35 protein-coding genes, 2 tRNA genes and 1 pseudogene are annotated in these 41,877 nt (G+C 43.5%); 27 read left to right on the forward strand and 11 right to left on the reverse strand.

What is annotated here, in order from left to right; translation table 11 throughout:
• On the reverse strand, positions 1-1,101 hold a 1,101-nt coding region (locus ABYU67_RS07945; protein ID WP_372844498.1), incomplete at its 3' end, for a homocysteine S-methyltransferase family protein.
• A 764-nt stretch (positions 1,102-1,865) separates the two neighbouring features.
• On the opposite strand from ABYU67_RS07945, the gene ABYU67_RS07950 reads away from it, so the two are divergent.
• Both ABYU67_RS07950 and ABYU67_RS07955 read left to right on the forward strand, forming a co-directional pair.
• Complete coding sequence (locus ABYU67_RS07950; protein ID WP_372844464.1) at positions 1,866-2,420, forward strand: fasciclin domain-containing protein; 555 nt, start codon at positions 1,866-1,868, stop codon at positions 2,418-2,420.
• A gap of 294 nt (positions 2,421-2,714) precedes the next feature.
• Positions 2,715-3,320 carry a fasciclin domain-containing protein gene (locus tag ABYU67_RS07955; protein ID WP_372844465.1) on the forward strand — a complete coding sequence of 202 codons (606 nt, stop codon included), beginning with the start codon at positions 2,715-2,717 and terminating at the stop codon, positions 3,318-3,320.
• Positions 3,321-3,443: 123 nt separating this feature from the next.
• Here the strand turns inward: ABYU67_RS07955 and ABYU67_RS07960 are convergent, their stop codons facing one another.
• The gene (locus ABYU67_RS07960; RefSeq protein ID WP_372844466.1) at positions 3,444-4,991 is read right to left on the reverse strand and encodes an alanine/glycine:cation symporter family protein; all 1,548 of its coding nucleotides are present in this window, start codon (positions 4,989-4,991) and stop codon (positions 3,444-3,446) included.
• Positions 4,992-5,935: 944 nt separating this feature from the next.
• On the opposite strand from ABYU67_RS07960, the gene ABYU67_RS07965 reads away from it, so the two are divergent.
• The 4 genes from ABYU67_RS07965 (at position 5,936) to ABYU67_RS07980 (ending at position 9,572) form a co-directional block, all read left to right on the forward strand.
• Positions 5,936-6,568, forward strand: coding sequence for a LemA family protein (locus tag ABYU67_RS07965; RefSeq protein WP_372844467.1), 633 nt, complete (start codon positions 5,936-5,938; stop codon positions 6,566-6,568).
• A gap of 160 nt (positions 6,569-6,728) precedes the next feature.
• The gene (locus tag ABYU67_RS07970; protein ID WP_372844468.1) at positions 6,729-7,871 is read left to right on the forward strand and encodes a YgcG family protein; all 1,143 of its coding nucleotides are present in this window, start codon (positions 6,729-6,731) and stop codon (positions 7,869-7,871) included.
• 104 nt (positions 7,872-7,975) lie between these two features.
• Complete coding sequence (locus ABYU67_RS07975) at positions 7,976-8,500, forward strand: TPM domain-containing protein (RefSeq protein ID WP_372844469.1); 525 nt, start codon at positions 7,976-7,978, stop codon at positions 8,498-8,500.
• Positions 8,501-8,573: 73 nt separating this feature from the next.
• Positions 8,574-9,572 (forward strand): adenosine deaminase, encoded by a 999-nt coding sequence (locus ABYU67_RS07980; protein ID WP_372844470.1) that lies wholly within the window; start codon positions 8,574-8,576, stop codon positions 9,570-9,572.
• 11 nt (positions 9,573-9,583) lie between these two features.
• Here ABYU67_RS07980 and ABYU67_RS07985 read toward each other — a convergent pair whose 3' ends face one another.
• On the reverse strand, positions 9,584-10,390 hold the full coding sequence (locus tag ABYU67_RS07985; protein WP_372844471.1) for an NAD-dependent deacylase: 807 nt from the start codon (positions 10,388-10,390) through the stop codon (positions 9,584-9,586).
• Positions 10,391-10,425: 35 nt separating this feature from the next.
• Between ABYU67_RS07985 and ABYU67_RS07990 the strand changes: the two genes are divergently transcribed.
• Complete coding sequence (locus ABYU67_RS07990; RefSeq protein ID WP_372844472.1) at positions 10,426-10,785, forward strand: hypothetical protein; 360 nt, start codon at positions 10,426-10,428, stop codon at positions 10,783-10,785.
• A 197-nt stretch (positions 10,786-10,982) separates the two neighbouring features.
• Here ABYU67_RS07990 and ABYU67_RS07995 read toward each other — a convergent pair.
• Positions 10,983-11,059: transfer RNA gene (locus ABYU67_RS07995), tRNA-Arg, on the reverse strand.
• Between the two features lie 298 nt (positions 11,060-11,357).
• On the opposite strand from ABYU67_RS07995, the gene ABYU67_RS08000 reads away from it, so the two are divergent.
• The 4 genes from ABYU67_RS08000 (at position 11,358) to queF (ending at position 15,134) form a co-directional block, all read left to right on the forward strand.
• Positions 11,358-12,026 carry a cytochrome c5 family protein gene (locus tag ABYU67_RS08000; RefSeq protein ID WP_372844473.1) on the forward strand — a complete coding sequence of 223 codons (669 nt, stop codon included), beginning with the start codon at positions 11,358-11,360 and terminating at the stop codon, positions 12,024-12,026.
• A gap of 237 nt (positions 12,027-12,263) precedes the next feature.
• Complete coding sequence (locus tag ABYU67_RS08005) at positions 12,264-13,211, forward strand: ABC transporter ATP-binding protein (protein WP_372844474.1); 948 nt, start codon at positions 12,264-12,266, stop codon at positions 13,209-13,211.
• Between the two features lie 179 nt (positions 13,212-13,390).
• The gene (locus ABYU67_RS08010) at positions 13,391-14,164 is read left to right on the forward strand and encodes an ABC transporter permease (protein ID WP_372844475.1); all 774 of its coding nucleotides are present in this window, start codon (positions 13,391-13,393) and stop codon (positions 14,162-14,164) included.
• Positions 14,165-14,276: 112 nt separating this feature from the next.
• Entirely contained in the window at positions 14,277-15,134 is an 858-nt protein-coding gene (gene queF / locus ABYU67_RS08015; RefSeq protein ID WP_372844476.1) for an NADPH-dependent 7-cyano-7-deazaguanine reductase QueF, read from the forward strand.
• 104 nt (positions 15,135-15,238) lie between these two features.
• Here queF and ABYU67_RS08020 read toward each other — a convergent pair whose 3' ends face one another.
• The gene (locus ABYU67_RS08020) at positions 15,239-16,957 is read right to left on the reverse strand and encodes a proline--tRNA ligase (RefSeq protein WP_372844477.1); all 1,719 of its coding nucleotides are present in this window, start codon (positions 16,955-16,957) and stop codon (positions 15,239-15,241) included.
• Between the two features lie 626 nt (positions 16,958-17,583).
• Between ABYU67_RS08020 and ABYU67_RS08025 the strand changes: the two genes are divergently transcribed.
• The gene (locus ABYU67_RS08025; RefSeq protein ID WP_372844478.1) at positions 17,584-18,333 is read left to right on the forward strand and encodes a DUF4230 domain-containing protein; all 750 of its coding nucleotides are present in this window, start codon (positions 17,584-17,586) and stop codon (positions 18,331-18,333) included.
• A 575-nt stretch (positions 18,334-18,908) separates the two neighbouring features.
• Here the strand turns inward: ABYU67_RS08025 and ABYU67_RS08030 are convergent.
• Positions 18,909-20,513, reverse strand: coding sequence for a deoxyribodipyrimidine photo-lyase (locus tag ABYU67_RS08030; RefSeq protein WP_372844479.1), 1,605 nt, complete (start codon positions 20,511-20,513; stop codon positions 18,909-18,911).
• Positions 20,514-20,723: 210 nt separating this feature from the next.
• Here ABYU67_RS08030 and ABYU67_RS08035 point away from each other — a divergent pair, with 210 nt between their 5' ends.
• The 8 genes from ABYU67_RS08035 to ABYU67_RS08070 all read left to right on the forward strand — a co-directional run bounded on the left by ABYU67_RS08035 (position 20,724) and on the right by ABYU67_RS08070 (position 30,134).
• A complete protein-coding gene (locus ABYU67_RS08035; protein ID WP_372844480.1) occupies positions 20,724-21,410 on the forward strand; it encodes a phosphoribosylanthranilate isomerase in 687 nt (228 codons plus the stop codon).
• Between the two features lie 86 nt (positions 21,411-21,496).
• A complete protein-coding gene (gene trpB, locus ABYU67_RS08040) occupies positions 21,497-22,771 on the forward strand; it encodes a tryptophan synthase subunit beta (RefSeq protein WP_372844481.1) in 1,275 nt (424 codons plus the stop codon).
• Positions 22,772-24,136 (forward strand): DUF4062 domain-containing protein, encoded by a 1,365-nt coding sequence (locus ABYU67_RS08045; protein ID WP_372844482.1) that lies wholly within the window; start codon positions 22,772-22,774, stop codon positions 24,134-24,136.
• Positions 24,137-24,145: 9 nt separating this feature from the next.
• Entirely contained in the window at positions 24,146-24,970 is an 825-nt protein-coding gene (trpA, locus tag ABYU67_RS08050; protein ID WP_372844483.1) for a tryptophan synthase subunit alpha, read from the forward strand.
• 256 nt (positions 24,971-25,226) lie between these two features.
• Positions 25,227-26,189 (forward strand): acetyl-CoA carboxylase, carboxyltransferase subunit beta, encoded by a 963-nt coding sequence (gene accD / locus ABYU67_RS08055; protein WP_372844484.1) that lies wholly within the window; start codon positions 25,227-25,229, stop codon positions 26,187-26,189.
• A 319-nt stretch (positions 26,190-26,508) separates the two neighbouring features.
• A complete protein-coding gene (gene folC, locus ABYU67_RS08060; RefSeq protein WP_372844485.1) occupies positions 26,509-27,864 on the forward strand; it encodes a bifunctional tetrahydrofolate synthase/dihydrofolate synthase in 1,356 nt (451 codons plus the stop codon).
• A gap of 231 nt (positions 27,865-28,095) precedes the next feature.
• Positions 28,096-29,292, forward strand: a complete 1,197-nt coding sequence (locus ABYU67_RS08065; RefSeq protein ID WP_372844486.1) for a LysM peptidoglycan-binding domain-containing protein — start codon at positions 28,096-28,098, stop codon at positions 29,290-29,292.
• Positions 29,293-29,603: 311 nt separating this feature from the next.
• Positions 29,604-30,134 (forward strand): DUF2726 domain-containing protein, encoded by a 531-nt coding sequence (locus ABYU67_RS08070; protein WP_372844487.1) that lies wholly within the window; start codon positions 29,604-29,606, stop codon positions 30,132-30,134.
• A 25-nt stretch (positions 30,135-30,159) separates the two neighbouring features.
• Here ABYU67_RS08070 and ABYU67_RS08075 read toward each other — a convergent pair whose 3' ends face one another.
• Positions 30,160-31,113, reverse strand: a complete 954-nt coding sequence (locus tag ABYU67_RS08075) for a DUF1853 family protein (protein ID WP_372844488.1) — start codon at positions 31,111-31,113, stop codon at positions 30,160-30,162.
• 141 nt (positions 31,114-31,254) lie between these two features.
• Here ABYU67_RS08075 and ABYU67_RS08080 point away from each other — a divergent pair, with 141 nt between their 5' ends.
• The gene (locus tag ABYU67_RS08080) at positions 31,255-31,557 is read left to right on the forward strand and encodes a monooxygenase (protein WP_372844489.1); all 303 of its coding nucleotides are present in this window, start codon (positions 31,255-31,257) and stop codon (positions 31,555-31,557) included.
• A gap of 79 nt (positions 31,558-31,636) precedes the next feature.
• Here the strand turns inward: ABYU67_RS08080 and ABYU67_RS08085 are convergent.
• From ABYU67_RS08085 to gatC, 4 genes are all read right to left on the reverse strand, one after another.
• Positions 31,637-31,713 (reverse strand) — tRNA-Pro (locus tag ABYU67_RS08085).
• A 105-nt stretch (positions 31,714-31,818) separates the two neighbouring features.
• Positions 31,819-33,348 (reverse strand): Asp-tRNA(Asn)/Glu-tRNA(Gln) amidotransferase subunit GatB, encoded by a 1,530-nt coding sequence (gatB, locus tag ABYU67_RS08090; RefSeq protein WP_372844490.1) that lies wholly within the window; start codon positions 33,346-33,348, stop codon positions 31,819-31,821.
• Entirely contained in the window at positions 33,348-34,844 is a 1,497-nt protein-coding gene (gene gatA / locus ABYU67_RS08095; protein ID WP_372844491.1) for an Asp-tRNA(Asn)/Glu-tRNA(Gln) amidotransferase subunit GatA, read from the reverse strand. Before gatA ends, gatB begins: the two co-directional genes overlap by 1 nt.
• A 69-nt stretch (positions 34,845-34,913) precedes the next feature.
• Positions 34,914-35,228 (reverse strand): Asp-tRNA(Asn)/Glu-tRNA(Gln) amidotransferase subunit GatC, encoded by a 315-nt coding sequence (gatC, locus tag ABYU67_RS08100; RefSeq protein WP_372844492.1) that lies wholly within the window; start codon positions 35,226-35,228, stop codon positions 34,914-34,916.
• A 716-nt stretch (positions 35,229-35,944) separates the two neighbouring features.
• Here gatC and ABYU67_RS08105 point away from each other — a divergent pair.
• The 6 genes and pseudogenes from ABYU67_RS08105 to rpsJ form a co-directional block, all read left to right on the forward strand.
• Positions 35,945-36,973, forward strand: a complete 1,029-nt coding sequence (locus ABYU67_RS08105) for a rod shape-determining protein (RefSeq protein WP_372844493.1) — start codon at positions 35,945-35,947, stop codon at positions 36,971-36,973.
• A gap of 223 nt (positions 36,974-37,196) precedes the next feature.
• Positions 37,197-38,060, forward strand: a complete 864-nt coding sequence (mreC, locus tag ABYU67_RS08110; protein ID WP_372844494.1) for a rod shape-determining protein MreC — start codon at positions 37,197-37,199, stop codon at positions 38,058-38,060.
• 136 nt (positions 38,061-38,196) lie between these two features.
• A complete protein-coding gene (mreD, locus tag ABYU67_RS08115) occupies positions 38,197-38,682 on the forward strand; it encodes a rod shape-determining protein MreD (protein WP_372844495.1) in 486 nt (161 codons plus the stop codon).
• Positions 38,683-38,807: 125 nt separating this feature from the next.
• Positions 38,808-39,488 carry a nucleoside triphosphate pyrophosphatase gene (locus ABYU67_RS08120; protein ID WP_372844496.1) on the forward strand — a complete coding sequence of 227 codons (681 nt, stop codon included), beginning with the start codon at positions 38,808-38,810 and terminating at the stop codon, positions 39,486-39,488.
• 224 nt (positions 39,489-39,712) lie between these two features.
• A complete protein-coding gene (locus ABYU67_RS08125; RefSeq protein ID WP_372844497.1) occupies positions 39,713-41,299 on the forward strand; it encodes a ribonuclease E/G in 1,587 nt (528 codons plus the stop codon).
• Positions 41,300-41,798: 499 nt separating this feature from the next.
• Positions 41,799-41,877: pseudogene (rpsJ, locus tag ABYU67_RS08130) on the forward strand (30S ribosomal protein S10); the annotation flags it as partial.

Consider the following 41,877-nt stretch of genomic DNA (forward strand, 5'->3'; position numbering starts at 1 on the left):
AAGGGCTTCGGTATAGGCTTCGGTTTTAATCAAGCGTAAGAATTTCTTTGAGCCAGTCACATTGGTACGCTCACCAACATTGACAAATAGACTGTCAGGCGTGATGTTAAAGGGTTCAAGCCCTGACAGGCGGCAGGCAGGTGCAATCTCAGGAATCACGCGCGGTGGGTACTTGGCGACCATCTTAGCAATTTGGCGAATGTGTTCAGGCGTAGTACCACAGCAGCCACCAACGATGTTTAAGATACCAGCTTTAGCAAAGCCTTCTAACAGGGCTGTGGTTTCTTCAGCAGTTTCATCATATTCACCAAACTCATTGGGCAAACCTGCGTTTGGATGCGCTGAGACATAGGTATTGGCGATATTGGACAAGGTTTGGATATGTGGACGTAGCGCATCTGCACCGAGTGCACAGTTAAAGCCAACCGATAACGGCTTAGCATGACGAATGGAGTTATAAAAAGCTTCAGCGGTTTGTCCTGATAACGTACGACCTGAAGCATCCGTAATCGTACCTGATATCATAATCGGCAACTCAAACCCGATATCATCAAATACACCGGTTACCGCAAATATTGCTGCTTTGGCATTGAGTGTATCAAAGATGGTTTCAATCAGAATGATATCAACGCCACCTTCCATAAGTGCGAGCGTTGCCTCACGATAATTCAGTACTAGCTCATCAAAGGTGATATTACGAAACGCGGGGTCATTGACATCAGGCGATAATGAACACGTACGCGATGTTGGTCCAATAACGCCTGCGACAAAACGTGGTTTCTCTGGATTCTTGGTAGTGTATTCATCAGCAGCTTCACGGGCAATCCGAGCAGCCGTTTTATTCAGCTCAGGCACGAGGTGCTGCATATCGTAATCTGCCATCGACAGACGCGTACCATTAAAGCTATTGGTCTCAATAATATCCGCGCCTGATTCTAGATGCGCCAGATGAATCTCTTTAATCATCTGCGGCTGCGTGAGCACCAATAAATCATTATTGCCGCGTACATCTTGCGTGATATCCGCAAAGCGCTCACCGCGATAGTCCGCTTCTTGCAGTTTATAGTTTTGAATATGGGTGCCCATTGCACCATCAAGCATCAATATCCGCGCTGCCAGTTGCTCAGTAATACGCGCGCGCGCCGTTAGCTGCTGCGCCTTATACGGAAACACTTCAGGCGGGGTTAATATAAAGTCAGTAGGATTGGCATTAAGAGTGGTTGAAGCGGTTTCATTTTGAGAACGGGCTGTTGGAGTCATAGGAGCGCTGCTTATAGAGTCAATGTTATAAAAAAGAAGAGGAGATAATCATTATTATTTTCAATAGATAAGGTGTCAAAACCATCAATTTCGATCAGAAATAGTCGATAAATCGTGATAATTTTAGCAGAAAATATATTGCCATTGTGAGGTTATCAAAGTCTATTGCATAAAGCGTCTGAGCACAAATGAATATCATTTATCTTTAGGATTACATAAAGCTTTAGTTATGATTATAAAAGCAAAATTACCACTTTATAACACAGTTAAAGATTACACGCCTACGACAAAAAGTAGCGTAAATAGCCGTTTACACGCCCAAACTATATGTTAATTTAATTTCAGAAGGATTGAGGTTTCATTAGCATACCTTATCAGTAAAGGTTGATGGTTTTTAGTCTGCAACTTGTCTATTTATCATAGGTAAATTCGCCATGTAAAATCAGCGACCAAGGTGCAAAGCTGTGATATTTAAATCTAAAAGCTTGAATCTAACAGCTTAAATTTAAACACGTAAATCTGAGTGCTAAGGAGAGCCAATCTCATCTGTTAAACCGTATTAAAAACCAACAGATTATAGTCATTCAATCATTAAGGATAATGTCATGAAAATCATCAAAATCGCAGCTCTTGGTACTTTAGCACTCTCAATAGCAGGTCTAAGTGCTTGTAATAATATGATGCCTGCCCCAAGTGCTTCTGTAAATGCATCAGTTCATAGCCAGTCGATGGCGAAAATGAATGTGGTACAAATTGCTCAGAGTAATCCTGATTTCTCTGTACTCGTCGAAGCGGTTGTCGCTGCTGATCTGGCAGGTGTCTTGTCCAACCCTAATGCCAATTACACAATTCTTGCACCAACCAATGCCGCCTTTATGCAAGCGCTACAAGAAACCGGTATGAGCAAAGCCCAACTGTTCGCCAATAAGCCCTTATTGACCAAAATCTTAAGCTATCATGTCATCAACGCCGCAGCCCCTATCTATGCTAATGATGTGAGACCAGGTAATGTGACTATGTTAAGTGCAGACACACTCACGGTCACAGCCCAAGGCAAGCTGATGGATGAAAGCGGACGTATGACAAATCTCTTAAAAACTGATATCAAAGCCAGTAACGGTGTGGTACACGTGATTGATAGAGTGTTAATGCCCAAATAGTTTCAACGCAAATCTATAGACTTACAATGATATAAGCATAATATTCATCGTTTAAGAGCTGTTCTATGCAGCTCTTAAATTCTTTAGCAATTGAGATAACGAAATACCTGTGTTGTATACGTGATTGATACAGTGCGACTACCGAAGAATATATCAATTAAAAATCAATCGGTTAAGATTGAATTTGCTTCAAATGATTTTCTTATCTCTGATCTCTAATGCATTGTTTGTAAAATACGTTCATCTATAAAATACCTTCTATCTAATCGTTATCTATCTTCAAAGGAATGTCCTATGTTAAAAAAGAATTTATTATCTATTGCCGTTGTGACGGCAGCACTTTCATTAGCTGCTTGTAATGATAAAGAAGTAGTGACTGAGCCAGTTGAGCCAGAAGCAACCACTGATGTCGTTGTTGAACCAGAAGTCACCCCTGAACCAATGGCTGAAACTGACACTGCTATGGTAGCAGAAGAAGCAACGCAGACCATTGGTGAGATGGCAGCTGGTAACGAGAATTTAACCATCTTGACCGCGGCACTACAGGCTGCTGGACTTGACTCTATGCTAATGGCTGAGGACAAATATACTGTGTTTGCACCAACTGATGATGCATTTGCGGCTGTATTGACCAAGCTCGACGTTACTAAAGAGGAATTATTGGCCAATACTGATTTACTAAAAAGTGTGCTGCCATACCATGTTGTACCTATGGTGGTAAAAGCTGCTGATATTCCGTATGGTACTGCTATCGAAACAGCAAATGGTCAAACCATTACGATTAGTGAAGCCAATGTCATTACTGATGCAAGCGGCAATACAGCCAATATTGTTGGAACCGATATGATGGCAACTAATGGTGTGGTACATGTGATCGATACTGTGTTATTGCCTAAATAAGCTGTGATGGTTTGCCTGATTAAGTTGCTGTTCTAAACAGTAGCTGATATACCAATACAAAAAGCCCGAGACTATGGTCTCGGGCTTTTGCTTAGAAGCATTAGATAATAATGTTAAAGAATATTATTTATACTCTTTACGTAATGGATCAGCAGACATTCTTTGTTGCTCTTTTAAATGGCGCTCTTCCCAATATGGCGCGTTTTTGATACCGAATTTTGCCGGATCAAATGTATAGCGGGTAACGCCAGCTTTACGCTGTGCTTCGTAGTCTTTAAGCATGGTAAGCGTTGGACGGGCCACAAAGAAGATGACAAGGATACCAACAATATTGAGCCAAGCCATAAGACCAACACCGATATCACCAATTGCCCAAATATAACCGGCTGAGTTAAGACCACCATAGGCAACCATCACCATGATTAGGACTTTTACTAAGAAGAGACCAGTTTTGTTGGCACCGCGACCAAGGAAGCGTGTTAAGTAAGCAACGTTTACTTCAGCGATATAGTAGTAAGCCAAAATAGTGGTAAAGGCAAAGAAGAATACAGCGATAGCGATAAAGACATTACCAAAAGTACCGTATACTGATTCCATTGCCATTTGGGTAAAGGCTGGCGAATTGATTTCAGTGGCAGTAGCTACGTTCTGTACGATGAACTGACCCTCTGGTAAAGTACCTTGAATATTGTACATACCAGTAGATAAAATCATAAATGCAGTAGCAGAACAAACTAATAGTGTATCGACATAAACTGAAAATGCCTGTACCAAACCTTGCTGTGAGGGATGCTCAACTTCAGCAGCGGCAGCAGCATGAGGACCTGTACCTTGACCAGCTTCGTTAGAGTAAATGCCACGTTTGACACCCCAACCAATTGCCGCACCAAAACCAGCTTGTGCCGTAAAGGCATCACTGATGATTAAACCAAATACATCAGGAATTAAACTGAAATTGCTGAACATGATGATAAGGGCTAAGGCAATATAACCGATTGCCATAAATGGAACTGCAAACTCAGTGAACGTTGCAATACGTTTGATACCGCCGAAAATGATGATACCTAAAATCACTAAAATGATAGCTAGGCCGACCAGACGCATAGAACCGACTTCTAAGGCTCCAAGGCTCACGACAGACCCTTCGCCCATTACCTGTGCGAAAGCACTGATAACGCCGTTTGCCTGTACGCCTGGTAAAAACATACCACAAGCTAAGATTGAGGCAATAGCAAAAAGTATACCGTACCATTTTTGGCCAAGCGCGCGTTCAAAATAGTAAGCAGGGCCACCGCGATATTCGCCAGTTACCACATCTCTTTCTTTATAAATCTGAGCCAGTGTAGACTCAACATAAGCAGTAGATGCGCCTAGAAAAGCAACAACCCACATCCAAAATACGGCACCAGGGCCACCGAAGCCGATAGCTGCTGCTACGCCTGCGATGTTACCCATGCCGACACGCCCAGCTAGGGCTACTGCCAATGCTTGGAATGAAGAAATACCATCTGCACTAGATTTACCAGTAAATAGTAATTTGATCATTTCACCGAATAAACGTACTTGTACAAAGCGCGTCATGATGGAATAAAATAGACCTGCGCCCAAGCATAAATAAATTAATGCGGGGCTCCAAATAATTCCGTTTACTAAATTGACTAAACTTTCCATATATCTATTCCTTCAACTGTCTCAAAATGACTATATATGAGTATGCATCGAATGAGTTAACCGTTTAATATCCTTATTAAAGTTAACCCCTCAAATTATCTGCATGTACTTAAAACCGTAGCTTAAGCTTCATATATGTATAGCCACCAAGAATGGACTGTAGTTGTCTGTGTTTATCCGCTTGGTTTATTCTGAAGGTTGGCTATAGCGCATTGCCAATGAATGCTACCTATTTATAGGTGTCAATCAATTGACGATAACAGCCTTCCTTTTACTGTCTTATTACTTTTATAATCTGCCATCCTGCTATAAACATAAACGCTGTTATAAATAGACCAATGGATAAAACAGGCGGTTATAATTTTAAATACTCATCATATTGATGGTATTCAACTTGCTATGAGCGGTATCAGCTGATCACAATTGTGTAATAGAATCATAAAGCGATGATTTATTTATCAAGGATTCCTTTTCAAAGAAAAATAAGTAATCGCTAATACTATAAAATAAATAAGTCCACTACCAAATGTGTGCAAACCGTACAGCTACGTAACTGCAATTTGCCACATTTTTTACCCAATTACTAGAAATTTCTTCTTAGTAAGAGAGTAGATATATGTTTTGATAGGCTTTGTAGAAGTAAGGATTCCCGTAGGCAATGGCGTAAGCGTTCTTTTGTTCTAAGTTGGGTATCTTTTTGATTGATAAAAATAAGTAATGTTATGTAAATACACAATCAAAACAAGGCGAAAGCTTGTGCTACATGTCGTTGCTTGCGGTTGTGTTTTGGTAACGATCAATTGTAAAAAAAGTGTTATAGCGCCATTATTACCACAATATACAACAATGGCTTATATAGCCATAGTAGGTAAGCTGGTCTTAAAAAAGCAGGTAAAACCTTATTGTCAGTTGTTTGATATTTATCATTATTAGGAGACTCCACAATGACGCGTAAATCTATTGTAAAACCCATGTTACTATCGGCGGTATTGGCAACTTCTACTGTTGGCTTGACAGGCTGTGGTTATAATAATCTTCAGGCGCAAGATGAGCAAGTAACCGCTTCATGGTCAGAAGTGGTCAACCAGTATCAACGTCGCTCGGATCTGGTGCCAAACTTGGTCAAAGTCGTACAGCAATATGCTAAGCAAGAGCAAGAAGTCTTTACCCAAGTAGCTGAAGCCCGCTCACGCGCGGGTGGCATCACTGTAACGCCAGAGGTGCTCAACGATCCTGAAGCGATGGAGCGTTATGCGGCGGCGCAAGAACAGATGACCGGTGCGCTATCGCGTCTAATGGCGGTATCTGAGCGTTATCCTGAGCTAAAATCAGATGCTTTGTTCCAAGATTTGCAAGCGCAATTAGAAGGTACTGAAAACCGTATCGCTGTTGCTCGTAATCGCTATATTCAAGAAGTACAGAGTTACAATACGACCGTGCGTCAATTCCCAACCAATATTACGGCCAAAGTCTTTGGCATGAATGCTAAGCCAAACTTTAGCGTGGCGAATGAAAAAGAGATTTCTACAGCGCCAAGCGTAGATTTCGACAACAGCGAGTCAAAGACTGCTCAATAGCTGTTCAATAACTGCTGATTAACATCGAAGCAGTGGTTATATCGTTCAGCCATTAAAAACAGCTAGAGCAGCAAGCATGACATGGATTTGTTAGACATTTATAAATGGCTGCTTTAGCTATCAATTTAGTAAATACCTGACTTGAGGTGGTATACATTTAATGACTCATTTAAAAACACCCCTAGCAGCGTTGTTATTTGCCCTCATCATGGGCAGCACATCTACATTATATGCAGCGCCCGATGACAGCACGCTTGCTGCAGATAGCACCGCACAAAATCGCAGTGTAGAAGACTTAGTGGCCATTGCAAAAGCTGCTGAATCTAATGAAGCTATTAATGATGCTGTGTTAGGCAATGAGGCGATTAACGAAACCATACTCGGTAATGAGGCCATTAACCCTAATGCGTCTAATGAGGGCGTGGCAGAGACAAATACCACCAAACGCCCCCCTGTCAAATCAACAGCTGAAGGTGTCACTGCCGACAAGCTGATATTAAACAACCCTGTGATAGATCAAGCCAATATTCTGAACCCGCAGGAAAAACAGCGTTTAGAGGCGCAGCTGCGTACTATTTATCAGAATGGCTTAGCACAAGCAGCAGTGGTCATTGTCCCAACAACCAATGGGATGCCTATCTTTGATTATGCCTTGCAGGTTGCTGAAAAATGGCAGCTAGGCAGTAAAGATATCGATGATGGTTTGCTAATGGTTGTCGCAGTCAATGACCGTGATATGTATATTTTGACAGGCTATGGGCTTGAGGGCGTATTACCCGACGCAGCGGTCAATCGTATTATTCGCGAGGATATCACGCCTTTATTTAAACAAGATAATTATGGCGCTGGTATATTGGCAGGCGTTACAGCTTTACAAACCCGTTTATCTGCTGATCCTGAGGTGCTTGCTCGCGCCGACGCGCAGGCAGCGGAGCGTACCGCTCAACAAGGCTCAGACGAGCTACCATCGCCTATTTTTCTATTCATCATGGCGATGATATTTGGTAGTTTTATCACCAGTATTTTTGGTCGGGTATTTGGTTCTATACTGACGGCGGGTGGTTTTGTGGCAGGTTCATTGGCATTAGGTGGTGGTCTATTTATGACCATCATTATGGCGATATTTATCTGGCTGTTCTTAATAGCACGTGGCGGCGGTGGCGGTAAAGGTGGCTCTGGTGGCGGTCGAGGCGGCGGCATGATATTCCTACCGGGTATGGGCGGCGGCGGTGGGTTTGGTGGCGGCGGCTTCGGCGGTGGCGGTGGTGGTTTTGGTGGTGGCGGCGCTGGCGGTTCTTGGTAAGCGTTAGCCGGTTTTTATTCAAGGACTAGGGAGCTACTTAATATAGCTGCCTAGTAAAAACACTACATAACCATTAGTAATGACGTACTTGAGGAAATAGTATCATGGCAGAGAATAACGCTTCAAAATCCAGCTTTGCCCGCTGGTGGCGCCAAGTCTTATTTGTCCCAGTCTTGCACAGTAAGTGGTTAACACCTGCAGCAAAAGCTCGGTTGACAGAACAGGTGACACTGGCTGAGCAAGGTCATCGTGGTGAGGTGTTTTTAATCGTAGAAAATCATTTACCTATTCAAGAGGCTTACCATAGCGACTGCCGTGACCGTGCGATTGATTTGTTTAGTGAGTATCGAGTCTGGGATACTGAAGAAAATACGGGTGTGCTAATATATGTCAATATTTGCGAGCATAAGCTTGAGATCGTCGCTGATCGCGGTATCAGTGCTCATGTTAGCCCAACCGTATGGCGGGCAATGTGTGACAAAGCCGTAGTCGGTATAGCCAATCAAAAAACAGAAGAAAGCTTGACTGAGCTACTTGATGAGGTCGGTCAAGTACTGCGCCAATACTATCATCTGGAGCAAAACCCGTCAGGGAACGAGCTGTCTGATACCGTGGTTTTTCTAAAATAAATACTATTTATTAGCAAGCATTAGAAGGGTCTTTTGCATAGATAACCTATGTCACGAACAATACTGGAATATTATGATTGAGTTGATAAAGAAACTGCCAAAGGCGGAGCTGCATTTACATATTGAAGGCTCGCTCGAGCCTGAGCTGATGTTTAGATTGGCAAAAAAGAACCAGATAGAGATTCCTTATAAAGATATAGAAGATGTGCGTAATGCTTATAACTTCACCAATCTGCAGACGTTTTTAGATATCTACTATGCCGGTGCCAATGTCTTGATGACGCAGGATGACTTTTACGATTTGACGTGGGAATATATTCTCAAATGCGTTGAGGACAATGTCATTCATACAGAGATATTTTTTGATCCGCAGACGCATACCGCAAGAGGGATAGCTTTTGAAACCGTGATAACAGGTATCAAGCGCGCACTGGCTGATGCTAAGGCGCAATATGGCATTACTTCTTGTATTATTATGTGTTTCTTGCGTCATTTATCACAAGAAGAAGCATTTGCGACATTAGAGCAAGCATTGCCGTTTAAAGACGATATTATCGGTGTTGGTTTGGATTCTTCTGAATTAGGCAACCCGCCATCGAAGTTTATAGATGTCTTTAAAAAGGCAAAAGAAGAAGGCTTTAAATTGGTTGCCCATGCTGGCGAAGAAGCAGATTTTTCTTATATCTATGAGGCACTGGATTTATTAGGTATCAGTAGAATCGACCACGGCGTACAATCTATCAAAAGCGCTGAGCTGATGCAGCGTCTAAAAGATGAGCAGATGCCGCTGACCGTATGCCCAAATTCTAATATTGAGTTAAGGGTATTTGATAACTATAAAGAGCATAATATTAAAGAGCTGCTAGATTATGGTCTAAATATTACTGTCAACTCAGATGATCCTGCTTACTTTAAAGGTTATATTAACCAAAACTTTATTAATATCAGCGAAAATTTACCGCTGACAGAAGACGATATCATCACTTTGGTAAAAAACTCTTTTAGATCGTCATTTATCAGTGATGAGCTAAAGCAGCAGTATTTAAACAAAGTCGATCAAGTGGTAGGCTAACGGTTTACCTATTATAGTATGCCCATTGTTTTTATCAACGCTGGCAGGATGACACCCGCTTTTGCTGCCAGCGTAATATCAACTAGCGTATTTGGCGTTGGATAGGGATTTATCTCGATAATCTTGGCACCGTTATGTTTTGCGGACTGTGCCAGTCCGGCAGCAGGATAAACAAGGCTGGACGTGCCGATACTGATAAATACCTCACAATCGGCAGCAGCATCCTCTGCTATTTGCCATGCTTGCGCTGGCAACGACTCTCCAAACCATACAATGTCCGGTCTGATATACCCATCACAATGCTGGCAAGTAATTAAAGCTTCATCAAAGTCGATACTATCTTCACTGTCATAAGCGCTTTTTGATGAGTTTTGATTTTGATAAGGTGTCTCACATCGGCTACATCGATTGCGCCACAGATTGCCATGTAAGTGGGTAACAGTGCTGCCCGCTTGCTCATGCAAGTCATCGACGTTTTGAGTAATAAGGGTAAGTTGCTGATTGGTCGATTGACTATGATATTGCCACTGCGCCAAAGCTGTATGGGCAGGATTTGGTTTTTTACTCGCCACCAGCTGTCTGCGCCATTGATACCAAGACCATACCAGCTTTGGGTCACGGGCAAAAGCATCAGGCGTCGCCAAATCCTCAGCGCGATAGTTCTCCCACAAGCCAGTTTGCTTATCGCGAAAAGTAGGTATACCGCTTTCTGCCGAAATCCCTGCGCCCGTTAAGAGGCAAATACGCTGTTTTGCTTTTAATAGTTCGGCGGCGCGCTCTACTTCTACTATTAACGCTGATGATAATTCTGCTAACATACGCTAACCCTTACTAGTAATGGATATCCCTTATTATGATAGACGGAATTTGGTGGCTTGTCATATTGACGGCAATTATCATTGGACTATGGTTTTTTGCAAAATCACGTGCGCCAAATAACTTGCATAATATAAAGTCAAAAGATAACAACAAATCGCTTAATGACGGGCTACAGAAAACGGCGGAGATGATTAAGCAGCATTTTCCTGATTATCGTGTCACTAGAAAGGGCAGTCATTTACTCATCAGTCGGCAAAATATAAAAATCGCTATGATTACAATTGATCCCAAGCTGGCTGCCAGTCAACGCCGTTTAGGAGACATACCGGTGTTTAACTATCACCGGGTACCTAGCCGCGCGCAGCTAGATGCCAATTTGCAAGAAGCAGAGTAGATAGGTGAAAGTGCTGGCTTAGAGTAGAGCGGGTAAACAATAGAACGATAGAAAGCATAAAATCGGGTTAACAACAATATATACAAGATTTTATAGCTGTTAATAGACAAGTTTATTAACAATAAAAGCGTTAAGGCTTTGTTTTAAAAGGTTTTATAAAGTTGAGGTAATGCTAGGGAAGGGTAAAATATGATGATTGGTGCGCTCGGCGGGAATCGAACCCACGACCCTCGGCTTCGGAGACCGATACTCTATCCAACTGAGCTACGAGCGCAAAAGTGCCTAAAAATAAAGACCGCTTAGTCTAACAAATAAAACTCATAAAGCCAATGAATGAAGGCAGCTATTGAGGTTTTTTAAGAAAAAACAGCATAGTCCGCAAACAGGCATGGCAATCTACCCGTCTTTTCCCTTATAATGTCAGGGAAAATCCATATTTATAATCACCGATTACAAGTGCGCTCGCATGCGGGATGGCTGTTTGCTATTGATAACAGTTTGTTGTCAAAGGAGGACAGACAGAATGTCTAAGCCATGTTGACCCTTGTATACGTAAAAAGAGAACGTGACGAATGAGAAAAGTAGTTATGTTATCGGCAGCTGCCATTCTAGGAATCGCTAGTATCGCTGTGAGCCAAGCTGAAAGTGCTATAGATACACCCGTTACTATATCTGCTGTTGCAGAGGGCAAAGAGGTTGTCGAAGAGGCTCCTAAAAAGTTAGGTGATGAACCTCAAGCGGCGGCTGACACTACGGATGGCGCTGATGCTACTGCACCAGCAGACGCGGTAGCAACCGATGCACCAGCTGAGGCAACTGCTGCCGCCGCACCAGCTGCTGTCGAAGAGCCTATTCCACAAGATACGCCGCAAGTCCAAAAGCTGATCGCATTATATCCAAACTTAATTGCTCGTATTCAACCTGTTGCCAAAATATGTTTTGAAGACGACGAAGTTTGTGACGTGACGGCTCGTTCTGCTGGTCCAGCAGCGGGCGACGGACCTCGTGATGGTAAAGCCGTCTATAGTGCCGTATGCCAAACTTGTCATGCGTCAGGACTGCTTGGCTCACCTAAATTGGGTGATGCAGGTGCTTGGGGAGCTCGTATAGCAAAAGGTAAAGATACCTTGTATAACCATGCTATTAATGGTTTCAATGCGATGCCTGCCAAAGGCGGTGCGGACATTCCTGATGAAGAAGTTCAAAACGCCGTTGATTATATGGTTGCTGAAGCCAGCTAGTTTTTATGTATTACCTTTACGATCACGCGTTAAAAGGCAATACATAAAAAAGCACCTATCTCATAGTGAGGTAGGTGCTTTTTTATGCACGATTGATAGGACTAATATCATCGTTATGATATACCACCGTTGAAATAGCTTCCCTTTAGCCTCACATTAATACACGACAGCAACGATTATAAGAATGAGTATGCTGATACAGCATCTTTTAGATCAATTATTCATAAAGAGGTATTCATGTCTGAAGTACCAGCACTATCGATTCAGAATTTGTCCAAAACTTATGGCAATGGCTTCTCGGCATTAAAAGACGTCAGTCTCACCGTTCCGCAAGGGGGCTTCTTTGCATTACTGGGACCAAATGGTGCGGGTAAATCAACGATGATTGGCATCATTAGTTCGCTCTTTAAGCCAACAGCCGGTAGCGTCCATATCTTTGGCACCGATCTGCTATCTGATCCCTCAAAAGCCAAGCAATTCTTGGGTGTGGTGCCGCAAGAGTTTAACTTCAATCAGTTTGAAAAAGTTGAAGACATTCTTATTACGCAAGCGGGTTATTTTGGTATTGCAGCAAAAGAAGCAAAACCGCGAGCAGAAAAACTGCTTAAAGCATTAGGGCTTTGGGACAAACGTAATAATAAATCGCGCGAGCTCTCAGGTGGTATGAAGCGTCGATTGATGATTGCGCGTGCGCTGATACACAAACCCCGTCTGTTGATATTAGATGAGCCGACTGCTGGGGTAGATATTGAGCTGCGCCGCTCAATGTGGGAGTTTATGGAGCAGATTAATATTGAAGAAAACACCACCATCATTCTAACCACGCATTATCTTGAAGAAGCTGAGCAGCTGTGTAAGCGCATTGCGATTTTGGATCATGGTGAGATTCGTATTAATACTGAGATGAAGGACTTGCTCGCCCAGTTATCTGTTGAAACTTTTGTCTTTGATGTGGCAACGCCCTTAACGCGCCCAATTACCTTAAATGGGGTAACGGGTGTCGTACAGCCGGATGATTTGACCATTGAGGTGACATTGACAGAGGGTGAGTCGCTAAATGGTGTCTTTACTCAGCTGTCTGAGCAAGGTATTACGGTTGCCAGTATGCGTAATAAAGCCAACCGGTTAGAGGAGCTGTTTATGCGTCTGGTAGATAAAAGTCTTCATGAGCCTTTAAGCTCGTAGCTTTGTAGCATTAGCTACCTTTAAAAGTTGGGCTTTATAACGAATTTTATGAGTAATCAGGCTCTATGATTAATAAGTCTGCATTCAATATATATTAAATAGAATAATCAGATGGGCAACTTTGCTTGTAATAGAGACTATTTGCTCTAACAAGTATAGGCGCTTAGGAGAGATACCGCATGAACTTTGCACAACGCTGGATTGCATTTCGTACTATTTTGGTCAAAGAAGTGCGCCGGATTCTACGTATTTGGCCGCAAACATTATTACCGCCAGTCATTACCATGAGTCTGTATTTTGTCATCTTTGGTAAGATGATTGGACCCCGTGTGGGTGAGATGGGCGGTGTGCCATATATGCAGTTTATCGTGCCCGGCTTGATTATGATGGCGATCATCACCAACAGCTACTCCAATGTGGTTTCAAGTTTTTTTAGTGCCAAATTCACCGCCAGTATCGAGGAGCTTTTGGTCTCGCCTGTATCGAAACATGCGATTTTGATGGGTTATATCAGCGGCGGTATTTTTCGCGGATTAGCGATTGGTATCATTGTCTCGATCGTGGCGCTGTTCTTTACTGATTTGGGTATTGAGCATTTATTTGTGACCATATTTACGGTCCTTGGTACCTCGATTTTGTTTTCCTTGGGCGGCTTTATCAATGCAGTATTTGCCCGCTCTTTTGATGATATCTCTATCATTCCAAGTTTTGTATTAACGCCGCTAACTTATTTAGGTGGGGTATTTTACTCGATGGAAAATTTATCGCCATTTTGGCAAAATATCTCATTATTGAACCCAATCGTCTATATGGTTAACTCATTCCGCTACGGAATTTTGGGCTACTCTGACGTCAATGTCTGGTATTCAATGGCTGCTATTTTTATATTCTGTGCGATATTTTATACCATCGCTTATCGCTTACTAAGCAATGGTTCTCGCGTACGCTTGTAAAAATAATGGCTTTATATGATTTTTTATTGCGGTTTAGCAGTTGGTTAGAGTGATAATCGCATAACAATTTTGACGGCTATTTAATTTTAATTATTATTTTTAGGAAGTACCAATGAGTATCCACGGTATCTTGGGTGAACAAACCACTGATTATCCAACTGAGTATAGTCCAGAAACCTTATATCCGATTGCTCGCAGTATGGGTCGTGACGTCATTGGCTGGCAAGATGACAAGCTGGCAGTAGGTGTCGATTGGTGGCAGGCGTTTGAGTTGTCATGGTTAAATAAGCAAGGTATCTCACAGGTTGCGATAGCGCGCTTTGGTATTCCGGCAAGCTCGCCATTTATTGTCGAATCAAAGTCATTGAAGCTTTATCTGAACAGTATCAACTTTACTGAGTTTGGCAGCTGGGCAGATGTGCAAGCGCTAATAGCGAAAGATTTGTCGGAGTGCGTACAAGCTGACGTTAAGGTTGAGTTGTTTGAATTAGATAATGAGTGCTCAGGACTGCTAATTTCTCAACCTGATGGTGTCTGTATCGATGATGCGCTAGCGGACAGTACTGACAAAGTCGCGTTATGCGAGCATCCCGATGCGTCATTATTAGAACAGGGTTCAAGTGACGCACAAATATCAGAGGGTAAAACTTTTAGCCTTTATTCCAACTTGTTGCGTAGCAATTGTCCAGTGACCAATCAGCCAGATTGGGGCACGTTGGCGGTGTCGATTACTAGTAATAAGCCAGTTAATAACGCCAATATGCTGCGTTATATTTTAAGCTTTCGTCAGCATAATGGTTTTCATGAGCAATGCGTTGAGCAGATATTTGCTGATTTGAGTCAATATTATGAGCCAAGTGCGCTGATGGTACGCGCTTGGTATACGCGCCGCGGCGGCATCGATATCAATCCTTGTCGCGTCAGTGATATCGCATTATTGCCAGTGCCGAGCCGTTTGATTCGTCAGTAGTAAAAACATTGTGAATATTTTTATATAAAGCTCTTAGCATAAAAAAGCGCCTAACTCATTTAATGAGATAGGCGCTTTTTTGTATTACTAATTTTACTTTTACACTATTTAACGCTGACTTTGGCCAGTAGTTCATCACGGCTAAGCAGTTGTTTCTCGCTATCACGGCGATTAACGTACTCGTACTTGTCTTCTGCCAAGTTGCGATCAGAGACTACGATACGATGTGGAATACCAATCAGTTCAAGATCAGCGAATTTCACGCCCGGGCGCTCATTACGATCATCAAGCAAGACATTGACACCAAGGGCTTTTAACTCCTCATACAATGCCGTTGCTGTTTCCATAACAGTGTCTTCTTTGGACTTCATCGGTACGATAGCAACTTCAAACGGGGCAATTGAGTCATCAACGGTTGGTGTCTCTGGCCACATAATACCGTTTTCATCGTTGTTCTGCTCGATAGCAGCCGCGATGATACGACTGACGCCAATACCATAACAACCCATCATCAAGGTGACCGGCTTACCATCTTCACCTGATACTGTGCAGTTCATCGCTTGAGAGTACTTATCACCCAACTGGAAGATATGACCGACTTCGATACCGCGTTTAATCTGTAGCGTGCCTTTACCATCAGGAGAAGGGTCGCCCTCATGGACATTGCGAATATCAACGATACGAGTGATATGCGCGTCACGCTCCCAGTTCATACCGATTGTGTGCTTGTTAACTTCGTTAGCACCTGCTACAAAGTCTGACAGCGCCGCTGCTGCACGATCAACAAAGACTGGCATATCAAGTTCAACGCCGATATAGCCTTTATGTAGACCAGCGGCTTTTAGCTCTTCTTCGGTTGCCATCGTGAGCGGCACATTGGCTTCTTCGATTTTTTCAGCTTTGATGGTATTTAGCGTATGATCACCGCGCAATACCACAGCGATAAGCTGCGGCTCACCTTCTGGGGTATGACCTTGCACAATCAAGGTTTTGACCGTGGTAGCAAGTGGAATATTTAAGTACTCAGCGACCGCTTCACAGGTTGGCATATTGACAGTATCGACATTCTCGCGCGACATCGTTGCAGGCTGGCGTTCTGCCGTGCTCACCGATTCGGCAAGCTCGACATTAGCGGCATATTCAGATGAATCAGAGAACGCAATATCATCTTCGCCGCTATCTGCTAGCACATGGAACTCGTGTGAGGCAAAGCCACCGATTGAGCCGGTATCTGCTTGTACGGCACGGAAATCAAGACCCAAACGGGTGAATATGCGCGTATAAGCGTCATACATCTCGTCATAAGTTTTTGCCAATGACGCTTGGTCTACGTGGAATGAATAAGCGTCTTTCATGGTAAATTCACGCGCGCGCATCACCCCAAAGCGTGGACGAATCTCATCACGGAATTTATTTTGAATTTGAAAAAAGGTGATCGGTAGCTGTTTATAGCTGCGTAGCTCGCCTTGAGCAAGATTGGTGATGACTTCTTCGTGCGTTGGGCCCAATACAAAATCGCGATCATGACGGTCTTTAAAACGCAATAGCTCAGGACCATAGTCGTTAAAGCGTCCGGTCATCTGCCAAAGCTCAGCAGGCTGTGTCATTGGCATCAGCACTTCTTGAGCGCCGATATTTTGCATCTCTTCGCGAACGATACGCTCGACTTTTTGCAACACGCGCAGACCCATTGGCAACCAGATATATAATCCAGAAGCGATTTTACGAATCAGACCGGCTCTGACCATTAATTGGCTTGAAGCGATATCTGCATCACTGGGTGTTTCTTTTAGCGTGGCAAATAAAAATTGACTGGCTTTCATAAATAAAGCGGAACCTTATCAACGATAAAATAAATAAGAAATAGTAGGATGTTGAGCGTGTGGTGTGATGGCCGACGCCAGATGACCTGTTATTACTTGGTAATAGTGTAGGACATGCTCAGCTAGCTAGAAAGTACAGCAACAGACAGTACGCTAGTGAGCAGGGCGTTCATTAATCGTCTCTTACAACAGCCTCTTAAAAAAGAGTATGACATTATGGTTTTGTAGCAAGATATCGTTCTCTCTAACTTGGGTTATTAATCTTGGGTTATTAAAGGTATAAGTCCCAAAAAAGAAAGTATGGCGATATTTTAAGCGTACAACCTGACTATGTTAGGTAAAGTTAGGGTAAGACGCAATGACTTTTTGTTTTTTCAGTCCCAATTGTTCTAAATGTGACAAAGGGTCAGACAAAAATCCTTTATTTGGTCAATAAAGAGCTTAATCGGTATTTTCTAAGGTAAATCATAAGAAAGTTTTTAAAATGAAGTGGTAACATCTTCATTATGTGGAAGATTGGTAGTAACTGCTTGAAATTGTTAAAAAGAAATCTCATTAACTAATAAGATTATCCGTTTTATGATCAAACTATAATATGCTCGAACGATAAAAAGACAGGAGCTTACATGACCAACTCTGATAACCGTCATCCGCTTGATGATAATAATGCCAATAAACAGCAAGTGAAAAAACCGATTGCTCTGATGTCGTGGATAGTACTGCTCGTTGGTCTTGCTGCCATCGCGTTTGCTATTTATGCGCTACAAAATGATAGCAAAGAAGCGCCGATAGAAACCATTACTCGTGAAGGCGTGGTGATGCAAATTCAGAAACTGAATCGACTAGAGACCGTGGCGTTTAGTGTTGATACGGTGATTACCAGTCAACGTCCGGGCAGTTGGATGAAACTTTGGCAGGATGAGCAAAAGGCGCTGTTTGTCGCGCGTGGTCGCGTAGAGGCGGGTATTGATTTGAGTGCATTGACGCCTGATATGGTACAGGTGGTACAGCCTACTGAGTCAGAAGTAAATGCTGCAAAAAACGCTGATGGTAATAGTCCTGTTGCTACTATGCCGCAGATTAATATTACCCTGCCGCCATCAGAGATATTTTCAGTATACCTAGATGATATCGAGATTTATGATTGGCAAACGGGGGCTTTTGGTATGATGCAAGTCGATCCGAAAATCTTGCAACAAGCACAAAGCATGGCTAAAAAAGAAGTGCTTGAGCGTGCGTGCCGCGGTGATGTGATGACTATGGCGCTAGAAAATGCGCAAACGCAGCTACAGCAGCTATTTGCATTAACCGGTGCAGTGGTGACGGTCACCACGCAAGGCGCTGGTTCCTGTCAGTTGCCATTGAACAATATATAGAATGCATAGATAATCTTGCATCAGCTTATTAATTGGAAACACTTAAAGTAACGCCATTTATATTGTATAGTAAAGCTTATCTATTATTCATAATGAACTTATGAATTTCGTTGGTAATATAACCCTATATAAAAGGTGGCGTATATGACAACTCTTAATAATAAACCGTCTTCTGACTCTGAACGTCAGCTTAATAAGCGTCCTAAAGCGAAGGAATCGCTTTCTTTTGCGACATGGGTGCTGTTAATTATAAGCTTCACTCTACTAGCCTATGCCCTATACATTATCCAAACCCGTATATTATAAGCAGCCAGCTAATACTAGAGCGTGTCCTCAATTCAATCGATTACTTTCTAAAGTGGCTAAAAATAGCTAGATTTTGCCAAACATCGTCAAATAGCTTCTTAATATCTCGATATTATGTGCGCTACTTTCCTTGTTTGACGGTAGTTTGTCTCATTTCTATCATCATTTTTAAAATGATGACACGTCCTAGTAAGGGTAGATAGTGTGAGTAAGCTGCAATAGCCGAAACTCTTAGTAAATCGAGGTATTAGTGTTGATGTCATGCGTCGCTATTTTTTAAATTCAGCAATCGCCAATTGGCGTGTAGCTTTATGTTCGACCATTGGCACAGGATAGTCAATATTGGCAAACTTACCACCCTTTGCTAACTCTTTACGCATCTTATCCTCGCTATGCAATATGCTGGCAGGAATGGCTTTTAGCTCAGGTAGCCACGTTTTGATAAATACCGCATCAGGGTCATGGGTCTTGGCTTGGCTAAAGGGGTTCATGATACGAAAGTAAGGCGCTGAATCCGTACCAGTCGACGCGCTCCATTGCCAACCGCCATTATTTGACGCAAAATCGCCATCTATCAATTGCTGCATAAAATAACGCTCACCCAAGCGCCAATCAATCAGCAAGTCTTTGGTTAAAAACATCGCCGTCACCATCCGCAAGCGATTGTGCATAAAGCCCGTCGCATTAAGACAGCGCATCGCTGCATCGACCAATGGCACACCAGTTTTTCCGACGCACCATGCCTCAAAATCCTTTTGATTATATGACCAATTAATCTTGCTATCAGTTTCCTGTTTATAGGCTTGATGGCGTATCAACGCTGGTTTTTCGACCAGTCCATGACGATAAAAATCTCGCCAAGCAAGCTCACTTATCCAGCGGTTGATGTCGTTATTATCAGAGTTATCGCTATTATTGTCGTGTAATGCTTTAGTAGCTTGTAAGTAGCAAAGTCTAGGACTGATTGAACCTATAGTCAGGTAAGCAGATAGCTGACTGGTGGCGTGTAGGCTAGGTACATCGCAACTGATATCATAGCTATCAATATCATCAGCAATGAAATCCTTTAAACGCTGGCAAGCCGCAGCTTCGCCAGCAGGGTAGGCAGCCCGTGCATGCTCAAGCTGAGCGTCTATATCTATATGGTGTAATAAGCCAGTATTTTGTACAACCTCTTGATAATCTTTGACTGCTTCTTTGATCAACCTTTTTATGTCGTCAATAGTAGCGCTGGCGTTTGATATGTCTAGTTTGGTTTTAGTATTGCCATTTATGGCGGCTGCCTTATGCATTTGTATGGTGCTAACGTCCAAGGTATGTCGCCATTTTTTATAAAATGGAGTAAACACTTGATACATGCTGTCGTCATTGGTAGTGATACTTTGTGGTGGCAAGATACATTGGTCATGCCAGCGGATAAACTCTATATTGCTCCTTGCAAGCTGTTTGGTTAGTTGCTTATCACGCTTAATCTCATTGCCTTCATACTCATGATTTGCCATTATGCAGCTGATATTATTGTTTTGACATAAAGTGTCTAGCGCCTCAACACAATCAGAAAAGCTCGGACAGACTTGCACGGTCAGTTTTATATTTAATTGTGTTCGTAAGTCTTTTGCTAGGATGGGTAAGGTGCGAGCGATATGATCAAGCTGGGCTAATGACATATCATGCGCTTGCCATTGCTTAGGAGTGAGAAAGAATATTGCACTGACCTGAGCGTTATCTGCGTTTGCGCGCTCGCATAGCGCTGTCAATGCGGTATTATCATGGATGCGTAGGTCACGACGAAACCACATAAGGTAATGCAGCTGATGATGTTCCTTAACAGTACTGTTGGCATCACTTTGTCTTGTTACCGCAGTTTTAGACATTCATCCATCCCTATATCAATCAATCGCAATCATAAACAAAACTATGAATAAAAGTATGCTAGGATAAGTTTTTGGATGCAATGAATTTACCAGTCAATTAACAAATCCTCATAGTTATGCTTTAGCGTTGGCAATTGACATCTACCTCTCGTCACTGTCGCAAAGCCAGTTTAATCATATCGTACTGAATGTTGTATCTAAGGTCACATCATGCACGTTAAGTTTTGCGGGTTTACTCAGCCTAATGATATTAAAATTGCCGCTCAATTGGGTGTTGATGCGGTTGGCTTGGTGTTTTATCCACCCAGTCTGCGCGCTGTCACTGTCGAGCAGGCGCAAGCGTTAAGTGCTTCTTTACCAGCTTTTATAAGCATAGTGGCTCTAGTGGTGAATATGCCGCGTGCAGAGCTGATAGCATTAGCAAATCAAGTCTCTTTTGATATCATTCAATTCCATGGTGATGAGACGCCTGAACAGTGTGCGCAGCTGGCCCATGCGGTCAATAAACGCTGGATAAAAGCGCTGCGTATTAATGCTGACCAACACACCGCTGCTAGCGTAAGCGCGGAGATTGATACATTTGCTGCCGCTGGCGCGAACAGTATTTTATTGGATGCTTACCATCCCCATAAATATGGCGGCACGGGGGCACGTTTTGATTGGAGTCTGCTACCAAAAAACAGCTCACTACCGATTATTTTAGCCGGTGGACTGGATACGGATAATGTCGCTGCCACTTTAGAGTTGCCTATTTATGCGGTCGATGTCAGCGGCGGCATTGAGTCTGAAAAAGGCAAAAAAGACGCTGCCAAAATGCAAGCCTTTATGAAAGCGGTAAAGCGCGATCGATGGCAAAACGTGACGCTTGGCGAACCTTCGAATAAAGTAGTTTTTTAGCCGTGAGTTTTTTCAACCGCTAAATCACTTAAATATTTTCCCCTTATTTATTTTAAAAAATACCACTTATTAGAGTAGGAATTATCATGAGTCATGTCGCGAGCAAAGATGCATCTGCCACTACCAACGCTATCAATACCTTTACCAATCCAGAGAACGTACAGGACTTTAACCAATATCCGGACGCCCGCGGACATTTTGGTGTGCATGGCGGCCGCTTCGTTTCTGAAACATTAATGGCGGCACTAGAAGAGCTAGAGACGCTTTATACTAAAGTCAAAGCAGATCCAGCGTTCTGGGAAGAGTATCATAATGATTTGGTCAATTATGTCGGTCGTCCAACCCCGCTTTATCATGCCAAGCGTCTAAGTGATGAGATCGGCGGCGCGCAAATTTACTTCAAACGTGAAGACTTAAACCATACTGGCGCGCATAAGGTGAATAACACCATTGGACAAGCACTGCTTGCCAAGATGTGTGGTAAAAAACGTATTATCGCTGAAACCGGCGCAGGTCAGCATGGCGTAGCAACAGCCACGATTGCCGCACGTTTAGGGCTTGAGTGTATCGTTTACATGGGCGCGGACGATGTTGAGCGTCAAAAGATGAACGTCTATCGTATGCGCTTGCTTGGTGCGACGGTGGTACCAGTGACTTCTGGCTCACGTACGCTCAAAGACGCGATGAATGAAGCGATGCGCGATTGGGTCACCAATGTCGACACCACCTATTACATCATCGGCACGGTTGCAGGTCCGCATCCTTATCCGCTACTGGTACGTGATTTTCAAGCGATTATCGGTAAAGAAGCGCGTATCCAGCATCTGCAAAAGACTGGCAAATTGCCTGATGCGCTGGTCGCTTGTGTCGGTGGCGGCTCAAATGCGATTGGGCTGTTTTTTGATTTCTTAAATGATACAGAAGTGAAAATGTATGGCGTTGAAGCCACCGGTGACGGGATTGAAACCGGTCGTCATTCTGCACCACTAGCTGCTGGTCGTATTGGCGTATTGCATGGTAACCGTACGTATCTCATGGCGGATGATGAAGGTCAAATCCAAGAAACCCATTCTATCTCAGCGGGACTTGACTACCCAGGCGTTGGCCCTGAGCACAGTTTCTTAAAAGATATGCATCGTGTTGAATACGTCGGTTGTACCGATAAAGAGTCGTTAGAAGGCTTCCATGAAGTCACGCGTAAAGAAGGCATTATCCCAGCGCTCGAATCTGCCCATGCGGTCGCTTATGCATTAAAACTTGCTAAAACTATGACGCCAGATCAAACCATCATCGTCAATATGTCAGGTCGCGGTGATAAAGATTTGCATTCTGTTATGAAGGCAGAAGGGATTGAGCTTTAGATGATCGATAAAAAATATCAAATTTTTATTAGTTCTACCTATACTGATCTAATTGAACCAAGACAGAAAGTGATAGAGTCAATCTTAAAACAATATCACTTTCCTATTGGCATGGAGATGTTCAGCGCAGCTGACGACGAACAGTGGGATATTATTAAAGAAACCATCGAATCAAGTGATTTTTACATACTACTGATAGGCAGTCGTTATGGGAGTTTAACTACGCAAGGTATAGGTTATACTGAAAAAGAGTATGATTACGCGAAAGAAATTGGTGTTCCAATTTTAACATTCCTCAAAGATGATACTTTGGCTACTACTCCGCAAGAGAGAGAAACTGATCCTATCAAGATTCAGAAGTTACAAAATTTTAGAGAAAAAGTTCAAGATAACAAAATGAGGGAAGTATGGAAGAACTCCGATGACTTAGCTCATAGAGTGAGCATGGCTCTAATGAAAGAATTTACTCGAAAAAATCGTGTAGGTTGGATTAGAGGTGATTCGATATCAGAAGATGCTAGCAAAGAATTACTTGCCTTATCCAGAGAAAATAGAGAATTAAAAGAAGCTCTATCAAAGCTTGAAGCACTAACTAATAGCAGGAAGCCAGAATTAGAACTAATAATAAACAATAATAGTTTATTAAATATTTCTATACCTGATACAGACTGGAGTGATATTTTTATAGATACTCCAGAAGAACTGTCGCTAGAGATACCTGAACACTTAGCTTACTTTGTCACATTAGAAGATATTGAGAAATACAATAAAGCGTTGCCCAGCGAACAAAAAATACATGAATATAATCAGAATATAAAGCTGTACTTTCTTTCGAAGTTTGCCTTAATTTTAGAAATCCTTATCAAAAATTCAGGTAACTTTAAAGCTAATAATGTCAGCGTTGAAATTAAGTTTCCTGATTTTGTAAAATTATCAAAAAATACATCTTTGAAAAAAATCTTATTTCCTAAAGATGTACTCCCGAATAATCCGATACGTAAAGCTGAAAGTGAGTATGAGGCTAGCTTAAAAAATACCTTCTCAGGTCTAGGCATTGCAAGGTATTCAGATCGTAATTACATATCAAATATTCGAAGAGACCTTGATATTGTGCGTATTGCAGGTTCAGTCAACCAAAATTCTATTTACATTGTTCAGAATAATACTCTCACTGTAAGCTTGCCAAGCTTACTTCATACTAGGAGCATAAGTATCTCTAATGAAGTTTCTATAATTCCCTTAGAGGAAGGAACAGGTCACATTGAAGTTAATATGATTTGTGAAGAAATGGAAGTTTTAGAAACCATGGTTGTTCCGATCACTGTAAAAAACAATAAAGAATTGACCTTTAATTTAAAATTATAAGAGACCACTATGACCCGAATTGAAAGCACTTTTGAAACCTTAAAAGCACAAAACAAAAAAGCCTTGATTCCTTATGTCATGGCAGGTGACCCCAATCCAAGCAACTTCGTTGGTTTGCTTCATGATTTGGTTAAGCATGGCGCGGATATGATCGAAGTTGGCTTACCGTTCTCTGACCCCATGGCGGACGGTCCAACAGTGGCTTTGGCAGGCGAGCGCGCCCTAGCAGCAGGTACCAGTACGCGTGACGCGTTAAAAATGGTTGCAGAGTTCCGTCAGCAAGACACCCAGACGCCCATTATTTTGATGGGTTATCTCAATCCTGTTGAAATTATCGGTTATGATAACTTCGTCGCGCTATGTGAACAGTCAGGCGTTGATGGGTTATTGATGGTTGATTTGCCACCAAGCGAGGCGGGCAGTTTTACTCAGCATTTGGCTGAGCATGCGATGAATGAGATTTTCTTATTGTCACCGACGACCTTACCTGAGCGCCGTGAGCAAGTACTGACTCATTGCGGCGGTTATATCTACTACGTCTCACTAAAGGGCGTGACAGGTTCAGCCACGCTGGATACCGACGATGTTGCGATTCAAGTACAGGCGATTAAGGCAGAGACAGATCTGCCGGTATGTGTGGGCTTCGGTATTCGTGATGCAGCGTCTGCCAAGGCCATCGGTGCTCATGCTGATGGTATTATCGTTGGTAGTGCCTTGGTTCAGAATTTTGCTGACATAGATGCCAGTGATGCCACTGCGGTTGCAGCCGCTCAGCAAAAAATCATGGCAAAAATGGACGAGCTACGCGGCGCGCTTGACAGTTTAAATGCTTAGTTTGTGTAAAACCAAATTATCGTCATTTACATCGTCAAGGCAGTATGAATAACAATGTTTATAAAGACAGGGTTAAATGACTTTGCTAAAGTTAGTTTACGTGTGTAAACTAACATCACATATAAATTGTTACAGGTTCAGCTAAGCATGCCTCATAACCGCTCAGATTATAAGGCGATGTGACGCATGAGCTGATTCTTAAAAATGGACTCTTAGGGACAAGCGAATAAGCCAGTTTGTCGATAAGCCTTTGATAATGGCGAATAATATGACTGATACGATAATGAAACCTGATATGACGACTCCAAGCCATACTGAAAAAAGCAACGTTGAGCCAAACAGTAACACTGCTGGGCAATCGTGGTTTAATCGCCCGATACCAGGCATTAAGCAGCAGTTAACAGCGCAATTGACAGCCGTAGAGACAGAACCTTCTACAAAATGTAGCAACTGTCACTCTATAATCACCAATACAGCGCTGATTTTTAACTGTTACGTGTGCCCGCATTGTGACCATCATCTACCGATGAGTGCTCGTGAGCGCTTAAATTGGCTACTCGATCAAGTAGAAGATGAGCTTGGGCAAGAGTTTATCGCCAAAGATCCGCTAAAGTTTGTAGACAGTAAGCCATATCCAAACCGTATGGCGGAAGCACAAGACAAAACAGGCGAGTCTGAAGCCCTGATAGTACTGTATGGTAAGCTGCGCAATCTTGATGTGGTGACTTGTGCCTTTGATTTTCGCTTTATGGGCGGCTCGATGGGTTCTGTCGTTGGTGACCGTTTTGTGCAAGCAGCTGAAAAAGCCCTTGAGGATAAAGTACCTTTGGTCTGCTTTGCCGCCTCTGGCGGAGCGCGTATGCAAGAAGGCTTGCTCTCACTCATGCAGATGGCTCGAACAGCGGCCGCAATCGAGCGTTTGCGATTAGCTGGCGTACCGTATATCGTGGTATTGACCAATCCTGTTTATGGCGGGGTGACGGCATCACTTGCGATGCTTGGTGATATTCATTTAGCAGAACCAAAAGCCATGATTGGCTTTGCAGGTAAGCGCGTGATTGAGCAAACAGTTCGTGAGACGCTAGAAGAACCGTTCCAGCGTGCTGAGTTCTTATTAGAGCATGGTGTGGTCGATGAAGTGGTGCACCGTCATCAAATGATTGATACTATTTATCGTTTGCTGGCAAAATTAAGTCATCTGCCTAATGTTGATGCTTAGTACTTTAGCACCTTAGTACGCTTAATTGCTTAATAAATAAGAGCGTTAGCAATAGCGTTCTGCTGGGATAAATTTTCCACGCTTGCTGTAGGCTTCGTACTCCAGAAGCTTTGCAAAATTTATCCCAGTAGCCCTGTCAGTAGTACTGTGTTTTTTAAATTGGCTAGACTAAGTAAAAATTAAAAATAGCATTTATCGTTAATCACGGTAAATGCTATTTTTGCTTTTTGATCAGGTAGTTATATACTGTCTCTATTTTCTTAATGAATAATGTCTGACCCTCTATTTTTATTCGAAAAATTCTATATAGGTTCCGCCCATGTCTGACTCTCTACTTTCTACCCCTAATACGCCCACTGAGCACTCTAGCTTGACCGAATGGCTCGATTATATGCAGCAGATTCATGTCTCGGCGATAGATATGGGGCTATCTCGAGTACTGCCAGTCGCTGAGGCCTTGGGCGTGGTACAGTCGGCCAAAGACGATGCTTATGTATTTACGGTAGCGGGCACCAATGGTAAAGGCTCAACCACCGCAGTTATCGCGCAGATGTGCCAAGCGGCAGGATATAAAACAGCCCTCTATCAGTCGCCGCATCTAAGTGTGTTTAACGAGCGCGTGCGTATCGATGGAGAGATGGTCAGCGATAAGACCTTGATTAATGCCTTTAATAAAGTAGAAGCCGCGCGTCTCGAATGCGATTTAACCTTGTCGTTTTTTGAGATGACGACACTTGCCGCATTGTTGATATTCGCTGAAGCAGACTGTGATGTATGGGTGTTAGAGGTGGGGCTCGGCGGTCGCTTAGATGTGGTCAACATCATCGACCCTGATATGGCAGTGATTACCAATATTGCCATCGATCATGTCGATTGGCTTGGTGACAATGTTGAAGATATCGGTCGTGAAAAAGCAGGTATCTTACGTCATGGTATCAGCGTGGTTTATGGCGCTAGTGCCATGCCAGTGAGCGTGCAGCAAGCGATTGATACACATCAGGCAAGGTGCTATCAAGTCGGCAAGGATTTTAGTTACCACGAAAATGACGCCGGTACTTGGCAATATAGCAATGCCGCTGTGACCATGCAGCTACCACGCCCAGCGCTGTCCTTGACCAATACGGCCAACGCTTTGTCAGCGGTGCTCGCCAGCCCGTTAAAAGTGGATAACACTGCCATCGAACAAGCATTACAGACGGTCAAGCTTGCTGGTCGTTTTGACTATCGTGAGACCCACCATCGCCATTGGCTGTTTGATGTCGCTCATAATAAGCAAGGCGTTGAGTTTTTATTGGCGCAGTTATTGCCATTATGGCAGCAACATTTGGCACAGCAAAGTACTGTTAGCCAAAATAGTGCGACACCGCCGACCATCAAAATGCTGTTCTCCATGTTAGGTGATAAAGATATCGATAAAGTTGTGCAGCGTTTAACGACAGCAGGTTTGCCTATTAGTGATTGGTTTATTGCTGAGATTGATTATCCGCGTGCTGCTACTACCGAGCAGCTACAGGGTATCTTGGCAAAGTATATTAATAGCGACCAAATTCATACGTTTGCCCGTTTGCCAGAGGCAACGAGTGCCGTGATAGACAGCAGTCAGCCACAAGATTTGATTGTCGTCTGCGGCTCTTTTCATACCATAGGAGAGACGTTAGCGGCACTACGCCCCTAATCATTTAAGCAAAAATAGTACCGTTTTAATGGTACTCTTAGTGATAGGGTGATGGCAGACAGCACGAAAAATATGCTTTATAATCAAAGTGCTTAAAACAAACTGCATCACTGTAAAATAGATGAATGTAACCGGCGCTCATAACGGCTGTTTCAAGTTATCGATATCATGCGTTAACATGGCAGCTGCGCCGTCCAATCAACCTTATTACCAACTAAGAGACGTAAACGGATGAATTTTTCGAGACAAGCCTTATTGGGCATTGGGATGATTATCGGTGGTAGCGTAATGCTATACGCCATGGTGCAACAAATTGGTGATACCAATAAAACACAGCCAGCGTCAGCGATGATAGATAAGCCAAGTGCTGAGCCGACCTCTACGCAGCCATTGACAACAGATATCGAAACAGAAAAACGTATCTTGGCACAAAAGCAAAAAGAGCGTGCTGCTCGTGTTGCAGAACAAGAAAAGCGAGCCCAGCAGTTCCTAACTGCACAAGAAGAGGCAGAAGCACAGGCATTGGCAAAAGCACGCGCTGAAAGTCAGCAATATCTGGCGAGCACCATACCAAGTAGTGATAATAGTACTGATGCTAGCAGTACTAATGAAGATACGACAAAGAGCACACTTGCTACACCGATATCGGCATCCACTGATACACAGACGTCTACCAATGCTGCTGCCAGTAATGACGCACAGAAAAAACTGCAAGCAGAGCAGCAGGAAGCGAGAAGGCAAGCGGCATTGAAAGAACAAGCTGCGGCAAAAAAATTAGCAGAGAGCCAAAAAGCCGCAGACGCTAAAAAGCAGGCTGAAGCCTTAGCTACTGCGCAAAAAAAGCGTGAGGCGGATGACGCCGCAAAAAAAGAGCCGCCTAAGTCGTCCTCTGATTATCAAGTCAAAAGAGGTGATGGTCTGATTAAATTGGCACGTCAGTACAATATGCCGGTCGAAGTATTGGCACAAGCAAATAACCTCTCACCATCAACATCGCTCAATCTTGGACAAACCATTACCATTCCATCGCGTAAGCAGGTAGAGCGCTTAGAGCGGGAAGCGGCAGCGGCTGAGCAAGCGCGTGAAGATAAGCGCCAAAGAGAAGAAGCATTGGCGAAAAAGTCAGCAGATGCTAAGCGAGAAGCGCAGCAAAAACTTAGTGAAGCGCGTAAGGAAGTCAAAGAAACCGATGCTAAAGGTAGCTTTGGGGTACAAGTAGCACTAGCAAACGATCAAGCCAAAGCGGATGAGATGGCGAAAAAATTTCAAGCGGCAGGATATCAGGTGAAGACCAGCCGCACCAGTCGCGGCGTACGAGTGATCGTTGGTCCTGAGCGCGGTAAAGTTGCAGCCTTGGCTTTAAAAGATAAGATTAATAGTGATCCTAAAGTGAATACCACCAGCGCTTGGGTATTATACTGGCGCTAGAGATTGTTAAATTGCTAGACGCACGATAATGAATAGGCCTCTACCATTTTGATGAAAGAGCTTTTATTTACCCCTTATTAAAACCTTTATGATTAAAACACGACATCTATTGTCGTGTTTTTTGTTTTAGTGTTTGTCCATAAGCTCATACTTCGTTACGATGAGCAGCATTTTTTCTTTTTGTTTCTCTCTGTATAACCTGTCAGCCCATAAGGGTCGACCTGTTGCAGTTAAAGGTGGTTTGTTATGGTGGCTAGGTTGGCATTATAAGCAAGCTATCTCACTGCTTTGATACTGTATAAGGTAAAACCATGTCATTTGGCGTTATATTTTTAATATTGGCAGTTGGCTTTTTGGGGCTGATTACCTTACCAAAACTGTTTTCTAATAAACAAGTTGTTGAACCAGATCCGCCGCCTGTGCGCGGTGATGAGTTGGCTATTTGGCCGTTTGCGCCGATGCCAATCATGACCGATACCGAAGTAATATTTTTTCATAAATTAAAAAATGCATTGCCGGAATATCATATCTTTGTGCAAGTTCAGCTGTCGCGTATCATCGAGGCCAATAGTAGCGAGACGTCTGAGCGCAGTTTTTGGTTCAATCGTATCTGCCGCCAAAGTGTTGACTATGTCATCGTTGATGTTGATGCTCAGACTACTTTGGTTGCGATCGAGCTCGATGATTGGACGCATAGCAGTAAAGCAAGGCAAAAAGCCGATGATAAGAAAGACAAAGCGCTTGCCAGTGCAGGCATTGCTATCGTGCGCTTCCATGCGGAGCGCATGCCAAGTGCCGACATGCTGCGATATGAGCTTATGCAGGTGATTGAGAGTTACTAAACGCTATTAAGGTGATGATAAAAGCTTAAAGTTTATCTGCGGCTTTGGCATGCAACTTAGAGTATATGACAATCGGTCTATCGCTCGCGAAGTATAAGCCTATCTTTAATGTATCGTTTTCTGGATTGATCCGTGGCGATAGACGGTCATCATAAAAGTCGCGCTTGCTAAACCATTCGATATAATGGGCGACACGCAATGTACTACGATCGATGGTCGCAAGATTGAGCTTGTCACCTTTATCACACCATTCGTGTATGGGAAAACTTGCTGTGAGCCAATGAGGATGACTAAAGCTTTTGATGTTTATCGGCAAAAAGAATCGCCCTTTTATCACGCCATAGCGCTTATCAATTTTAATTTGACCATGTTTTTCCGTATCTATCCATACAGTTCGAAACTGCTTGGTTTGCATGTGGGTCACTTTGCGTTGTAGATTGTCGTTGGAGTTGATACCGACCCAGTTGATCGGCTCAAAGGGCGCTGACCCCATAAAGAACTTGATAGCCAGCTCCCAATGTTCAGTGAGCTTCTCCTCATGATTATATAAAATCAAATCCAGCTCACCCGTGGTCTGTTTGCCATTATATAACTGCACGTTGTGAGCAAGTGTCTCATAGGGATGTAATCTGCGGGCAAAGCCATCCTCTAGCCAAAATGACAATAAGCCTTCAAAGTGAAAACCCAAACGATTGGGGCTCGGACGCTTTAATAAGTAGCGGGTCAGCGCCTGATAGGCACTGGTAGTATCTAACTCCTCTAAACGCTGCTTATAAGCTTCAAACTGCATTTGCCAAAATGCTGCGTTATGTACTGAGATAGGATGAGTATTTTGGTGAGGTGCAAAGTCTAGCCACTTGGTCAATACATTAGGGCAGGCAAGCACATACGCCAAATCACGCACATAAGGTCGCTGATAAGCTCCCCAAGGTGCATAATCAGCGAGAGTGGCAGGGCACGGCATGCTAAGCTCAGACATAAAGTAAACCAGAGTAAACGTAAAGTATTTACCCTAGCGGCTCACTTGCCAAAAGTCTATAGGCTATCGCAATATGTTAAGATTGTCGTCATCTGGCGGCATATCTTTTGCAAATTATTCAATAATAATGAGGATGGAAAAATGAAATATCTTTTACAAGTTGACTTTCCTTATAGCGGACCTTTTGGTGAGCAATTCTTTGATGCTATGAAAGAGTTGGCCGAAGATATCGCAACCGAGCAGGGTCTGGTCTATAAGCTATGGACAGAAAATGAAGAGGCGCAAGAAGCAGGCGGTATTTATGTGTTTGATAATCTGAATGATGCCAATCGATACTTGGAGAAGCATACTCAAAGGCTGACTTCATTTGGCTTTAAAGATATTAAATCTAAGGTGTTTATCATCAATGAAGCGCTAAGTGCGATTACTAAAGCGCCTTTGTAATATCAAATGATATGTAATGAGCACAAAAAAAGCCAACCATTGATATCAATAATTGGCTTTTTTCTTTAACTGCTATGTTTGGTCGGAACGGCAGGATTTGAACCTGCGACCACTACACCCCCAGTGTAGTGCGCTACCAGACTGCGCTACGCCCCGAATGACTGACTATTTTACGCAAAATTATGCATATTGCAAGGGCTATTTATTGTAGCCAAACTCTATAACCCCAATTTACGTATCATAACCAATCCGCCGCTTACCTTAACCAAGCAGCTCTTTTAGAATTTGGTTCACTTGCTGCGGATTGGCACTACCACGACTGGCTTTCATGACTTGACCGACCAGACCGTTAAAGGCTTTCTCTTTGCCGCCGCGATACTCTTCAACCATTGCGGTATTCTTAGCAATGACGTCTTCAACGATGGCTTTGATAGCGCCAGTATCGGTTTCTTGCTTCAGCCCTTTTTCTTCGATGATTTTATCTGCAGCGTCATCAGCATCGCCCCTTTCGCGCTCGTACAAAGCGCTAAAGACTTTCTTCGCCAATTTGCCAGATAAGGTATCATCTTTGATACGCGCGAGCATACCAGCCAATTGCTTGGCGCTGATAGGGGAGTCGATGATATCTTTATCGTCTTTATTGAGCGCGCCGAGAAGGTCACCCATAACCCAGTTGGCTGCCATTTTGGCATCTGCTTGCCCAATTTCTGCAACCACATTTTCAAAGTAATCGGCAATTTGACGGCTACCCGTCAAGATGCGGGCATCATACTCTGATAGACCCAGCGCTTCTTCAAAGCGGGCGCGACGAGCGACTGGCAGCTCAGGCATAGCCGCTTTAATAGCATCAACCGTATGTTGCTCGATACGCACAGGCAGCAGATCAGGATCTGGGAAATAGCGATAGTCGTTGGCATCTTCTTTGGTGCGCATGGTGCGAGTTTCGTCGCGCTCTGGGTCATACAGCATCGTTGCTTGTACGACCTTGCCGCCATCTTCTATGATATCGATTTGACGCTCGATTTCACGGTTGATAGCGCGCTCGATAAAGCGGAACGAGTTAAGGTTTTTCAGCTCAGTACGAGTCCCAAGCTCGCCTCCAGGTCTGCGCACAGAGACGTTACAATCACAGCGGAATGAGCCTTCAGCCATAATGGCATCTGAAATACCAAGCCATGTGACCAGCTGATGAATGGCTTTGATATAAGCAAGGGCTTCATGAGCTGAGCGCATATCAGGTTCAGAGACGATTTCGATTAATGGTGTGCCAGCGCGGTTTAGATCCACGCCTGTCATACCATCGACGGCATCATGCACAGATTTACCCGCATCTTCTTCTAAATGGGCGCGGGTAATACCCATACGTTTGGGATATTCATTTTTCTCGCCTTCATTGACCACAACATCAATATAGCCTTCGCCAACAATAGGGTTGGCCATTTGGGTAATTTGATAGCCTTTTGGCAAATCAGGATAGAAGTAGTTTTTACGGTCAAAGGTATTGAATAAGCCAAGCTCGGCATTAACGCCGATACCGAATTTTAGTGCACGATCGACCACACCCGCATTTAGCACAGGCAGCACACCCGGCAAACCTAAGTCTACGATACTGGCTTGGCTGTTTGGCTCGTGACCAAAGTCAGTTGGCGCGCTTGAGAAAATCTTACTTTCAGTATTCAGCTGGCAGTGAATCTCGATACCGATGACCACCTCATAACCATCAACGAATAGCTCTGGACGCACATCATGTTTGCGAACGGCGTTGTTATCACTAGTAGTTGCTGTGTTCATTATACCGTCTCCTTCGCGATGGTAGAGTGTTGCAGATGATGGTCTGTATGCTGCTGGAATAAATGAGCGGTAGAGAGCAGTTTGCTTTCTTGCCAATATTGACCAATCAATTGCAAACCAATAGGTAAGCCGTTTGATGTCAGCCCCACTGGCTGACTAATCGCAGGTAGACCTGCTAAGTTAACACCAATGGTATAAACGTCACCTAGGTACATGGTTGCAGGGTCGAGGTCTTCACCAAGTTTATAAGCGGCCGTTGGAGCCGTTGGACTGGCAATCACATCACAGTTAGCAAAAGCATCTTCAAAGTCTTTGATGATGATACGGCGCACTTTTTGAGCCTTAGTATAATAGGCATCAAAGTAACCAGCCGATAGCGCATAAGTTCCTGACAAAATACGGCGCTGTACTTCAGGACCAAAGCCCTCAGAGCGTGAGCGCGTATATAGGTCAATCAAGTCTTTAGGGTTTTCACAGCGATAACCAAAACGCACGCCGTCAAAACGTGACAGGTTCGATGATGCTTCAGCTGGTGCGAGCATATAGTAGGTAGCAAGCGTGATCTCTGGATCAGTGATGTTCACTTCTACAATCGTTGCCCCTAGCTCTTCGTATTGCTTTAACGCGGCGCGGGCTGCTTGCTCTACTTCGCTATCAAGCCCTGTACCAAAGTATTCTTTGGCGACACCAATGCGCAAACCAGCAAACGGTTTTTCACCAGCGCTGGCTGCGGCATCACGTAAATCTTGTACATAATCAGGCATATCGTATTTGATAGAGGTGGCATCGCGCGGGTCATGCCCAATCATTGGTTGCAGCAAGTACGCGCAGTCCATTGCGCTGCGTCCCATGCTACCGGCTTGATCGAGACTTGAGGCATAAGCAATCATCCCAAAGCGAGAAACGCGACCATAAGTCGGTTTAATACCCGTTAAACCGCAAAAAGACGCTGGCTGGCGAATCGAGCCACCGGTATCACTACCGGTCGCTACAGGTACGAAACCCGCTGCAACAGCTGCTGCACTACCACCTGATGAACCACCAGGGACGTGGTCTAGGTGCCAAGGGTTATGTACCGCACCATAATGTGAGCTTTCATTATCTGAGCCCATCGCAAACTCATCCATATTGAGCTTACCAAGGCTGATCATGCCAGCTTTATCAATATTGGTAACGATGGTTGCATCATAAGGAGAGATGAAGTTATGCAGCATTTTTGAGCCACAAGTGGTCAATACGCCTTGGGTACAAAAAATATCTTTATGTGCCATAGGTACGCCAAGTAAAGGGCGCTTATCACCTTGCACACGCATCTCATCAGCCGCTTTTGCTTGTGCGCGCGCCGTCTCAGAGGTATGAGTGATAAAGCTATTAACTTTACCATCAAGGGCATTGATACGTTTGATATAGTGATCAGTCAGCTCAAGGCTGCTAAATTGTTTGTCTTGCAGACCAGTAATAAGCTGCTGGGTACTTAATAGATGAAGTTCAGACATAAGGTCTCGTCCGTCAAAATGTGAATAGCATAAAGGTATAGGAGGTTAAAATAATAAAGCGATGGCTACTTATTCAATAACCTGTGGTACCAAATACAAGCCCTCTTCAACAGCAGGGGCGACCGACTGATTGCGTTCGCGATTGATATCATGTTTGGCAACATCAGCTCGCAACTCTTGGCAAGCTTCATGAATATTTGATAAAGGTTTGATATCAGTGGTATCGACATTGCCAAGCGTATTCATCAGCTTGAGTATTTTAGAGATATCAGCAGCGTAGCTATCGGCAGTATTTTCATCGACGCCTAAACGGGCAAGGTTGGCAACTTCTAAGATCTCTTCACGGCTGACGGTGTTGTCAGACGTTAATGGTTGCTGTGACATAGTGTCTCCAATTACGGACAGTTTTTGTTAGAGTAGGATATGATTAAAACAGATAAGCGCTAAAATAAGCGACTTATATAAAGATGTAAATATACAATGGTTTTATTATAAAGCATCTGACCGAAGTTTACAGAGTAGGACACTTGATTGACGCACAATCTTTACGCCTATGGTTACTTAAAAGCACCTTATTCATTATTACTTTATTAAAAGACCCAATTTGATAAGCGATTGCGTATGGATGACTGGATAGTAGAGGCTTCATCGTCAATTACACTGCATTCAATGGCGAAATACGTTACAGTAGGAAGCGGTCGCTAAGCAAACGATTAAGCCAACTATTAAGCAAAGTACCTGGTAACCATTAAGCAAAATATCTAGTAGCTATCATAAGATGGCAGCTGTTTGTTAGTGGTTGAATTAAAGGCTGTTTCATCAAAGCGGCTGCTAAGGTCTACGATTTCAAACTTTGTAACAACTTTTAGCGCATAAGCGCAAAATCCTAGCGTACTGATGCAAATATCTGTGTTTTTTTTGAGCCAAATCGGTATAATTTAGCTCAGTTTTTCGTTTCATCATTATTGCTTCGATTTGACTTGTTGCGATGATAAACTCTCGCAATGAGTGATACGATCTGCTCAACCCTGACGAACATATACTTAGTCAGCCTCATCCGCCTCATTCGCCTCATTTGTAACACGCTGGAAATATTAGTCATGAACCTGTTTGGATTTTTATCAAATAACATCGCAATCGACCTCGGTACTGCGAATACCCTTATTTTTATTCCTGGTAAAGGCGTGGTGCTCGATGAGCCTACAGTGGTTGCGCTTCGAAGCAATCGTACACAGAACCCTACCGTAGCTGCCGTTGGTATCGATGCCAAGCAGATGCTTGGTCGTACGCCTGCCAATATCACCGCTATCCGCCCATTAAAAGATGGTGTGATTGCAGACTTTGAAGTGACGCAAAAAATGCTTAAGCATTTTATTGCCAAGGTAAAGGCCAAGCGTTTTATGGCGCAGCCTAACGTGGTGGTTTGTGTTCCTTGTAAATCGACTCTAGTTGAGCGTAAAGCGATTCGTGAAGCGGTATCATCAGCGGGCGCGAGCAAAGTATTGTTATTAGAAGAGCCAATGGCAGCGGCAATTGGCGCGGGCATGCCAGTTCATGAAGCCAGTGGTTCGATGGTTGTTGATATCGGTGGTGGTACCACTGAGATTGCCGTTATCGCCTTGTCAGGTTGCGTTTACGCCGAATCTATTCGTATCGGTGGTGATATGTTTGATGAAGCGATCATCACCCACGTACGTCGTACCCATGGCTGCGTGATTGGTGAAACCACGGCTGAGCGTATCAAGCAAGAAGTGGGCTCTGCGCTTAACGAAGAAAGTATGTTAGAGGTCGAAGTTCGTGGCCGTAGTATGGCTGAGGGTGTGCCTAAAACCTTTACCATCAATTCAGAAGAGATTCAAAAAGCGCTTAGTGATCCATTAAGCGGTATCGTCAGCGCGGTAAAAGCAGCGCTTGAGCAGACGCCCCCAGAGCTGTCATCAGACATCGCTGAGCGCGGTATCGTCTTGACCGGTGGTGGTGCGCTATTACGTGACTTAGATAAACTCATCTCACGAGAAACAGGTCTGCCAGTGACAGTCGCCGAAGACCCATTAACCTGTGTGAGCCGTGGTGGCGGTATTGCGCTTGATTTTATCAATAACAAAAGCCTAAATATGATTTTTGTATAAATCATTGTTTATCAAGTACTTTCTATTAGGCGCTGTCATACTAGCAATGCTTGATAAGGCTGACGTTAGTGATAAATAGGTATAAGGAAGCGTAGTAAATAACAGTAAAGGTAGCCCATAAGGTTGCCTTTACTGTTATCAATATAGGCTGTCGATTGCCTTTTATATAGCGCTATTCAGTGCTGGCTTCTGCTCACATTAAAACCTTTACATTAGACGAACTATGACTCCAAGTATTTTTGCTCGCCAGCCACTCGCGCTTCGTATGACTGCTGTTTTATTGATAGTGGCATTGATACTGATGTGGTTCGATAGCAAAAATCCAGAATGGTTCAAACCGATACGCACTACAAGCCACGCCGCGATGCAGCCTATTTATGAGCTGTCTTTATTACCAAGCTATGCCAAACACTGGTCAAGTGGTAGCTTGCAATCAAAAGAGGCTCTGCGCCGCGAAAATGTGCAGCTCAAATCCCAGCTTATTCATGCCCAAGCCAAGTTACAGCAGCAGGATTATATCTTGGCCCAAAATGCCCGCTTGCAAGGTATTTTATCGACCACACGCCCTGAACAATTTGATTTGAATCTGGCACAGGTGATTGGTACTGATACCAATCTATTGCGCCAAATTGTGGTATTGAATAAAGGGGAGCAAGACGGGGTACAAGTTGGGCAGACGGTCATTGATGAAGACGGTATTTTAGGGCAGATCATCAATGTCTATCCTAATACCAGCCGTTTATTATTGATTACTGATGAGCAGCAGTCCGTTGCCGTTACTGTCAAGCGAACCGGTCAGCGCGCTATTGTCACCGGTCAAGGCATACCTACTTCATTGAGTCTTGATTATGTTTTTAAAACCTCAGATGTTCGCGTGGGTGATGAGCTGGTATCGTCCGGATTAGGTGGTCGTATCCCTGCCGGTTACCGAGTTGGTCGCATTGCTCATATAGAGGACACGCAAGCGGATAATTTTAGAAGCATTGATGTCACGCCTGCTGCAAATTTTGTGGATAATGCTTATGTGCTGATCCTGCAAGACAAGCTGGCTAATAAAGACAGTATTGGCGTCAATGAACCTTTATAATTATTATGAGAGCTAGTCATACGCTGATACTTAGCCGCTATTCTATGTAAGCGCGCTGTTTTACCCTTCGTTTTTATTCCTGCAATGCTGAATTTATTATTGAGTAACTGCTAAACCTCCGCTAAAGGTAGTATTCATGGCCTATCCTGATTCTGATCATGCAAATGGGCTATTGCATGCCGTGATTGTACTGAGTTTTATTATTGCCTCATCACTTAGTGTTTATCCACTAAGCCCTAGTATGGCCACATTGCGCCCTATGATCATGATCATGGTACTGATTTTCTGGTTACTCTTTCAGCCACGTTATGTGGGCATTTTTAGTGCCTTTACCATTGGTCTTATTGCTGATTTATTGATGGATACGCATTTAGGACAACAAGCATTTTCTGCTGTGGTAGTGGCGCTGATGATAAAAGTGTCTAGTATCTATATTAGACAGCTGAACACAGCGAGTGCGTGGATAATAGCGGGTTTGGGACTGCTAGTATTTCAAGGAAGCTTATGGATACTGCAGATGTTTGTACAAGGTGTCTTTGTTGCCCAATCTATCTTTTCTTTATTGATGAGTATTATTAGCTGGCCCTTGGTGCTTTTGGTACTGCGAAAGTTTGTACGTTAATCAAGCCATCATGAAATTATCAAAATAAAATTCCAATCAGCAAACCTTTTTACAGGCATTCAGATAAACAACACTCATTTACTATAAGCTATCAATACTGAGTTTTTCATCATAAGAGAGTACAGATGGACATCATCTTAGCCTCTGGCTCGCCGCGCCGCCGCGAGTTATTAAACAGAGCACAACTAAAATTTACTGTCATCAGCGTCGATATCGATGAAACGCCTTACCAAGATGAATCCCCTAAAAACTACATTGCCCGTATGGTCGCCGCCAAAGCCGAAGCAGCCACTGCCGCGCTAAACAGTCAATTAAAAAATAGTGACCCTTATGCTTCTACATCTTTGACATCTGGGTCTGTTATCTTATTAACGTCTGATACCATTGGCGTATTACCAGATGGCAAAACAGTCTTAGTCAAACCAAGCGATCGCGCCGATGCGTATCGTATGTGGCAGCAAATGTCCGACAGCACTCATGAAGTATGGACGGCGGTACAAGCAACACAGCTCTCATTACAGCCTACACATTGTGATAAGCCCGCTACTGAACACGTATGGCAAATGATCAAGCAGCAACACATTATTGAACGCACAGAGGTCACCTTTGTCGCGCTTACCCAAGAGATGATGAGTGAGTACTGGGACAGTGGCGAGCCTGCAGATAAAGCAGGTGGCTATGGTATTCAAGGTTTGGGTGCGGCGTGGGTTAGCCGTATCAATGGCAGCTACACCAATGTAGTAGGCTTGCCGCTTGCACAAACGCTGGCATTGATTAAACAGATGAGCAATGACGCTTGTGACTAATTTGCTAAAAGCAGTTTGCTGTAATGTCTGAAGACCTTAGATATCGCAAAAGGTAAAAGTAGATGCTTATGTTTCAGCTAAGCTTACTATTTAGTTAAGTATTTATTCTACGGCACATAATGACACGCTTGTACCATGGGCAAAAGCAAAGTGCATTTGTTACACTATAAAGCTACCAAACTATGAATGCTTTACCAGAAAGCTAAGTGATAAGAGAAAATACTATGTCCGAAGAGCTGCTGATTAATATTAGTCCCATGGAATCCCGTGTCGCCGTATTAGACAACGGTATTTTAGGCGAGATTTATATTGAGCGTCATCATAAACTGGGTTTGGTTGGTAATATTTATTTGGGTACCGTGGTACGTGTGCTGCCGGGTATGCAAGCTGCTTTTGTGGATATTGGTCAATCACGTACCGCATTCTTGCACGTCAACGACATGCAGCGCGAACCGCGCCCTGCACCCAAAAGTAATAAAGTTGAGAAACTGGGCGATGAGCGCAGCATAATAGAGGCGACAGCTGATGATCTAGCCATCACGCCGCCTGTCGTCAGTACGCAGAACACAGAAGTGATACCGGTAACTAAAACCCTTATCCAGCACCGCCTACACGAAAGTCAGCGTATTTTGGTACAAGTCACTAAAGACCAGCTGGGCAGTAAAGGCGCGCGCTTAACCACCAATATATCGCTGCCATCACGCTACTTGGTCTATTTGCCATCGAGTGAGCATATTGGTATCTCGCAACGTATTGATGGTGAAGAGGAGCGTACCCGCCTGAAGACTGAGCTTACTAGCTTAATGCAAACGGTCAATCTTAAAGGCGGATTGATTGCACGTACGGCGGCAGAGCGTGTGCCCGTCGATAAGCTTGAAGAAGATATTTACTACTTACTACAGCTATGGCGAACGATATGCGCCCGTCGTCAAGAGATGAAGCCCAATCAAAGCTCTGAGCTTATTTATCAAGAATTATCGCTACCACTGCGCTCTATCCGCGATTTGGTCCATGCCGGTACTGAAAAAGTGATTGTTGATAATGCGCAGATATATGAGCAAATTAGGTACTTTGCCAAAGAATTTGTGCCTTTTGTCTATGATCGCATCGTGCATTATACCGCCGAGCAGTCGCTGTTTGATGTGCACCGTGTTGAGGATGATTTACGCGATGCGCTTAAACGCCGCGTTGATTTAAAGTCGGGCGGTTATCTGATTATTGACCAAACTGAAGCAATGACTACCATTGATGTCAATACCGGCTCATTTGTTGGCGGGCGTTCATTAGAAGATACCGTTTATAAAACCAATCTTGAGGCTACCCATGCCATTGCGCGGCAGCTGCGTCTGCGTAATCTTGGCGGCATTATCATTCTAGATTTTATTGATATGCTTGAGCAGCAGCATAAAGATGATATTCTTGAGAGCTTGCAATCACAGCTGCTACAAGATTATGCCAAAACTAAAATCACTCAGGTCAGTGAGCTTGGTTTGATTGAGATGACGCGCAAACGTACCCGCGAGTCGCTCGGTCAGCAGCTCTGTGAGCCGTGCTCAACCTGTCAAGGTCGCGGCTTTGTTAAAACCGCTGAGACGGTTTGCTTTGAGATATTCCGTGAGATCATGCGCTGCGCTCGCACTTATAACTCGCCAAAGAAATTCACGGTGGTCGCTCATGCCGCTGTGATTGATCTATTGCTGACCTCAGAGTCAGATACCGTGGCAGATTTAGAATATTTATTGGGTAGGGTGATTACCTTTGACGTTGAAAATTTGTATACCCAAGAGCAATATGACATTGTATTAGACTAACATTATGTGCTGAGATTTTGCCTGAATGTTATAGAGCAACTTGATATAAAACGATGAAAATTGCAGGCGTTTAATAGGGCAGTTTAGTTTTAATACTGGATAAACAATCCGATTATAAGTGGATAGAATTCAGTTTAAAAACCAATATTTATCTCAAATCATTATGTCTGTCATTATGAATAAGGCCCTTGCAATCGTTTGAGAATTATGTATAATACACACCACTGAATTATATATGCGCGGCCAATTAAACAGCTGGCGCTATGACAGCTAGAGCATCGTTTCTAGCACTATTTCATTATGCCTTTGCTGACGTCCTATAATGGAAGGGTCGGCGGGGCTTTAAACTATTTTACTTTTGGCACGCTATAAGTTCCGTTAACGAACTCATTCTGGTTAAGAACAGAAGGCCGCTTTAAGTGAATATTTAACCAAACGGCTTTTGCTCATATCCTTGCAAAGCAAGAATGACCAAAGCCCATATTAGGAGCTTGCTGGCATGGCTAACCAGAGAATCCGTATCCGTCTTAAGTCTTTTGATCATCGTCTGATTGATCAATCTGCACAAGAGATTGTTG

It is taken from the genome of Psychrobacter sp. (genome assembly GCF_041554015.1).
GTDB lineage: Bacteria > Pseudomonadota > Gammaproteobacteria > Pseudomonadales > Moraxellaceae > Psychrobacter.

Excerpts from the sequence above, each read along its gene's own strand:
- ABYU67_RS07950 (WP_372844464.1), top strand. The coding sequence starts at position 1,866 with ATGAAAATCATCAAAATCGCAGCTCTTGGTACTTTAGCACTCTCAATA.
- mreD (WP_372844495.1), top strand. The coding sequence starts at position 38,197 with ATGGCCTATCCTGATTCTGATCATGCAAATGGGCTATTGCATGCCGTG.
- trpB (WP_372844481.1), top strand. The coding sequence starts at position 21,497 with ATGAGTCATGTCGCGAGCAAAGATGCATCTGCCACTACCAACGCTATC.
- ABYU67_RS08070 (WP_372844487.1), top strand. The coding sequence starts at position 29,604 with ATGTCATTTGGCGTTATATTTTTAATATTGGCAGTTGGCTTTTTGGGG.
- ABYU67_RS08005 (WP_372844474.1), top strand. The coding sequence starts at position 12,264 with ATGTCTGAAGTACCAGCACTATCGATTCAGAATTTGTCCAAAACTTAT.
- ABYU67_RS08075 (WP_372844488.1), bottom strand. The coding sequence starts at position 31,113 with ATGTCTGAGCTTAGCATGCCGTGCCCTGCCACTCTCGCTGATTATGCA.
- ABYU67_RS08080 (WP_372844489.1), top strand. The coding sequence starts at position 31,255 with ATGAAATATCTTTTACAAGTTGACTTTCCTTATAGCGGACCTTTTGGT.
- ABYU67_RS07960 (WP_372844466.1), bottom strand. The coding sequence starts at position 4,991 with ATGGAAAGTTTAGTCAATTTAGTAAACGGAATTATTTGGAGCCCCGCA.
- ABYU67_RS08020 (WP_372844477.1), bottom strand. The coding sequence starts at position 16,957 with ATGAAAGCCAGTCAATTTTTATTTGCCACGCTAAAAGAAACACCCAGT.
- ABYU67_RS08045 (WP_372844482.1), top strand. The coding sequence starts at position 22,772 with ATGATCGATAAAAAATATCAAATTTTTATTAGTTCTACCTATACTGAT.
- trpA (WP_372844483.1), top strand. The coding sequence starts at position 24,146 with ATGACCCGAATTGAAAGCACTTTTGAAACCTTAAAAGCACAAAACAAA.
- ABYU67_RS07955 (WP_372844465.1), top strand. The coding sequence starts at position 2,715 with ATGTTAAAAAAGAATTTATTATCTATTGCCGTTGTGACGGCAGCACTT.
- gatB (WP_372844490.1), bottom strand. The coding sequence starts at position 33,348 with ATGAACACAGCAACTACTAGTGATAACAACGCCGTTCGCAAACATGAT.
- accD (WP_372844484.1), top strand. The coding sequence starts at position 25,227 with ATGGCGAATAATATGACTGATACGATAATGAAACCTGATATGACGACT.
- ABYU67_RS07990 (WP_372844472.1), top strand. The coding sequence starts at position 10,426 with ATGATAGACGGAATTTGGTGGCTTGTCATATTGACGGCAATTATCATT.
- ABYU67_RS08000 (WP_372844473.1), top strand. The coding sequence starts at position 11,358 with ATGAGAAAAGTAGTTATGTTATCGGCAGCTGCCATTCTAGGAATCGCT.
- ABYU67_RS08030 (WP_372844479.1), bottom strand. The coding sequence starts at position 20,513 with ATGTCTAAAACTGCGGTAACAAGACAAAGTGATGCCAACAGTACTGTT.
- ABYU67_RS08025 (WP_372844478.1), top strand. The coding sequence starts at position 17,584 with ATGACCAACTCTGATAACCGTCATCCGCTTGATGATAATAATGCCAAT.
- ABYU67_RS08010 (WP_372844475.1), top strand. The coding sequence starts at position 13,391 with ATGAACTTTGCACAACGCTGGATTGCATTTCGTACTATTTTGGTCAAA.
- folC (WP_372844485.1), top strand. The coding sequence starts at position 26,509 with ATGTCTGACTCTCTACTTTCTACCCCTAATACGCCCACTGAGCACTCT.
- gatC (WP_372844492.1), bottom strand. The coding sequence starts at position 35,228 with ATGTCACAGCAACCATTAACGTCTGACAACACCGTCAGCCGTGAAGAG.
- ABYU67_RS07985 (WP_372844471.1), bottom strand. The coding sequence starts at position 10,390 with ATGTTAGCAGAATTATCATCAGCGTTAATAGTAGAAGTAGAGCGCGCC.
- ABYU67_RS07975 (WP_372844469.1), top strand. The coding sequence starts at position 7,976 with ATGGCAGAGAATAACGCTTCAAAATCCAGCTTTGCCCGCTGGTGGCGC.
- mreC (WP_372844494.1), top strand. The coding sequence starts at position 37,197 with ATGACTCCAAGTATTTTTGCTCGCCAGCCACTCGCGCTTCGTATGACT.
- queF (WP_372844476.1), top strand. The coding sequence starts at position 14,277 with ATGAGTATCCACGGTATCTTGGGTGAACAAACCACTGATTATCCAACT.
- ABYU67_RS08035 (WP_372844480.1), top strand. The coding sequence starts at position 20,724 with ATGCACGTTAAGTTTTGCGGGTTTACTCAGCCTAATGATATTAAAATT.
- ABYU67_RS07965 (WP_372844467.1), top strand. The coding sequence starts at position 5,936 with ATGACGCGTAAATCTATTGTAAAACCCATGTTACTATCGGCGGTATTG.
- ABYU67_RS07970 (WP_372844468.1), top strand. The coding sequence starts at position 6,729 with ATGACTCATTTAAAAACACCCCTAGCAGCGTTGTTATTTGCCCTCATC.
- ABYU67_RS08105 (WP_372844493.1), top strand. The coding sequence starts at position 35,945 with ATGAACCTGTTTGGATTTTTATCAAATAACATCGCAATCGACCTCGGT.
- ABYU67_RS07980 (WP_372844470.1), top strand. The coding sequence starts at position 8,574 with ATGATTGAGTTGATAAAGAAACTGCCAAAGGCGGAGCTGCATTTACAT.
- ABYU67_RS08065 (WP_372844486.1), top strand. The coding sequence starts at position 28,096 with ATGAATTTTTCGAGACAAGCCTTATTGGGCATTGGGATGATTATCGGT.
- gatA (WP_372844491.1), bottom strand. The coding sequence starts at position 34,844 with ATGTCTGAACTTCATCTATTAAGTACCCAGCAGCTTATTACTGGTCTG.
- ABYU67_RS08125 (WP_372844497.1), top strand. The coding sequence starts at position 39,713 with ATGTCCGAAGAGCTGCTGATTAATATTAGTCCCATGGAATCCCGTGTC.
- ABYU67_RS08120 (WP_372844496.1), top strand. The coding sequence starts at position 38,808 with ATGGACATCATCTTAGCCTCTGGCTCGCCGCGCCGCCGCGAGTTATTA.